Here is a 42,627-nt window from a genome sequence, read left to right on the forward strand (position 1 = left end):
GGCCGGATCCGTGATCCCGCCGGGCCGCCGCGCGCGGAGCTCGCTCAGTCGCAGCAGCAGCCGCCCGCCGGGGCGGCGAGCGGCAGCGCCGCCGGGGCGCCGACGGACGGCAGGCCCAGCATCACGCCGGCCGGCTTGGCGGCCGGCCGGGCCTGGCGCTTCTCCCAGGCGTCCCCGGCCCGGGTGCGGCGCACCGCGAGGGCCGGCCCCTCGGCCAGCAGGTGGTGCGGGGCCGCGTAGGTGATCTCCACCGTGACCATGTCGCCGGGCCGGACCGGCTCCGACGGGCGGGTGAAGTGGACCAGCCGGTTGTCGGGGGCGCGGCCGGAGAGCCGGTCGGTCTTGTCGTCCTTCTTGCCCTCGCCCTCGGCGACCAGGACCTCCAGGGTGCGGCCGACCTGCTTCTTGTTCTCGTCCCAGGAGATCTCCTCCTGGAGGGCGATCAGCCGGTCGTAGCGGGCCTGGACGACGGCCTTGGGGATCTGGTCCGCCATGTCGGCCGCCGGGGTGCCGGGGCGCTTGGAGTACTGGAAGGTGAAGGCGTTGGTGAAGCGGGCCTCGCGGACCGTGTGCATGGTCTGCTCGAAGTCCTCCTCGGTCTCGCCGGGGAAGCCCACGATGATGTCGGTGGAGATGGCGGCGTCCGGCATCGCCTCCCGCACCTTGCGGATGATGCCCAGGAAGCGCTCCTGCCGGTACGAGCGGCGCATCGCCTTCAGCACGGTGTCCGAGCCCGACTGCAGCGGCATGTGCAGCTGGTGCATCACGTTCGGGGTCTCGGCCATCGCGGCGATCACGTCGTCGGTGAAGTCGCGCGGGTGCGGCGAGGTGAAGCGGATCCGCTCCAGGCCCTCGATCTGCCCGGCGGCGCGCAGCAGCTTGGAGAACGCCTCGCGGTCGCCCAGGTCGGAGCCGTAGGCGTTGACGTTCTGGCCGAGCAGGGTGACCTCGATGACGCCCTCGTCGACCAGCGCCTCGATCTCGGCGAGGACGTCGCCGGGGCGGCGGTCCTCCTCCTTGCCGCGCAGCGCCGGGACGATGCAGAAGGTGCAGGTGTTGTTGCAGCCGACCGAGATCGCGACCCACGCGGCGTACGCGGACTCGCGGCGGGTGGGCAGGGTGGAGGGGAAGGTCTCCAGCGACTCCAGGATCTCGACCTGGGCCTTGCGCTCGACCGCGGCCCGCTCCAGCAGCGCCGGCAGGTGCCCGATGTTGTGGGTGCCGAAGACCACGTCGACCCAGGGGGCCTTGCGGACGATGGTGTCGCGGTCCTTCTGGGCCAGGCAGCCGCCGACGGCGATCTGCATGCCCTTGTGACGGGTCTTGACCGGTGCCAGCTGCCCGAGGTTGCCGTACAGCTTGTTGTCGGCGTTCTCCCGGACCGCGCAGGTGTTGAAGACGACCAGGTCGGGGTCGCCCTCCTGCCCGGCCTTCACGTACCCGGCGTCCTCGAGCAGCCCGGAGAGCCGCTCGGAGTCATGGACGTTCATCTGGCAGCCGTACGTGACGACCCTGTAGCTCTTCGATCCGCTGTCACCGCTCACCCGACCAGGGTACGGGCAGCCGCGAACGACTTTCCCCTCCCGTTCGCCGCATGCGCCTGGCACTATCCCTGCATGGCCCCCGACACCCGCACCCACCTCGGCAGCGCCGTCCGCACGGCGGCCCGCCGCCCGCTCTGGCGGGTGGCGATGGTGCTGGTCCTGGTGGCGGCGGGCCTCAGCGGCTGGTGGCTCTCGGAGAGCCGCTCGCCCGGTTACCCGCAGGGCGACACCGGTTTCGCCACCGGGGTGAAGCGCGGGGTGTACGACCGGTACGGGCAGCTGCTGGAGACCCACGTCGCCAAGGCGATGCCGGGGGTCCGGCTGCGGCTGGACAACTCGGAGGGGTCGATCGACAACCTGGCCCGGGTGACCAACGGCCGCGACGACTTCGCGATCGCCACCGCCGACGCCGTCGCCCAGTACTCCGGGCCCGGCCGGGAGAAGCTCCGGGCGATCGCCCGGCTCTACGACGACTACCTCCAGCTGGTCGTCCCGGCCTCCTCGCCGGTCCGCCGGACGGCCGACCTGAAGGGCCTGCGGGTGGGCGTCGGCCAGTCGCTGTCCGGGGTCAACCTGGTCACCCGGCGGCTGCTGGCCGCCGCCGGCCTGGACCCGGACCGCGACATCAAGCCCGCCTTCCTGGGCATCGGCGACGCGGCCGACGGCCTGCGGGCCGGCGAGCTGGACGCGTTCTTCTGGTCCGGCGGACTGCCGACCAGCGCGCTGACCGACCTGTCCGACCACGTCCGGATCAGGATCGTGCCGCTCGGCGACCTCGCCGAGGCGGTCCACAAGGTCGAGGGCGGCGGCACCGACGCCTACCGCGCGGCCACCATGCCGAAGGGCACCTACCCCAACGCCGAGCCCAAGGACGCCGTGGCCACCGTGGCCGTCCCCAACCTGCTGATCACCCGGGCCGACGTCGACGACGACCTGGTCCAGGGCATGACCGGGGCGGTGATAGACAGCCGCGACCAGATCGGCGCCCAGGTGCACGCCGCCCAGCTCGTCGACCTGCGCACCGCCGTCTACACCGACCCGCTCCCGCTGCACGAGGGCGCGATGCGCTACTACCGCTCGGTCAAGCCGTAGCGGCCGCCCCGGCTGCCGCCGGGGCCGGGGCGGGGCGCTCTAGAGCTGCTTCCTGGTCGCCCGCGGCACCGCCAGGGTGACCGCCAGACCGGTCGGCACGACCGCGCCGAAGGTCAGCGAGCCGCCCGCCGCCTGCAGCAGGGTGCGGGCGATCGACAGCCCGAGGCCCGAGCCGTCCACGTTCTGGTGGCGCGCGCTGCGCCAGAACCGGTCGCCGGCCCGGGCCAGTTCCTCCTCGGTGAGGCCCGGCCCCCGGTCCGAGACGGTCACCGCGACCTCGTCACGCCGTACCGCGACCAGCACCCGCACCCGGCTCCCGTCCGGCCCGAACTTGATCGCGTTGTCGAGCACCGCGTCCAACGCGCTCCCGAAGCCGATCGGATCCGCCAGGCCGAGCGCCAGGGCCGGTCCCTCCCAGGCCAGCTCGATCCCGCGCTGCGCGGCCACCGGCCGCCAGGCGTCGGCCCTGGCGAGGGCGAGCACGGCGAGGTCGGTCGGCTCCGGCTCGGGGCGGGCGTGCTCGGCGGTGGCCAGCCCGAGCAGGTCGTCCAGCACGCGGGCCAGCCGGACACCCTCCTCGCGGACCCCGCCGAGCTCCTCGTCGTGCCCCTCGGGCAGCTCCAGGCCCAGCACCTCGACCCGCAGCAGCAGCGCCGCCAGCGGGTTGCGCAGCTGGTGCGAGGCGTCCGCGACGAAGGCCTTCTGCTGGTCGAGGGCGAGCACCACGTGGTCGGCCATCTCGTTGAACGACCGGGCCAGCCGCTGCAGCTCGGGCGGTCCGCCGCCGGGCGCCACCCGGGCGTTCATCCGGCCGGTGGCGATGTCGTGGGTGGCCCGGTCCAGGGTGCGGACCGGGCGCAGCACCCATTCGGTGAGCCGGCCGGCCAGCAGCACCGCGACGATCATCGCGGCGGCCTCACCGGCTCCGATCACCAGCCAGCGGTGCAGGACGCGGGTGCGCAGCGCGCCGGTCGGGGACTCGCTGAGCACTACCGCGACCACGTCGCCGTCCCGGACCACCGGGGTCGCGACGGTGAGCGTCCGGTCCGGGGTCCACGGCCAGACCTGGGGCGGGTTGTGGCTGCGCCGGCCGTCGAGCGCCTCCTGGAAGGCCTGCTCGCCCCAGCCGGCGACCGGCACCCGCCAGTCGGCCGGGGCGACCGCGATCGGCATGCCGTCGCGCTGGAAGATGCCGATCCGCACCCCGTACAGCTCGTGGTAGCGGACCACCTCGTTGCCCAGGGCGTGCCGGCGGCTGAGGTCGCCGGGGGCCGGCTGCGGGTCGCCCTTGAGCGCGGACTCCAGGCCGGACACGCCCGAGGTGGGCAGGTCCTGGGCGAACCGGGCGGCGTCGTCCAGGCGGTCGACCACCACCCGGCTCTGCTCGGCGGCCGCGACCGCGGCGGCGAGCGGCAGTCCGAGCGCGGCGAGGACGCAGAGCATCAGCGCGATCAGGATGCCGAGAAGGCGGGTGCGCACGTGCGGTCAGTGCTCCGCGCGGGCCGGGGGCGGCGTCTCGGCGACGGCGGCCGGGGACTCGGGGATCAGCCGGTAGCCGACGCCCCGGACGGCCTCGACCAGGCCGGGCAGGGCGAGCTTGGTGCGCAGCGAACCGATGTGCACCTCGAGGGTGCGGCCGTTGCCCTCCCAACCGCTGCGCCAGACCTCGCTGAAGATCTGCTCGCGGCGGTAGACCACGCCGGGGCTCTGGGCGAGCAGCGCCAGCAGGTCGAACTCCTTGCGGGTGAGCGGCACGTCCCGGCCGTCCACGCTGACCCGGCGGCGCTCGCGGTCGATCACGATGCCGCGGGACTCCAGCGGGCCGCGCTGCTGCGGCACGGCGTCCGGCGCGGGGGCGGCGACGGCGGCCGGCGCGGTGCCGCGGCGGGCCACGGCGTGGATCCGGGCGAGCAGCTCGCCCATGTCGTAGGGCTTGGTGACGTAGTCGTCGGCGCCCAGGTTGAGGCCGTGGATCCGGGAGCGGATGTCGGCGCGCGCGGTCACCATGATCACCGGTACGCCGCTGCCGGCGCGGATCCGGCTGCACACCTCGAAACCGTCGCGGTCGGGCAGTCCGAGGTCGAGCAGGACCACCCGGTAGGGCTCGTTGCCGTCCGGTACCAGCGCGTCGAGCGCCTCGTGGCCGCTGCGGGCGTGTCTGACCTGGAAACCGTGCCGGCCCAGCACCGCGACGAGTGCCGCGGCCACGCGTTCGTCGTCCTCCACGAGCAGTAGTCGCATCTCGGTTCTTCCTCCTCTCCCCGACGTTCCCGGGGGTCTTCTCGTGGTCGCCACGGCCCCCCTCCCGGGCAGGTCCCGGTCCTGCGCAGTATGGGCCAGCCGGGGCCCGGGCGCCAGGCTCGACCGGCCGCCGGAACCCGGTGGGACGGGGAGCGGCGGGGCGGGCGCCCGCTGTCACCGCGGCCCGGCGGGGCCGTCACAGGGGGCGCCGGACGCTGTCACTGTGCCCGTACAGGGCCCCGGTGAACAGTCCGCACCCGTCGTGTGGCCGGATCGTGATCCTCAAGTTCCGCTCAGATCGGCTGACGTGACACCGTCAGGGCTCCTATGGTCAGCCCACCGAGGGCTGCGGCTCCGCCGGCCGCGGCCCTCGGGATTCCTACCACCATTGCCGCCCAAGGGAGTTCGCCTCCCCTGGGCCGACACGAGGGAGCAGGCGCGATGACCACGAGCCTCACCAAGGACTCCCGCGCCGACGCCGCTCCTCTGGTGGTCCTGCGCAATGTGAACAAGCACTTCGGCGCACTGCACGTGCTCCAGGACATCGACCTGGAGATCGCCCAGGGCGAGGTGGTGGTCCTGATCGGGCCCTCCGGCTCGGGCAAGTCCACGCTCTGCCGGACGATCAACCGGCTGGAGACCATCGACTCCGGCACGATCTCCATCGACGGCCGCCCGCTGCCCGCCGAGGGCCGGGAGCTCGCCCGGCTGCGGGCCGAGGTCGGCATGGTGTTCCAGAGCTTCAACCTGTTCGCGCACAAGACCGTGCTGGAGAACGTGGTGATCGGGCAGGTCAAGGTCCGCGGCATCGCCCGGGACCAGGCCGTGCGGACCGCCCGGGAGCTGCTGGAGCGGGTCGGCGTCGCCGCGCAGGCCGACAAGTTCCCGGCCCAGCTGTCCGGCGGGCAGCAGCAGCGCGTCGCGATCGCCCGGGCGCTGGCGATGAACCCCAAGGTGATGCTCTTCGACGAGCCCACCTCGGCGCTCGACCCCGAGATGATCAACGAGGTGCTGGAGGTCATGCGCCAGCTGGCCGCCGACGGCATGACGATGGTCGTCGTCACCCACGAGATGGGCTTCGCCCGCTCCGCCGCCAACCGGGTGCTCTTCATGGCCGACGGCCGGATCGTCGAGCAGAACACCCCCGAGGCCTTCTTCACGGCGCCCCGGTCGGACCGCGCCAAGGACTTCCTCTCGAAGATCCTGCACCACTGACCCGCCGGGCCGGCTCCGGCCGCCGGCGGCACGGGCGCCGCCGCCGGCCCGCCTGCCGCAAACGAACTTCCCTCCGCCAGAGCCCGGTTGAACCGTGGCCAAGCCCCAGGAGAGCTACCCTCATGAGGACTCGTCGCACCTTCGCCGTCGCGCTCTGTGCCGTCGCGCTCACCGCCACCGCCGCCTGCGGAAAGGACGGCACGCCGGGCGCCGACAAGGCGAGCTCCGGCAGCAGCTCCGCGCCGGCCCTGCCCACCTACGCCGTGAAGTCCGACGTCAAGGTGGACTCGCCCGCCCTGGCCGAGGCGAGGAAGCGCGGCCAGCTGATCATCGGCGCCAAGTCCGACCAGCCGTTCCTCGGCTGGGAGGACCTCGCCACCAACGACCGCAGCGGCTTCGACATCGAGATCGCCAAGATGGTCGCCGCCGACCTCGGCTTCACGCCGCAGCAGATCAAGTGGCAGACCCTGGTCTCCTCGCAGCGCGAGCCCGCGATCTCCAAGGGCCAGATCGACTTCTACGTCGGCACCTACAGCATCAACGACGAGCGCAAGAAGTCCGTCTCCTTCGCCGGCCCGTACTACATCGCCGGCCAGGACCTGCTGGTGAAGTCCGACAACACCACGATCACCGGCCCGGAGTCGGTCAACGGCAAGAACGTCTGCACCGCCACCGGCTCCACCTCGATCAAGAACATCCAGCAGTACTCGCCGAAGATCACCCAGTTCGACACCTACTCGGCCTGCGTCGAGAAGCTGATGTCCGGCGAGGTCGACGCGGTCACCACCGACGACGCCATCCTCAAGGGCTACGCCTCCAAGTACGCGCCCAAGCTCAAGGTGGTCGGCAAGCCGTTCACCAAGGAGAACTACGGCGTCGGCCTGAACAAGGACGACAAGGCGCTCCGCGACGCGATCAGCGACGCGCTCAAGGCCCACCAGGACAACGGCGACTGGAAGAAGGCCTACGACGCCACCCTCGGCCTCTCCGGCTCGACCGCCCCGCAGCCGCCGGCCCTGGAGCGCTACTGACCCCCGGTCGCCGCCGGCCCCGTCCGGCGGCGACCACCCTCCCCCGGACCACCTGAATCACCGACCCCCTGAGAGGAGGGCCGCCGGATGGGATTCCTGTTCGAGGACGGCAACTTCGCGCTGTTCCGCGACGGCTTCCTGCAGACGATCGAGCTGAGCGCGCTCAGCGCGCTGCTCGCCCTGCTGCTGGGCACCCTGCTGGCGGCCTTCCGGGTCTCCCCCGTCCCGGTGCTGCGCGGCTTCGGCACGGCCTGGGTGACGCTCTTCCGCAACACCCCGCTCACCCTGCTGTTCTTCGCCGTGACGTTCGGGCTCCCGCCGCTCGGCGTGCACTTCGACCACCTCACCTTCGCGGTGCTGGCCCTCGGCGGGTACACCGCCGCGTTCGTCTGCGAGGTGCTGCGCTCGGGCATCAACACCGTGCCCCTCGGCCAGGCCGAGGCCGCCCGCAGCCTCGGCATGACCTTCGGCCAGACCCTCACCCAGATCGTCCTGCCGCAGGCGGCGCGGACCGTACTGGCCCCGATGAGCAGCGTCTTCATCGCCCTGCCGAGGAACTCGGCGATCGCCGGCGCGTTCAGCGTCAGCGAGCTGTACAGCGCGCAGCAGACCTTCTCCGAGGACGGCTACTCGATCTTCGCGATCTTCTTCTGGGTGGCCTGCGCCTATCTCGCGATCAGCGCCACCATCGCCCTGCTGTTCCGCTTCCTGGAGACCCGACTGGCGGTGGCCCGATGATCTCCCTCTTCACCCGCCCCTCCACGGCCAGCGTCCTCTACGACGCCCCCGGCCCGCGGGCCCGTTCCCGCTACCGCGCGTTCGGCGTCCTGTCGCTGCTCGCGATCGCCGGCCTGCTCTGGTACGCCGTCACGGCGCTCGCCGACAACGGCCAGTTCGAGGCCGAGCTCTGGGACGCGTTCGCGTACAACACCATCCAGCAGCGGATCGTCGACGGCCTGCTGGCCACCGTGGAGGCCTTCGCGCTGGCCGCCGCGGGCTCGCTCGCCCTGGGCGCGCTGCTCGCCGCCGGACAGCTCTCCGACCACCGGCCGGTGCGCTGGGCGGCCGTCTCCTTCGTCCAGTTCTTCCGGGCGATGCCGCTGCTGATCCTGATCGTCGCGCTCTACTACGCCTTCTTCGCCAAGGAGCCGATGTGGGCCCTGGTGCTCGGGCTCACGCTCTACAACGGCTCGGTCCAGGCCGAGATCATCCGCAGCGGCGTCAACGCCGTCCCGCGGGGCCAGGGGGAGGCCGGATACGCGCTCGGCCTGCGCAAGAGCCAGGTGATGACCACCATCCTGGTCCCGCAGGCGGTCCGCTCGATGCTGCCCACGATGATCGGCCAGCTGGTCGTCACCCTCAAGGACACGTCGCTCGGCTTCATCATCACCTACCCCGAGCTGTTGTTCGTCGGCAAGGCCATCGCCACCCAGCCGCTCAATGCCGCGGGCTTCCCCTACATCCCCGTGGTGCTGGTGATCGGGCCGATCTACATCGCGATGTGCCTGCTGCTCACCGCGCTCGCCCGGTGGATCGAGGCACGTGGCCGACGCGGCGCGAACCGGCGCACTTCAGCTGCTGCTTGACGGACACGCAGGTGAACTGTTGCATTGCTCTTCGTGACACCATCCGGGAGCATCCACGCGGCATATGACGCCACCCCGTCGACCTGCCCCTGCCCGGAGGTCCCCGGCCGCGCCGCACCGGACCGTCCGTGCCCGGAGGTCCCGGCATGGACCCGGTGATCGTGGTCGGGGCCGGGCCGGTCGGCCTGGCCCTGGCCCTCGCCCTCGCCCGGCACGAGGTGCCGACCGTCGTCCTCGACGAGGGCTCCGGGCTCTCCCCCGAGAGCCCGCGCAGCGTCGTCCTCGGCGCCGACACCGCCGCCCTCCTGAGCCGGATCGGCTACCCCCGGGCCGTCGCCGACGCCGCCCGGTGGGACGCCTTCACCATCTGGCGACGCCGCCAGGAGGTGCTCCGGATCGACCTCGCCGACACCCCGGTCCTGCACCTGCCCCAGCACCGGCTCCAGCGCGGCCTGCGGGACGCCCTCACCGGCACCCCCCTGGTCAGGCTGGTCCCGCTCAGCCGGGTCACCCGGCTCGACCAGGACCGCGACGGCGTCAGCGTCCACACCCGCAACCCGCAGGACGGCACCGAGACCTGGTGGCGCGGCAGCCACCTCGTCGGCTGCGACGGCGCCCGGTCCACCGTCCGCAAGCTCCTGAAGATCCGCTTCCCCGGCCGCCCGGCCGTCGACCGCAGCGCCATCGCCACCGTCCGGGTCGACCTGCCGTTCACCGAGCCCCGGCTGCACCGCGAGCCCCCGTGGCGCGGCGACCGCGAGGCCTCCGCCCGCCCGCTGCCGCACGGCGTCTGGCGGCTGGACTGGCGGCTGCCCCCCGGCCGGCCGGCGCCCGCCGAGACGGTCGACCCGCACGCCACCTGGCCCGGCATCGTCACCGGCGACACCCTGCTCACCCGGGTCACCGCCACGCTCACCGGCTGGTGCGGCGAGCTCCCCCGCTTCGACCTGCTCGCCGCCGCCGACCACACCGCCCAGCAGCGGCTGGCCGCCCGCTTCCGCAGCGGCCGCTGCTTCCTCGCCGGCGACGCCGCCCACCTGCACGGCGCACTCGGCATGCAGAACCTCGCCGACGGCCTGCGCGACGCCGACAACCTCGCCTGGCGGCTCTCCCTCGCGTGGCACCTCCACTCCGGCGGCCCCCAGCCCGGCGGATCCCTCCTCGACGGGTACGAGTCCGAGCGGCGCGGCGCGGTCGGCGCCCGGCTGCGCGCGGTCGACCAGGCCATGCCACTGCTGCGCCCGCTGCGCGGCTGGCAGGCCACCCGCCGCTCGCTCTTCACCGGCTCGTTCCGCAAGCACGCGCCGATGCTCGCCGACGGCCAGCTGGGCACCGGCCGGTTCGGCGGCGTCCCCGCCTACCCGGCGGCCCCCTCCGGCGTGCCCGGCCGGGTCCCGGTCCAGCGCGGCGCGCGCGGCACCACCACGCTCAGCGAACTGCTGCCAGCCACCGCCCCCGGCGTGCTCGTCCCGGACCTGCCGGTACTCGCCGCCGACGGCACCCCGGACCAGTTGCACGCCCGCCTCGGCACCCACTTCCTGCTGCTGCTGGTCGCCCCCGGTACCACCGTCTGGTCCGCCGAGCACTGGCTGGGAGCCGGGCTGATGCCCCGGCTGGCCGAGGTCGCCGCGTCGCTGCCGGTGCCGGCCGAGGTCCTGGTCACCGAGGCCTACCCGGGGGCCGGACCGCACACCGTCCTCCTGATCCGGCCCGACGGGCACCTGGTCGGGGTCACCCGGGGCGCAGCGGCCGAGGACCTCCGGGCCCTGGCCGACGGGGCCCGGGGCGGTCCGGCCTCGCTGACCGGCGGAGAGACCGAGCCCGAGGCCGTCACCGAGCCCGACGCCGAGCCCCGGTCGGGAGCCGGTTCCGCGGCCGAACCCGCGGCCGGGTCGGAGCCCGAGCCGGCCGCCGAACCTAGCGGGCCACCTCGGTGACCCGGCTCTCCCGGACCACCGTGACCCGGATCTGACCCGGATAGGTCAGCTCCTCGGAGACCTTCCTGGCGACCTCACGGGCGATCACCTGCGCCCGGAGGTCGTCCACCACCTCCGGCCGGACCATCACCCGGACCTCCCGGCCGGCCTGCATCGCGTACACCGCGGCCACGCCGTCGTGCGCCCGGGCGATCTCCTCCAACCGCTCCAGCCGGCGCACGTACGTCTCCGACGACTCCCTGCGCGCGCCGGGCCGACCGCCCGAACAGGCGTCGGCCGCCTGGGTGAGCACCGCCTCGACGGTCCGCGGATCCACCTCCCCGTGGTGCGCCGCTATCGCGTGCACCACGTCCGCCGACTCGCCGTGCCGCCGGGCGAGGTCCGCGCCGACCGCCGCGTGGCTCCCCTCCACCTCGTGGCTGAGCGCCTTGCCGATGTCGTGCAGCAGCGCCGCGCGGCGCACCGGTTCCGGGTCCACCCCCAGCTCGGCGGCCATCAGCCCGGCCAGGTGCGCCGACTCCACCAGGTGGCCCAGTACGTTCTGCCCGTACGAGGCGCGGTAGCGGAGCGTGCCGAGGGTGCGGACCAGGTCCGGATGCATCCCGCCGATTCGCACGGCCAGCAGCGCGTCCTCGCCGGCCCGCACGCAGCGCCGCTCGACCTCCTCACGGCTGCGCTCGTGGACGTGCTCGATCCGCAACGGGTGGATCCGGCCGTCCTCGACGAGGTGCTCCAGGGTGAGCCGGGCCGCCTCCCGGCGGACCGGGTCGAAGCAGGAGAGCTGCACCACCGCCGGGGTGTCGTCGATGATCAGGTTGACGCCCGTGACGGCCTCGAACGTCCGGATGTTCCGGCCCTCACGCCCGATCACCCGGCCCTTCATCTCCTCGTTCGGCAGCCGGAACGACGACACCGCGGTCTCGGCGGTCTGCTCGGCCGCCAGCCGCTGGATCGCCCCGGCGACGATCCCCCGGGCCCGCTGCTCACCCTCGTCGCGGGCCTCGCGCTCGATCTCCCGGACGGTGACCGCCGCCTCCCGGCGGGCCTCGGACGCCGCCTCGCGGACGAGTTCGGCGCGGGCCTGGTCCGCCGAGAGCCCGGCGGTCCGCTCCAGTTCCTCGGCCCGGCGGCGGACCAGTGCCGCCGCCTCGCCCCGGGCCCGCTCCAACGCGGCCGAGCGTTCGGCCAGTTCGCCCTCGCGCGTCCGGAGCCGGTCGAGCTCCTCGGTCAACCGCTCCTCGCGCCGGTCGAGTTCGGCCCGGAGCCGGGCGGCCTGCTGCTCCGCCCGCTGCCTGGTCCGCTCGGTCTCGGCGGCGTCCCGACGCCGCACGTGCCGCAGACGCCCGACGGTCAGCCGGACCGCCACTCCGACGACGGCCACCACGGCGACGGCCGGCAGGACCGCCACCAGCGAGGAGGTGGCCGATCCGGCACTCACCGCGATCCTCATCCTGCCCACTCCCCGTCCCGTGGCGGCACGACGCCCGGGACCAACCGCGCGGCCGGTCCCGGACCTGCCTGGTCACGGAGGCGACCGGGCGACCGGCCGGGGGCGGCCGAGGAATGATCGATGTGCTCCCGCACTGAGTGCGAGGCTAAGCGCGGGTCACGAAACGGTCAAGACTGGCTTGGTAGTCGGCCGACCCCACGATCCGCCCGGAGCCGACCGGGCGTCAGTCCCCGGTGTCAGTCCCGGGCGTCAGTCCCAGGCATCGGACGGTCCGTCCCCGTCCGTTCCGGCGTCCACCGACTCCGCGGGCTCCTCCTCGTCCAACGCCGCGCGGACCACCCGGAAGGCCAGGCCCTCGGAGTAGCCGCGCCGGGCCAGCATGCCGACCAGCCGGCGCGTCCGGGCCTGCCGCTCCAGGCCCCGGGTGGTCCGGAGCCGGCGGTCGACCAGGGCCCGGGCCGCCTCGGTCTCGTCGTCGTGGTCGAGCTGGGCGAGGGCCTGCTCGGCCTGCTCCCCGGTCACTCCCCTGGTCCGCAGCTCCTGGGCCAGCGCCCGACGGGAGAGTCCGCGGACGGCGTGCCGGGATTCCACCCACGCCCGGGCGAAGGCCGCGTCGTCGATCAGACCGACCTCCTCCAGCCGGGTCAGCACCTCCTCGGTGACCTCGTCCGGGATCTCCCGTTTGCGCAGGGCGTCGGCGAGCTGTTTGCGGCTCTTGGCCGCGCCGGTGAGCAGCCGCAGGCAGATGTCCCGTGCCCGCGTCGCGGGGTCGACGGACTCCTCCGCCCGGGAGCGTCGGGGCGCGTCGGTGCCCGGCGCCTCGCTCGGCTCCGACCGCCCGGCCCGCCCACGGGACCGCCGCCCGGACGCGGGCCGCCCGGCGGAGGGCGCTGCGGTCCGGGACGCTGCAGATCGGGCCGGGGCGGCCACACCCCCGTGACCGGCCGCCCCGGCCCGGCTCTCCCCGGCACCGGGGCCGGAGCTCTCCTCCTCCAGCGCCGAACGGCGACGGCGCCGCCCTGCGGGCAGCTCGGAGGCCGTGACCAACCCGAGGTCGCCCGCGTCCGCCGGGCCGTCCGCCGCTGCTCGACCGGACGGCCGCCGGTCCGCCGCCCGGGCCGGCGGCGGTGCTGCCGGCGCGGGGTCGGCCACGGCCGCGAACCAGTCCGGCGGGCCGTCGTCATCGTCGTCCGGGCCGTCCACCGGCGCGCTGCCCGCCGGCCCACTGTGCTGCGTCAACGGATCAGGCCTTGGCGGCCGCCGCCGTCTTCTTCGCCGCGGCCGTCTTGGCGGCGGTCGCGGTGATCGGCTTGGCCCCGCCCTCGGCGGTGTCCGCAGCCTCGGCCTCGACCGGCTCCGCCGTCTTCGGGCCGATGCCGAGCTTGCTCTTGATCTTCCGCTCGATCTCGTCGGCCAGCTGCGGGTTGTCCTTCAGGAAGTTGCGGGCGTTCTCCTTGCCCTGGCCGAGCTGGTCGCCCTCGTAGGTGTACCAGGCACCCGACTTGCGGATGAAGCCGTGCTCGACGCCCATATCGATCAGACCGCCCTCGCGGCTGATGCCCACGCCGTAGAGGATGTCGAACTCGGCCTGCTTGAACGGCGCGGCGACCTTGTTCTTGACGACCTTGACCCGGGTGCGGTTACCGACCGCCTCGGTGCCGTCCTTCAGGGTCTCGATCCGGCGGATGTCGAGACGGACCGAGGCGTAGAACTTCAGCGCGCGGCCACCGGTCGTGGTCTCCGGCGAGCCGAACATGACGCCGATCTTCTCGCGCAGCTGGTTGATGAACACCGCGGTGGTGTTCGACTGGTTCAGCGCACCGGCGATCTTCCGCAGTGCCTGGCTCATCAGCCGGGCCTGCAGGCCGACGTGCGAGTCGCCCATCTCGCCCTCGATCTCCGCGCGCGGGACCAGCGCGGCGACCGAGTCGATGATCACCAGGTCGATCGCGCCGGAGCGGATCAGCATGTCGGTGATCTCCAGGGCCTGCTCGCCGGTGTCCGGCTGGCTGACCAGCAGGGCGTCGGTGTCCACGCCGAGCTTCTTGGCGTAGTCCGGGTCGAGCGCGTGCTCCGCGTCGACGAAGGCGACCGTGCCGCCGGCCCGCTGGGCGTTGGCCGCCAGGTGCAGGGTCAGCGTGGTCTTGCCGGAGGACTCGGGACCGTAGATCTCCACCACCCGGCCGCGCGGGATGCCGCCGACGCCGAGGGCGACGTCCAGGGCGGTGGACCCGGTGGGGATCACGTCGATCGGCTCGTTGGCCTTCTCGCCCAGGCGCATCACCGAGCCCTTGCCGAACTGCCGCTCGATCTGGGCGAGTGCGGTCTCAAGAGCCTTCTCGCGGTCCGTGCCTGCCATGGCTTCCACCCTCGGGTTCTGTGCTGTGCGCTTCATCGTCATCGACGCTAGCGCGTCCCACTGACAATCGACCCTGACCGGGCTCGGCCTGGGGAAAACTCTTCGCCGGAGAGTACAAAGAACAAGTGTTCGATTCAAGCCGAAGCCGTTCGGCCTACTCGCCCCGCTTCCCCCCGCCCTCCTTGCCGTCCCCGCCCTTCGGTCCCTGACCGGCACCGGGCCCCGCGCCGGTGCCCCGGTCCGACCCGGCGCCCCGGTCCGACCCGGCGCCCTTGTTCGAGCCGGCGTCCTTGTTCGAGCCGGCGCCCCTGCCCGCGGCGCCGTCCGACCCCCCGCCGACCATCCGCCGCAGCCGGCGGGCCGCCTCCCGGCGCAGCGCCCGCCGCAGCCGGCGCTGCTCGCCCCGGTCGATCCGCGGGTCGGTCGCCACCTCGTAGCGGCGCACGTACGTCCCCACGAAGCCCTGCAGGGTGGCTGCCGCCGGGATGGCGATGAGCGCGCCGACCGCGCCGAGCAGCGCGGCCCCGGCGATCACCGAACCGAACGCCACCGCCGGGTGGACGTCCACCGTCTTCGCCGTGATCCGCGGGTGCAGCAGGTAGTTCTCGATCTGCTGGTAGACCACCACGAACGCCAGCACCCAGAGTGCGTCCACCGGCTCCACGGTGAGCGCCACCAGCACCGGCAGGGCCCCCGCCAGGTAGGTGCCGATGGTCGGCACGAACTGCGACATGACGCCGACCCAGATCGCCAGCGCGGCCGCGTACGGCAGGTCCACCACGGCGAACATCACCCAGTGCGCGAACGTCGACGCCACGGCGAGCAGCGCCCTGGAGTAGAGGTAGCCGCCGGTCTTGGCCAGCGCGATCTCCCAGGCGCGCAGCACCTCGCCCTGCTTGGCGGGCGGCAGCAGCGAACAGACGGTCCGTCGCACCCGGGGGCCGTCGGCGGTGAAGTAGAAGGTGAAGAGGCCGACGGTGAAGGCCTGGAACAGTCCGCCGATCAGGGTCGAGGAGACGCCCCAGACGTTGTCGGCGGCCTGCTGGGCGTAGGTCTCGATGGCGCCGGAGTCCTTGAGCAGCTTCTTCTGCAGCTCGTCCAGCGAGAGGTCCTGGTTGAAGGTCCGGTTGATCCAGTCGATCAGGCTGTCGAGCAGGTGCGGCAGGTCCCCCGCGATCTTCGCCACCTGGTCGACCAGCAGGGTGCCGAGCGCGGCCAGGAAACCGCCCACCGCGATCGCCACCGCGACGAAGACCAGGAAGGTGCCGACCCCCCGGCGCACCCCGCGGGCCGCCATCCGGTCGACCGCCGGCTCCAGGGCCAAGGACAGGAAGAAGGAGACCAGCAGCATCACGAAGAGGTCGATCAGCTGGTGGAACGCCCAGTCGGCGAGCTGGAACAGCCCGACCATGAGCAGTGCCAGCACCATGGCCCGGGGCAGCCAGCGCGGCATCCCGGAACCCCAGAGACCGTCGGTGGCGGTCCGGGGCGGCGAGGCGGGCGGGGAGCCCGCGGCCTCGTCGGCGACCTGCGCCGACCTGTCCGAATTCTGCGGTTCTGCACTGCTTTTCACCCGCACAGTCTGACCCATGTCCGACGCCCGTTCGAGCATCGGGCCGGAATCAGCGGAGAACCGCGGAGACTCCCTGGGTCTCGCAGACCACCCGCCAGACGTCCTTGGCCTCCCAGCCCGCCTCCAGCGCCTGCCGGACCGTCCGACCGCCCAGCTCGCTCATCACGTGGTCGGTCGCGAAGGACTCGGCGTACACCTCGCCGAAGTGTGCGTGCATCCGCCGCCAGAACTCCGTCAGCCTCATGCCCACCAGTATCCCGGACCGGCCCGCCGTCAGGCCCGCCGGTCCGCCGCCACCAGTGCGTACTCGACCTCGCCGTACTCACTGCCCGGGATCGCTTCGGGGTAATCCTCGTGGAAGGTCCGGACGTAGGAGAGCCCGGACTTCTCCATCACCCGCCGCGATCCGTGGTTGACCGCCATCGTGTAGGCCACCACGCGCTCCACCCCGAGCTCGGTGAATCCCCGGTGGATCAGCGCCCGGGCGCCCTCGGTGGCGTAGCCGTGCCCCCAGGCAGCGCGCCGCAGGCGGTAGCCGAGCTCGACCTCGGTGCGGTCGCCGTCCGGCGGCCGGAACTCGAACCAGCCCAGGAAGGCCCCGCCCGTCCGATCCTCGGCGGCCCACCAGCCGAGGTCGCCGTACCGGCGGTAGTGGTCGAAGTACAGCGGCAGCAGGGTGCTCTCGACGACCTCGCGCGGTGTGGCCCGGCCACCGGTGAGGTAGCGCATCACCTCGGGGTCGCCGTCCAGCTCCTCCAGGTGGTCGGCGTCGGCGGCGGTGAAGCGGCGCAGCACCAGCCGCTCGGTGGTGAGGAAGACCTCCATGGTCCGATCCTCACCCACCCCGCCCCGCCCGTCACCCGGTTTTCCGCACCTCACGCCCCTGCCGCGCCCCCGGCACCCGCCGGGGACCCGCCCGGCCCGCGACCTCGCCCCCGCCCGGCCCGCCCGCCGCGTCAGCGCGGCAGCGTCAGCGTCCCCGCCCCGTAGTACTGCCGGTCGCCGCAGGCGTGCGGGCCGGGCGGGCAGGCGGCCGCCGCGGTGGCGGCCAGCAGGTCGGCGAGCCGGCCGGCGTCCCAGTCCGGGTGGAGCGCGGCGGCCACCGCGACGGCGCCCGTGACGTGCGCGGCGGCCATCGAGGTGCCGGCCAGCGCGGCGTAGCGGTCGCCGGGCCAGTCGGAGACGACCGCCCCCTGGGCGCCGCCGTCCGGGTCGCCGCCGGGCGCGGCCAGCGAGACCCTGCCGCGTCCGTGGTTGGTGTACGCGGACGGACGCCCGTCCCGGTTGACGGCGGTCACCGTGACCACGCCGGGCAGCTCTCCGGGCAGCCGCACGCACTCGGGGCCGACGAACCGTGACTCCGCCGGGCCGGCGGTGCGGTCGTTCGGGCTGCGCTCGTCGGGGCGGGGGGCGCCGAGGTCCTGGCCGTCGTTGCCCGCCGAGGCGACCACCACCGCACCCCGGCGGCGGGCGTAGTCGGCCGCCCGGCCGACGGCGGCGGTCAGCGCGGCCTGGTCGCGGTCGTCGGGGCAGTTGTACTTCCACGGGTCCGCGAAGTAGCTGTTGTTGATCGCCCTGGCGCCGTGGTCGGCGGCCCAGAGCATCCCGCAGACGATGTTCTCCGCGTAGTACTGGCCGAGCGGACCGAGCAGCCGGACCGCGGCGATCCGGACGCCCGGCGCGACCCCGCTGACGCCGCGGCCGTCCCGGGCGGCGCCGACGATCCCGGCGACGTGCGTGCCGTGGCCGCTCTCGCCGACCCCGTCGTCGGGCCGCCAGGCGCCGGTGCGGGCGTCCGGGCGGCCGTCGGCGCAGGAGGCGGAGGCCTTCGGGTCGACGGCGGCGCGCAGGTCGGGGTGGGTGTCGTCGACGCCGGAGTCCAGCACCGCGACGAGCACCTTGCCGAGGGCCCCGGCGGCGGGGGCGTCCGGGCCGCCCAGCAGGTTGGGGGTGGCGTCGCCGCCCGGTCCGGCGGCGGCGCCGAGCAGGGCGAGGTTCCAGGCGTCGTGCTCGCCCGGGTCGGCCACCGTGGCGGTGGTGTCGTCCCGGCCGTCCGCGCTCCCCGCCCGCACCGTTCCCGCGCCGAAGTCGCCGGCCCCGTCGAGCGACCGGGGCGGCCCCGGCACCGGCGCGGTCCTGGTCGCGCCGACCGCGGCCACCCCGGGCCGGTCCCTGACCTTGCCGGCGAAGCCCCCGGCGGCGTACGCGAGGACGGCGCCGATCTGCGGGTACTCCTGAACCACCTCTCCGCCGGCCGCCCGGGCCTCTCCCGCGGCCAGGGCGGCCCCGGCGGCGTCCGCCTGCTCGGCGAGGACCAGGTAGCTGAGGTACGACCGGCCGGGCCCGGAGACGTACGGCACGGCGCCGCCCACCACGAGCGCGGTGAGCAGCATGGCGAGCAGGACCCGGAAGGGGCCCCGCACCCGGCGCCGGGCGGCCGGGCCGGTACGGGCGGTCCGGACGGGGACGTGGACGGGACCGCGGCCGGACGGGTCCACCTGCGCCATGGCACGGTCTCCGCTCGTCGGTCCCGGTGGCCGGACGCGGTCGGGCGGCCACCGGAGGGCTGGTCTTCACAGGGGCATCGCAGGTCTGAACCATCACCATATGGTCGGATTGTCTGTTTTGCCCGATCAGCTCCACCGAACGGCCACACACCCGCCGTGCCGTCTCCGGGTCCCCCCTCTGTCAGTGGCACCCGGCACCATGGGGGCATGGCGCCCCAGACCCAGACACCGTCCCCGTCCGACCCGCTGGCCGGCTTCGCCCCGGCCACCCGGGCCTGGTTCGGCGCCGCCTTCTCCGCCCCGACCGCCGCCCAGGCCGAGGCCTGGCGCGCCATCGCCCGGGAGACCGACGTCCTGGTCGTGGCCCCCACCGGCTCCGGCAAGACGCTCGCCGCCTTCCTGTCCGCGCTGGACCGGCTCAGCTCCGTCCCGCCGCCCGACGAGGCCGGGCGCCGCTGCCGGGTCCTCTACATCTCGCCGCTCAAGGCCCTCGCGGTCGACGTCGAGCGGAACCTCCGCGCCCCGCTGGCCGGCCTGCGGCAGGCCGCCGTCCGGCTCGGCCTGCCCGAGCCCGACGTCCAGGTCGGCATCCGCTCCGGCGACACCCCCGCCGCCGACCGCCGCCGCTTCGCCACGCACCCGCCGGACATCCTGATCACCACCCCCGAATCACTCTTCCTGCTGCTCACCTCGGCCTCCCGCGAGGCGCTGCGGGGCGTCGACACGGTGATCCTGGACGAGGTGCACGCCGTCGCGGGCACCAAGCGCGGCGCCCACCTGGCGCTCTCCCTGGAGCGGCTGGACGCGCTGCTGGACCGCCCGGCCCGCCGGATCGGCCTCTCCGCCACCGTCCGCCCGGTCGAGGAGGTGGCCCGTTTCCTCAGCCCCGGGCGCGGCGCCGTCGTCGTCCAGCCGCCGTCCACCAAGGAGTTCGACCTCTCCGTGGTGGTGCCCGTACCCCACCTCGACGACCTGCCCGCCTCCCCCACCGCCGGCAGCGCCTCCGACGACGACCCGGCCCGGCAGAACTCGATCTGGCCGCACGTCGAGGAGCGGATCGTCGACCTCGTCCAGGCGCACCGCTCGACCATCGTCTTCGCCAACTCCCGCCGCCTCGCCGAGCGGCTCTGCAACCGGCTGAACGAGATCGCCCTGGAGCGCGCCACCGGCGCCGCCCTCCCCGAGGACCACGCCCCCGCCCTCCTGATGGGCGGCTCCGGCGCCGCCAAGGGCGCCCCGCCGGTGATCGCCCGCGCCCACCACGGCTCGGTCTCCAAGGAACAGCGCGCCCTGGTCGAGGAGGAGCTCAAGGCCGGCCGGCTGCCCGCCGTGGTCGCCACCTCCAGCCTGGAGCTCGGGATCGACATGGGCGCCGTCGAACTGGTCGTCCAGGTCGAGTCCCCGCCCTCGGTCGCCTCCGGCCTGCAGCGCGTCGGCCGGGCCGGCCACCAGGTCGGTGCCGTCTCCACCGGCGTCGTCTTCCCCAAGTACCGCGGGGACCTCGTCCAGTCCGCCGTGGTCACCGAACGGATGCGCACCGGCCGGATCGAGGCGCTGCGCATCCCCCGCAACCCGCTGGACGTACTGGCGCAGCAGCTGGTCGCCATGACGGCGATGGAGACCTGGCAGGTCGACGAGCTGCTCGCCGTGGTCCGCCGCGCCGCGCCGTTCGCCTCCCTGCCCCAGTCCGCCTTCGACGCCGTGCTCGACATGCTGGCCGGCCGCTACCCCTCGGACGCCTTCGCCGAGCTGCGGCCCCGCCTGGTCTGGGACCGGGTGGCCGGCACCGTGACCGGCCGGCCCGGCGCGCAGCGGCTCGCCGTCACCTCCGGCGGCACCATCCCGGACCGCGGCCTGTTCGGCGTCTTCATCGCCGGGGCCGACCCCAAGAAGGGGGGCGGACGGGTGGGGGAGCTGGACGAGGAGATGGTCTACGAGTCCCGTGTCGGCGACGTCTTCACCCTCGGCACCACCTCCTGGCGGATCCAGGAGATCACCCACGACAAGGTGCTGGTCACACCCGCCCCCGGTGTCCCGGGCCGCCTCCCGTTCTGGAAGGGCGACTCCCTCGGCCGCCCGCTCGAACTCGGCCGCGCCCTCGGCGCCTTCACCCGCGAGCTCGGCGCCCTCGACACCGAGGCCGCCACCGCCCGGCTCCGCGGGGCCGGCCTGGACGACTGGGCCGCCGGCAACCTGCTGGCCTACCTCGCCGAGCAGCGCACCGCCTGCGGCCACCTCCCCGACGACCGCACCATCGTGGTCGAGCGGTTCCGCGACGAACTCGGCGACTGGCGGATCGTCATCCACTCCCCCTTCGGCGCCCAGGTGCACGCCCCCTGGGCGCTCGCCCTCGGCGCCCGGCTGCGGGAGAAGCACGGCCTCGACCCGCAGGTGATGCACGCCGACGACGGCATCGTGCTCCGTCTCCCGGACGCCGACCTGCTGTCCGTCGACTTCGACTTCGGCAACCCCTCCGGGCGGCCTCCCGCCGACGACGCCCCGGTCGGCGCGGACGCCGCCCTGTTCGAGCCCGGCGAGATCGAACAGCTCGTCACCGACCAGGTCGGCAGCTCCGCCCTGTTCGCCTCCCGCTTCCGCGAGTGCGCCGGCCGCGCCCTGCTGCTCCCCCGCCGCAGCCCCGGCCGCCGCACCCCGCTGTGGCAGCAGCGGCAGCGCTCCGCCCAGCTCCTGGAGGTCGCCTCCGAGTACGGCTCCTTCCCGATCGTCCTGGAGGCCGTCCGCGAGTGCCTCCAGGACGTCTTCGACGTCCCCGGCCTGGTCGAGCTGATGGGGGACCTCGAATCCCGCGCCGTGCGCCTGATCGAGGTCACCACCACCGAGCCCTCCCCGTTCGCCCGCTCGCTCCTCTTCGGCTACGTCGCCCAGTTCCTGTACGAGGGGGACTCCCCGCTCGCCGAACGCCGGGCCGCCGCGCTCTCGCTCGACTCCCGGCTGCTCTCCGAACTCCTCGGCCAGGCCGAACTGCGCGAGCTCCTCGACCCGGAGGTCCTGGCCGAGCTGGAGGCCGAGCTCCAGCGGCTCACCCCCGAGCGCCGGATCAAGGACGCCGAGGGCGTCGCCGACGCGCTGCGCCTGCTCGGCCCGCTCACCGAGGCGGAGCTGACCGCCCGCGGCGCCCAACCGCTCTGGGCCCTGGAACTGGAGTCCGCCCGCCGGGTGATCCAGGTCCGGATCGCCGGCGAACGGCGCTGGGCCGCCATCGAGGACGCCGGGCGGCTGCGCGACGCCCTCGGCACCCCCCTCCCGGTCGGCGTCCCCGAAGCCTTCACCGAACCGGTCAAGGACCCGCTGGGCGACCTGCTCGCCCGGCACGCGCGCACCCACGGGCCGTTCACCGCCGCCGAGGCCGCCGACCGCTTCGGTCTCGGCACCGCCGTGGTCACCGGCACCCTGCACCGGCTCACCGCCGCCGGCCGCCTGGTCCAGGGCGAGTTCCGACCGGTCGAGGGCCACACCGCCGCCGTCGAGTGGTGCGACACCGACGTGCTGCGCCGGCTGCGCCGTCGCTCGCTGGCCGCCCTGCGCCAGGAGGTCGAACCCGTCCCGCCCCGCGCCCTGGCGGCCTTCCTGCCGCAGTGGCAGCACCTGGCCGGCCACCGGCTGCGCGGCCCGGACGGCCTGCTCCGGGTGGTCGAGCAGCTCCAGGGCGCCGCGCTGCCCGCGTCGGCCCTGGAGAAGCTGGTCCTCCCGGCCCGGCTCACCGACTACTCCCCCGGCCTGCTGGACGAGCTGATGGCGGCCGGCGAGATCGGCTGGACCGGCGCCGGCGCCCTGCCGGGCAAGGACGGCTGGATCAGCCTGCACCTGGCCGAGAACGCCCAGCTGCTGCGCCCAGAACCGATCCCGCCCACCGTCACCCCGGTGCACACCGCGCTCATGGAGGCACTGGCCGGCGGCTACGGCCTCTTCTTCCGCCAGTTGGTCGCACACCTCCCGGACACCCCTGAGCAGGAGCTCGTCGAGTCGCTCTGGGACCTCGTCTGGGCGGGCTACGTCAGCAACGACACCCTGGCGCCGCTGCGCGCCCTGCTCGGTTCGGGCCGGACGGCCGGGTCCACCGCGCACCGGGCGCCCCGGGCCGTCCCGCGCGGACGCTACGGCGGCGCGGGGCGCCCGTTCGGCCGGGCCGGCGGCGCGCTGCGCAGCGGTCCGCCGACGGTCGGCGGACGCTGGTCGCTGCTGCCCGCCTTCACCACCGAACAGACCGTCCGGGCCACCGCCCAGGCGCAGAGCCTGCTGGACCGGCACGGCCTGCTCACCCGCGGCGCGGTGGCGGCCGAACGGGTCCCGGGCGGCTTCGCCGGGGTGTACCGGGTGCTCGCCGCGATGGAGGAGCGCGGGCGGACCCGCCGGGGCTACTTCGTGGAGGGGCTGGGCGGTGCCCAGTTCGCCATGGAGGGCGCGGCCGACCGGCTGCGGTCGGTCAACGGCCGGCTGGAGCGCACCCGGGCCACCGAGTGGCCGGCCGCGCCCTCCGCGGAGCCGCCGCAGGCCCTGGTGCTGGCCGCCGCGGACCCGGCCAACGCCTACGGCGCCGCACTGCCCTGGCCCGAGCCGCCGGCCGGTGCGGGCGGCACGGGGGACGGCGCCGCGACCCGGGCACACCGCCCGGGCCGGAAGGCGGGCGCCCTGGTGGTCCTGGTCGACGGCGAGCTGAGCCTCTACGTCGAACGGGGCGGCAAGTCGTTGCTGGCCTGGCCGGAGGACGCGTCGACGCTCGCCACGGCGACCGCCGCGCTGGCCACCGCGGTCCGCTCGGGGGCGCTCGGCAGCGTCACCGTCGAACGGGCGAACGGCACGCCCGCCCTCGGCTCGGACCTCGGTGCCGCCCTGGAGGAGGCCGGCTTCCACGCCACCCCGCGCGGCCTGCGCCTGCGGCCCTAGGCACCGTCCCCGTCACCGCCCGGCCCCGGTCCCGGCCCGCCGCCCGCCGCCCGCCGCCCGCCGCCCGCCGGACACACGACGAGGGCCGCGGCGCCGGTTTCCCGGTGCCGCGGCCCTCGTCCGCGTTCGTCCTCACCCGACCGGAGACTCCGCCTCCGCCCGGGCCGTCGGCTCACCCGTCCGGCGCCTCGCCGGGCCCGTGGCGTTCCGGTCGGCGTGGACCGGGATCAACCCGAGCCCCCAGCCGCCGGCCGCCAGCAGGACCGGCACCGCACCGTCGGGCAGCTGTCCGGGGGCGGCCAGCAGCCACCAACCGAGTCCGCCGGCCAGGACCGGCAGACCACGGCGGACCGGCTGCGGCCACCGCCGCCGGAGCCGTATTCGGGCCCCGGTACGCGTACGCGCCACCACCGTTCTCCGCACGACCGCCCTCCTTCGCTCGCCCCGGGCACCAGGCGCCCGGGTGTCGAGGCCGGATCAGGCGGCGACCACGTCCATCGCGGCGGCCTTGGGCGACATGTTCGCCCGGTCGGCGCCGGGGGCGGGCAGCTGTACCGGTTCGAGCACCGGCCTCAGCAGTTCACCTTCGGAGAGGGTGGCCATCGCCGCAAGTTCGGCGAGCGACAGTTCGTCGCTGACCTCGCGCATGACCTCGGACATCCGGACGTCGAGTGCGTCGCAGATGGCGGAGAGCAGCTCCGAGGAGGCCTCCTTCTGTCCCCGCTCGACCTCGGAGAGGTAACCGAGCGAAACCCTGGCGGCTGCCGACACCTCGCGGAGTGTGCGGCCCTGGCGCTGGCGCTGCCGACGCAGTACATCGCCCAGTAGGCGACGAAGCAGGATCATCGGTGCCTCCCTCCTCGGACTGCGGATCGAGATGTCACGCCCCCACCGTACCGCCTTGCCCGCTTCGCGTGCGGGGACCATGGTCGTGTTCACTCTGGGCTGCAAGGCTGTCCCCTCCCCAATTTCGGTGTCGCACCCGGGTCTGCGGGCACCTCGTCGTACCCTCCGGGCGGCACCCGGCTACCGCCGCGCCACTCGTTCGCCACCTGGTTTCTGCCCATCCGGGCCCACTGATGTAACACGATCCTCCAGCCGCACGATGCCCGTACGCCAGTTCGGCAGATCTCGGTTCGGTGGAGATCTCGGCGGACGGGACCGGCGGCGCTGCGGCGGCACCTCGACGGCACCGCCGCTGCGGGACGTCGGGCGAGCGGCGGGAGCGGCGGCGGACGAGGACTCAGTGCGTGGGCGTACCGGACGGAAGCCGCCCGACGAGCAGCTCCAGAGCGGCGGTCACCGCCCCGTGACGGATTGTGGCACGCTCTCCCGACAACCGTGGCGAAGTGACCAGACTTCCCCCGGGGCCGGCGACCGCGAGGTACACCGTGCCCACCGCCTGTCCGTCCTGCGGGTCCGGACCGGCCACCCCGGTCGTCGCGACCCCGTAGGTGGCACCCAGCAACTTCCGTACGCCCTCGGCCATCTGCCGGGCGACCACCGGGTGGACCGGCCCGTTGACCTCCAGCAGGCCCTCGTCGACCCCGAGCACCGAGGCCTTCAGCTCGGTCGCGTACGCGGTCACCGAGCCCCGGAAGGTGGTGGACGCCCCCGGGACGTCCACCAGCGCGGCCGCCAGCAGCCCGCCGGTCAGCGACTCGGCGACGGCCACCGTCCCGCCCTCGGCCCGCAGTGCGGCGTGAGCCCGCTCCGCCAGCCCGTAGTCCGCCGGTCCCTGGTCCGCCGACCCGCCGACCGCCGGTCCCCGGTCCGTCGACCCCCGGTCCGCCGGCCCGTCCGCGGCCCGCCCACCGGGCACCGGTCCGGGCCCGGACTGCCCGGACCGCCCGGCGTCCCCGGACTGCCCGGGCACCGCCTGCCCGCCCCCGGCGGCCGTCACTGAGTCGGTTCTGCCGTCCGTCGCAGCTCTGCCACTCATCCCGACGTCCCTCCCTCGCACCCCCCGGGCCCGCCCCGGAGTACCCGCCATTGTGCGCCCGGCAGCCCCCGCAGCCCCCCGCCTCGACCGGCAAAAGTCGGAACGGCCCCGCCGGGACGGAAACCGTCGCCGGCGGGGCCGCGGCACTCCGTCCGGGGTCTCAGCGCTCCGTACGGGCCGCCGCGAGGCCCTCACGGCGCAGCCGCAGCGCCTGGCCGACGTAGTCCAGCGCGGTACCGACGGTCAGCAGCACCGCGAGCCCCATCAGCAGGGCCCGGGCGGTGGCCAGCCAGCCGGTGAGTTCCAGGACGTACATGCCGACCGCGATGCCCTGGGTGAGCGTCTTCAGCTTGCCGCCCCGGCTGGCCGGGATCACGCCGAAGCGGATCACCCAGAACCGCATCAGCGTGATGCCGAGTTCGCGGGCCAGGATCACCACGGTGATCCACCACGGCAGGTCGCCCAGCACCGAGAGGCCGATCAGCGCCGCGCCCATGATCGTCTTGTCGGCGATCGGGTCGGCGATCTTGCCGAAGTCGGTGACCAGGCCCTTGCGGCGGGCCAGCTCCCCGTCGAACAGGTCGGTGATCATCGCGACGGCGAAGGACGCCCAGGCGACCGAGCGCCACTTGGGGTCGTGGCCGCCGTCGGCGAAGAGCAGCGTCACGAAGACCGGCACCAGCAGCAGCCGGAGCATCGTGAGCATGTTGGCGATGTTCCAGATCCCCGGCTCCGGGGGCACCGCGGCCTCCGGTCTGCCCGGGTGGGCCGCGGCCGGGGCGCCGGGCCCGTGGGTCATTCCCCTGCTCCGGGTGCCCGGCGGACGCGCACCTGCTCCAGCGCCTCGGCGACCAGGTCGACGCCCTCGCTGGCGACCACCCGGGCGCGGTAGAACCCGCCCACCTCGGGGCGCTCGACGCCGGTGAGCGTGGTGAGACCGTCCGTCTCGGGCGCCTGGTGGGCCGCGCGGCCCTCGACCAGGTCGCCGTCGACCGACTCGACCAGCACCTCGATCTCGGTGCCGATCCGCTGCTCGGCACGCTGGGCGGTCATCTCCTCGGCGAGCCTGCTGAGCCGGGCCAGCCGGTCCGCGACCACGTCCTCGGACAGCTTGTCCTCGAAGCCTGCGGCCTCGGTGCCGTCCTCGTCGGAGTAACCGAAGACGCCGATCGCGTCCAGCCCGGCGTGCGTGACGAACCGTTCCAGCTCGGCGAAGTCCGCCTCGCTCTCGCCGGGGAAGCCGACGATGAAGTTCGACCGGGCGCCGGCCTGCGGGGCCTTGGAGCGGATCGTCCCGAGCAGCTCCAGGAACTGGTCGGTGGAGCCGAAGCGGCGCATCCGGCGGAGCACCGCCGGGGCCGAGTGCTGGAACGAGAGGTCGAAGTAGGGCACCACGCCCTCGGTGCCGGTCATCGCGTCGATCAGCCCGGGGCGCATCTCGGCGGGCTGCAGGTAGGAGACCCGGACCCGCTCGACGCCGTCGGTCTCCGAGATCTCGGTGAGCAGCGTCTCCAGCAGCCGGATGTCCCCGAGGTCCTTGCCGTACGAGGTGTTGTTCTCGCTGACCAGGACCACCTCGCGGACGCCCTGCTCGGCCAGCCACTGGGCCTCGTGCAGCACGTCGGAGGGACGGCGCGAGATGAACGAGCCGCGGAAGGCCGGGATCGCGCAGAACGAGCACCGCCGGTCGCAGCCGGAGGCGAGCTTGACGGAGGCCACCGGGCTGTCGTCCAGCCGCTTGCGCAGGGTGCGCGGCCCGGAGGCCGGGGCGAGGCCCTCAGGGAGGTCCTCGGGGGCCCCGTGGCCGGGCAGAGCGACCTCGGCGGCGGCGGACTGCCGCTCGACCGGGCTCAGCGGCAGCAGCTTGCGGCGGTCGCGGGGGATGTGCGGGGCGTGGTGGCCGCCGGAGAGGATGGTCTGCAGGCGGTCGGAGATGTCCGAGTAGTCGTCGAAGCCGAGCACGCCGTCCGCCTCGGGCAGGGCGTCGGCCAGCTCCTTGCCGTACCGCTCGGCCATGCAGCCGACCGCGACGACCGCCTGGGTGCGGCCGTGGCCCTTGAGGTCGTTGGCCTCCAGCAGGGCGTCGACGGAGTCCTTCTTGGCGGCCTCGACGAAGCCACAGGTGTTGACGACGGCGACGTCGGCTTCGGCGGCGTCGTCCACGAGCAACCAGCCGTCGGCTTCCAGTCGCCCGGCGAGTTCCTCGGAGTCCACCTCGTTGCGGGCGCATCCGAGCGTGACAAGGGCGACAGTACGGCGTTCAGGCATAGGGCCAAGATTAACGCGCGGCCGCCGGAGCCGTTCGCCCCGGAGGCCGCGCGCCTCGGTTCACGGGGTCCGGACCGGGCCGGACGCCCCCTGCGATCAGCCCGCCTGCGGGTCGCCCGGGGTGTACGTGACGTGCACCACCTGGCCGTTCTTGCCCGCCGGGCCGAGGTCCTTGCCGTTGACGTACACGTGCACGGCGCCGGCGTTGCCGATCACCAACTTGATCTGCTTGGGGTCGGTGAAGGTCTGGTCCTGACCTTCCTCGATGTTGTTCTGGTACAGCGACTTCCCGTTGCCGTCGACCGCCGAGACCCAGCTGGTGTCCTTCTCGGCGACCAGCTTCACGGTGACCTTGTCGGCCGGGGCGGCGGCGATCGCGGCGGCGCTGGGCACCGGCGCGGGCGGCTGCACGGCCGGGGTCGGCACGGGGGCCGCCGGGGCGACCGAACCGGTGCCGGAGCCGGCGGGCAGCGGGGCGCTGGCCGAGCCGGTGGTCGTGCTGCCGCCGGTCTTGCCGCTGACCAGGTTGAAGCCGATCAGCCCGACGACCGCGACGATCGCCGCGACCATCGCCGCCGTCCAGTTCGGCCGGCCGCGACCCGGGACCTTGATCGGGCCGCTCTCGATCAGCTGGGTGGGCCGCCGGGAGGCCGGGGAGCCGCCGTGGTCGGCGTCGTACCGGGCGACCAGCGCCTCGCCGTCCACACCGACGACCTGGGCGATCGAGCGGATGTGGCCGCGGGCGTAGAAGTCGCCGCCGCACCGGTCGAAGTCGTCCTCTTCGATGGCATGCACGAGTGGCACCCGGACCCGGGTGGCGGTACTCACCTGATCCACCGTGAGTCCGGCCTCGATCCGGGCGGCGGACAGCACCCGGCCGATGCTCGGCGCATCGGCCGTCTGTTCCGCCGCGCCGGGGGGCGGCGCGGACGACGGGGCGTTCTCGCGGTCGGGGGACTTGCCGATGGTCACGGTGCACGCCTTTCGAGCGGTGGGCCACCTGCTGGGGAACAGTCTAGGGGCGGGGGCGGATCGTTTCTCAAGCGGAACAGGCCCGAATGCGCGCGGCCGGCCCGACGCGGGGCCGGGCGTGCACTGACCGCCCGTCAGTACGGGGGGTCACCGCCGCCGGAGCGCCCGCGCCCGGCCGCGCATCCGGTGTGGCTCATGGGACGCGGTACGCACCCGATCGGTTCCGCACCGCTCGCCTACCCCTCTCCGAACGGGTGAACACCCCTCGGACGGGCCGGACCGGCGAGGGGCGACGGCCCCCGCGGCGGCCGGGTTCCCGGGTGCGGAGCGGCGGGGAACCGGTGGGTGCCCGCTGCTCCGCCCGGGCGGTCCGTCACCCCCGGATGGTGACGATGACCCCGTCCAGCTCGTCCGGCTTCACCAGCACGTCGCGGGCCTTGGAGCCCTCGCTCGGGCCGACGATCCCCCGCGACTCCATCAGGTCCATCAGCCGCCCGGCCTTGGCGAAGCCGACCCGCAGCTTGCGCTGGAGCATCGAGGTGGACCCGAACTGCGTGGAGACCACCAGCTCGGCGGCCTGGATCAGCAGGTCCAGGTCGTCGCCGATCTCCTCGTCGATCTCCTTCTTCGGCCCGCCGCCGACCGTCACGTCGTCCCGGTAGACGGCGGTCAGCTGGTCCTTGCAGTGGTTCACCACTGCGGCGATCTCCGCCTCGGTGACGAACGCGCCCTGCATCCGGATGGGCTTGCTCGCACCCATCGGAAGGAACAGCGCGTCGCCCTTGCCGATCAGCTTCTCCGCGCCGGGCTGGTCCAGGATGACCCGGGAGTCAGCCATCGCCGAGGTGGCGAACGCCAGCCGGGACGGCACGTTGGCCTTGATCAGCCCGGTGACGACGTCCACCGACGGCCGCTGGGTGGCCAGCACCAGGTGGATGCCGGCCGCTCGGGCGAGCTGGGTGATCCGGACCACCGAGTCCTCGACGTCCCGCGGGGCGACCATCATCAGGTCGGCCAGCTCGTCGACGATCACCAGCAGGTACGGGTACGGGGTCAGCTCGCGCTCGCTGCCGAGCGGTGGGGTGACCGTGCCGGCCCGGACCGCCGCGTTGAAGTCGTCCACGTGCCGGAAGCCGTACGCGGCGAGGTCGTCGTACCGCATGTCCATCTCGCGCACCACCCACTGGAGGGCCTCGGCGGCCTTCTTCGGGTTGGTGATGATGGGCGTGATCAGGTGCGGGATGCCCTCGTACGCCGTGAGCTCGACCCGCTTGGGGTCGACCAGCACCATCCGCACCTCGTCCGGGGTGGCGCGGGCCAGCACCGAGGTGATCAGGCAGTTGATGCAGGACGACTTGCCGGCGCCGGTCGCACCGGCCACCAGGATGTGCGGCATCTTGGCGAGGTTGGCCGTCACGGTGTGGCCCTCGACGTCCTTGCCCATGCCGACGACCAGCGGGTGGGTGTCCTCGGCGGCGGTGCGCGAGCGCAGCAGGTCGCCGAGGTTGACCATCTCGCGGTCCCGGTTCGGGATCTCGATGCCGACGGCCGACTTGCCCGGGATCGGGCTGATGATCCGCACGTCCGGGCTGGCCACCGCGTACGCGATGTTCTTGCCGAGCGCGGTGATCCGCTCGACCTTGACCGCCGGGCCGAGCTCGACCTCGTAGCGGGTGACCGTCGGGCCCCGGGTGAAGCCGGTGACCCGGGCGTCCACCTTGAACTCGGCGAAGACCACGGTGAGCTGGGCGACCACTTCGTCGTTGAGGGCGCTGCGGGCCTTGGCCGGGCCGCCACGCTCCAGCAGGTCGAGCGGGGGGAGCGAGTAGGTGAGGCCGGCGGAGAGCTGGAGCTGCTCCATCCGGACCGGCGCCGCGCCGTGCTCCTCGGCGGCGGCGAGGCCGCCGGTGCGGGCTGCCGGGACCGCGGGCTCCTCCGGCAGGGCGGTGCGGTCCTGCACCTGGTGCATCATGTCCGCCACCGCCGAGGAGGCGGGCACGCCGTAGACCAGTGCGCCGTCCAGGTCGGCGGCGGCCCCGGCGGCGAGGTCCCGGGTCGCGTACGGGTCGACGGCCTCCTTCGCGAAGGGGTCCGGCTCCGCGGCCTGTTCCTCGGCCGGCTTGCGCCGTCGGCGGCGCCGGCGGGCGCCCACCTCGTCGACGGCGCCGTCACCCTCGGTGTCCACCGTGAAGGGCAGCGCCGACGGGTCGGCGTCCTCCGGCGGCTCGGTGGAGTGCTCGCGCTCCGGCGTACGCCCCCCGGAGACTTCGTCCTGGGGACCGGGCTCGACCACGCCCAGCCGGACGCCGACGCCGCGCACCCGCTCACCGATCCGGTTGACCGGGGTGGCGGTCGTGACCAGCAGGCCGAAGAAGGCGAGCAGCAGGAGCAGCGGCACCGCGAGCGCGGGCCCGGCGGCGGCCATCATCGGGGTGGAGGCGGCCCAGCCGACGATCCCGCCGGCCGTCCTTATCCTGGTCGCCCCGCTGCCCATCATGGGGGCGCCGCAGCCGATGTGGACCAGTCCCAGCACGCCGATCAGCAGGGTGGTCAGACCGATCATGATCCGCCCGTTGGCCTCCGGCAGCTCCGGGTGGCGCATCAGCCTGACCCCGACCACGGCCAGCAGGAACGGCACCAGCACGTCGAGCCGGCCGAACAGGCCGGAGACCACGTTGGTGGCGGCCTCGCCCAGCCAGCCCTGCGGGCTGAACCAGGTCCCGGCCGCCGTGACCAGGGCGAGCGCGAGCAGCAGCAGGCCGACGCCGTCCTTGCGGTGGGCCGGGTCCAGGTTCTTGGCCCCGTCGCCGAACCCGCGGAAGACCGCGCCGATGCCGTGGGCCGTGCCGAGCCAGACGGCGCGCACGGCGCGGAAGAGTACCGGCCTGGGCGCGGGGGGCGGCGCGGCGGCCGGCTTGGCCGCCGTCTTCTTCGCCGGGGCGGCCTTCTTGGCGGCCGCCTTCTTCACCGGCGCCTTGGCCGGAGCCTTCGCCGCGGCCTTCTTGGACGGTCCCGGGCTCGGGTTGCGTGCCGCGCTTCCGGGCGTGCGTGTGGCCATGGGTCAGCAGCCTACCGGGGTCCGCGACCTGTGCCCATGTCGTCGTACCGGGGCGGCGGAACGTGTCGCAGACACACCGTCACCCCGGTCGCGGTTCACCCGGAAGAAGGAACGGCGCGGCACTCTCGACGCCGCGCCCGGGGCTTCCTAGTCGGCGCCGGGGCGCAGGGCGTCCAGCGCGCGCCGCAGGCCGGCCAGCTTGCGCTCCAGGTGCGCCGCCGTGGCCGCCACCCCGCTGTCCTCGGTGCCGTCCAGCTGCTTGGTCAGCGCCTCGGCCTGCTCCTCCACCGACGCCAGCCGCGCCGACAGCTCGCCCAGCAGCGCACCGCCGAGGGCCGGCTCGGCGCCGCTCGCCTCCAGCTGGAGCCTGAGCAGTGCCGCCTGCTCCTTGAGCTGGCAGTTCTTCATGTACAGGTCGACGAAGACCGAGACCTTGGCGCGCAGCACCCACGGGTCGAAGGGCTTGGAGATGTAGTCGACCGCACCGGCCGCGTAGCCGCGGAAGGTGTGGTGCGGCCCGTGGTTGATCGCGGTCAGGAAGATGATCGGGATGTCCCGGGTGCGCTCGCGCCGCTTGATGTGGGCGGCCGTCTCGAAGCCGTCCATCCCGGGCATCTGCACGTCCAGCAGGATCACCGCGAAGTCGTCGGTGAGCAGCGCCTTGAGCGCCTCCTCACCCGAGGCCGCCCGGACCAGGGTCTGGTCCAGCGCCGAGAGGATCGCCTCCAGCGCGAGAAGGTTCTCCGGTCGGTCGTCGACCAGGAGGATCTTCGCCTTCTGCATCACGACGCGCCCTCCTGTCGCTTGCCTACCTGGGGAAGGCACCCGCGTACTGCCCACCACTACCCCGGTCATGCTAGCCGCACCCCCTCGCCCGGCACATCGCTCCGTCGCGTCTGGTTCCGGAACGGCACGCACACAGTGCACCGGCGCACGCTCACCAGCGAGTCGCCGCCCGGTCACTGTTCGCAACGATCGGTGACCCTACCCGGTTCCCGCCCCTCCCCGCCAGCAAACCGCCCGCCGCCACGGCGTGAACCCCGGAGCGAATCACGGAGTTCACGCCCCCGACATGCCGCCTACCGCCTCCGGGCGGTCAGCCACTCGTGCATCACCGCGAGCAGGTGGTCGGTCTCCACCGGCTTGGTGATGTGATCGGTGGCACCGGCCTCCAGGGACTTCTCCTTGTCGCCCTTCATGGCCTTGGCGGTCAGCGCGATGATCGGCAGGCCCGCGAACTGCGGCATCCGGCGGATCGCCTCGGTGGTCGCGTAGCCGTCCATCTCCGGCATCATGATGTCCATCAGGACCAGCGCCACGTTCTCGTGCTGCTCCAGCATCTCGATGCCCTCGCGGCCGTTCTCCGCGTACAGCACCGTCAGGCCGTGCTGCTCCAGCACGCTGGTGAGCGCGAAGACGTTGCGGACGTCGTCGTCCACGATCAGCACCTGCTCGCCGTCGAACCGGGTGTCCACCCGGGCCGAGTGGCGGATCGTCGGAACGGGCTCGACCGGACGGCCGCCGACGGACCTGCCCTCGGCGGGCGGCGACTCCAGGGCCGCGGCGCGGCGGCGTTCGACCGCGCCCCGGCGGCGGACCTCGGCCAGCTCGCGCACCTCCTGGGCCCAGTGGTCGGCCGGGTTCTCACCGACCGGCACCGGCGTCCCGGCAGGGGTCACCCCCACCGCGGCACGCGGCATCTGGCCGGCCCCGGGAACGGCCTCCGGAGCCTCGCTGCGCAGCGGCAGGTACAGCGTGAAGGTGGATCCCTTGCCGAGCTCGCTCTCGGCGTGGATCTCGCCGCCGAGCAGCCGGGCGATCTCCCGGCTGATCGACAGTCCGAGACCGGTGCCGCCGTACTTGCGACTGGTGGTGCCGTCGGCCTGCTTGAACGCCTCGAAGATCTCGCGCAGCTTGTTGTCCGGGATGCCGATGCCGGTGTCGGAGACCGCGAAGGCGATCAGCGGGTCGTCCGGCCCCTGGATCGCCCCGGCCTCCAGCAGCCGCTCCCGCACGTGCTGCGGGACGTCCGGGCCGGCCGGGGTGATCGAGAAGTCGACGGCGCCCGCGTCGGTGAACTTCACCGCGTTGGAGATCAGGTTGCGCAGCACCTGCTGGAGCCGCTGCTCGTCGGTGTGCAGGGTGACCGGGAGGGCCGGCGAGACCCGGACCCCGAACTCCAGGTTCTTGTCCAGCGCGACCGGCTGGAAGGTGGCCTCCACGTAGTCGACCAGCTGGACCAGCGCGATCCGGGCCGGCCGGACGTCCATCTTCCCGGCCTCGACCTTGGAGAGGTCGAGGATGTCGTTGATCAGCTGGAGCAGGTCCGATCCGGCGCCGTGGATGGTGTCGGCGAACTCGACCTGCTTCGGCGAGAGGTTGCCCTCGTTGTTGTCGGAGAGCAGCTTGGCGAGGATCAGCAGCGAGTTGAGCGGGGTGCGCAGCTCGTGCGACATGTTGGCGAGGAACTCGCTCTTGTACCGGGAGGCCAGCGCGAGCTGTTCGGCCCGCTCCTCCAGCACCTGCCGGGCCTCCTCGATCTCGCTGTTCTTGATCTCGATGTCCCGGTTCTGCTGGGCGAGTTGCTCGGCCTTCTCCTGCAACTCCTCGTTGGTGCGCTCCAGCTCCTCCTGACGCGCCTCCAACTCGGCGGACCGCATCGAGAGTTCGGCGGTCAGCCGCTGGGACTCCAACAGCAGGCCCTCGGTCTTGGTGTTGACGCTGATGGTGTTGACGGTGACGCCGATCAGGTCGGCGATCTGGTTGAGGAAGTCCAGTGCGACGGTGGTGAACGAGCTGAAGGTGGCCAGTTCGATCACGCCCAGCAGCCTGCCCTCGAACAGCACCGGCAGCACCACGATGTGGGCCGGCGAGGCCTCGCCGAGGCCCGAGGCGATCTTCAGGTACCCGGGCGGGGCCTCCTTGAGGATGATCGCCCGCTTCTCCACCGCCGCCTGGCCGATCAGCGACTCGCCGGGGCGGAAGGTGGTCGGCATCGCCCGCCGCTGGTAGCCGTAGCTGCCGATCAGCCGCAGCACGGTGTCGTTCTCGTCGTCGTCCTCGGTGATCAGCTCCGCCGTGCGCCCGGCCGGCTGGGCGAGGAAGAAGGCGCCGTGCTGGGCCGAGACCACCGGGGTGAGCTCGGTCATGATCAGCGAGGCGACCGCCTCCAGGTCCCGGCGGCCCTGCAACAGGCCGGAGATCCGGGCCAGGTTGGTCTTGAGCCAGTCCTGCTCCTGGTTGGTGCGGGTGGTCTCGCGCAGGTTGGCGATCATCTGGTTGATGTTGTCCTTGAGCTCGTCGAGCTCCCCGGCGGCGTCCACGTCGATCCGCAGCGACAGGTCGCCCCTGGTCACGGCGGTGGCGACCTGCGCGATCGCGCGCACCTGCCGGGTCAGGTTGTTGGCCAGCTCGTTGACCGACTCGGTCAGGTCCTGCCAGGTGCCGTCCACGCCCGGCACGCGGGCCTGGCCGCCGAGCCGCCCGTCGGTGCCCACCTCGCGGGCGACCCGGGTGACCTCGTCGGCGAACGAGCCCAGCTGGTCGACCATGGTGTTGATGCTGGTCTTCAGCTCCAGGAACTCGCCCCGCGCGTCGACGTCGATCTTCTGCGACAGGTCGCCGCGGGCCACCGCCGTGATCACCAGCGCGATGTTCCGCACCTGGCCCGTCAGGTTGTTGGCCATCAGGTTGACGTTGTCGGTCAGGTCCTTCCAGATCCCGGCCACCCCCGGCACGCTCGCCTGACCGCCCAGGGTGCCGTCGGTGCCCACCTCGCGCGCCACCCTGGTCACCTCGACCGCGAACGCGGACAGCTGGTCGACCATCGTGTTGAGCGTCCCGGCCAGCGCCGCGACCTCGCCCTGGGCCTCGATGGTGATCTTCTTGGAGAGGTCACCGCGGGCCACGGCGGACGCCACCTCGGCGATGTTCCGCACCTGGCCCGTCAGGTTCGACGCCATGAAGTTCACGTTGTCGGTCAGGTCCTTCCAGATGCCCGACACCCCGCGCACCCGGGCCTGGCCGCCCAGGATCCCCTCCGTACCCACCTCGCGCGCCACCCGGGTGACCTCGTCGGCGAACGCCGACAGCTGGTCCACCATGGTGTTCACGGTGGTGACCAGCTCCAGGATCTCCCCGCGCGCATCGACGGTGATCTTCTTCGAGACGTCCCCGAGCGCCACCGCCGTGGTCACCTCGGCGATGTTGCGGACCTGGCTGGTCAGGTTGTTGGCCATCAGGTTGACGCTGTTGGTCAGGTCCTTCCAGGTGCCGGACACCCCGGGCACGCTCGCCTGACCACCGAGGATGCCCTCGGTGCCGACGTCCCGGGCGACCCGCGTCACCTCGTCGGCGAAGGCGCTCAGCTGGTCCACCATCGTGTTGATGGTGTTCTTCAGCTCCAGGATCTCGCCCTGCGCGTCCACCTGGATCTTCTGCGACAGGTCGCCCCGGGCGACCGCGGTGGTCACCTGCGCGATGTTCCGCACCTGATCGGTGAGGTTGTTCGCCATGAAGTTGACGTTGTCGGTCAGGTCCCGCCAGACCCCGGCCGCGCCGGGTACCTGCGCCTGACCCCCGAGCCGACCCTCGGTGCCCACCTGACGGGCCACCCGGGTCACCTGCTCGGCGAAGCCGGAGAGCTGGTCCACCATCGTGTTGATGGTGCTCTTGAGCTCCAGCATCTCGCCGCGCGCGTCCACCTCGATCTTCTGCGAGAGGTCGCCGCGCGCCACCGCCGTCGTCACCTGCGCGATGCTGCGGACCTGGCCGGTCAGGTTGTCGGCCATGAAGTTCACGGAGTCGGTGAGGTCGCGCCAGACCCCGGCGACGCCCGGCACCTGCGCCTGGCCCCCGAGCCGGCCCTCCGTCCCCACGTCCCGGGCCACCCCGGTCACCTGCGCCGCGAAGCCGTTCAGCTGGTCCACCATCGTGTTGACGGTGTTCTTCAGCTCCAGCATCTCGCCGGCCACCTCGACCGTCACCTTGCGGGAGAGGTCGCCCTTGGCCACCGCTGTGGTCACCTGCGCGATGTTCCGCACCTGCGCGGTCAGCCGGCCGGCCATGGTGTTGACCGAGTCCGCGAGGTCCTTCCAGCTGCCGGACACGCTGCGCACCTTGGCCTGGCCGCCGAGCTTGCCCTCGGTACCGACCTCCCGGGCCACCCGGGTCACCTCGTCGGTGAACTCCGACAGCTGGTCCACCAGCCCGTTGACCGTCCGCCCGATCTTCAGGTACTCGCCGCGCAGCGGGTGACTCACCCCGTTGCTGTGCAGCGAGCGCAGCTCCATCTTCTGGTCCAGGTCGCCCTCGGCGATCGACGCCAGCACCCGGCCCACCTCGGCCATCGGCCGCGCCAGGTCGTCGATCAGCGCGTTGCAGTTGTCGACCGCCGCCATCCAGGCGCCCTCGCCCGCACCGGTCTCCAGCCGCTCGTTCAGCCGGCCCTCCCGGCCCACCGCACGCCGCACCCGCGCGAGTTCACCCGTCAGGTGCTGGTTCCGCTCGGCGACCTCGTTGAACACCGCGGCGATCTCCGCCAGCGGACCGTCCCCCGGCACCGTCAGCCGGCGCCGGAAGTTGCCGTCGCGCATCGCCGTCAGCGCCGACAGGAGCTTGCGCAGCTCGGCCGGCTCGGCACCGCGGCTGTGATTGGCACGCCGGCCGGCCGCGCTCCGCGGCGCGGCCCCGGAGCGTCCGCCACGCTGGGCGGGCGGCGTCGTACCGGTTGCGTCCTTGGTGGCCGAACTCAACGGGCCCCTCCCAAATGGTGAACTGTCCGGCACCGCGCGACCGCGCCCCGGACGGGCCCGGCACCGGGTACCGTCCCGGTGACGTCCCGGTGACCCGCACGCGGACCACCGGCACCCGCAACGACCGTACTGCTCGGACCGGACACCGCGGACCCCCCAGTCTGGCAGTACTCGCGCCGGGTATAAGGCCGGTTGCGCTCGGTTGGTACCGCCCCGGCCGAAACAGGTGGTCAGAATCACCCTCCGGTGCCTGTTTCGACGCCCCGCCCCCACGGGGAACCAAGCGGAAAGTAGGGTGGAGCGCTGCACCGGGCCGCGCCCCGCCCCGAGCCGCCGCCCACCCCGTCGGCGCACACCGCGAGCCGGCGCCGCACACCGGACAGCCAGGGCCAGAGCAGAGGAGACGTGGCAACGTGGTCACCGCGCGCGCAGCCGCCACCTTCGAACCGGTGGGTCGGTCGGCCTCCGCCGCCCGCTCGTTCGTCCGCGACGCCCTGTTGGGCTGGGGCCTGCCCGAGGTCGTCGACGACGCCGTGGTGCTGGTCAGCGAACTCGTCACCAACGCCGTCGTCCACGCCGGCACCGCCGCCGAGGTCTGTTGCCTGCGCGAGGCGGACACCGTCCGGATCGAGGTCACCGACCACCACCCCGAACGCGGCCTGCCCACGTTCGCCGACGTCCCGGCCACCGCCTCCGACCACTACGCCGACCCCGACGGCGAGGGCGGCCGCGGCCTGCTGATGTGCGCCGCCCTCGCCGAACGCTGGGGCGTCGAGTACGGCGCCGGCCGCAAGACCGTCTGGTTCCGCCTCGCCCTTCCCGCCCACGTCGCCGGCACCCGCTACGCCGTCCCCGCCACCCCCGGCAGCGAACTGCCCAGCAGCAGCGGCCCGGTCCACGTCGCCGTGGTCCAGCTCGACGACGACGGCCGCGTCCTCGCCTGGAACCCCGACGCCGAGGCGCTCTTCCAGCACCCCGCCGACACCGTGCTCGGCCGTCCCTGGGCCGACCTCGCCGTCTGGCCCCAGACCCCCGGGCTCGGCCTCGCCGCCACCCTCCGCCTCGCCCGGTGGGAGGGCGGCTACGCCCTGCGCCGCGCCGACGGCTCCACCGTCGACGTCTACGGCGTCCAGGTCCGCCTCCGCGACACCGACGGCACACCCTCCGCGCTCTGCCTGCTCGTCCTCGACGACGACCGCGCCGTCCTGCGCTCCCCCGCCCGGGCCCTGCCCGGCGAGAAGCCCGAGACCGCCGCCCGCCTCGACCTGCTGGCCGGCCTCGGCTCCGGCGAGGACCTCGACACCATGCTCCAGCACACCGTCGAACGCGCCCGCGACCTGCTCGACGCCGACGCGGCCTACCTGCTGCTCACCACCGACGACGAGACCGAGTTCGAGGTCCGCGCCGCCACCGGACTCACCTCCGGCCACCGCCGGCACAGCCGGTTCCCGGTCGACACCGGCAACCGCTACGACTCGCCCCGCCTCCCCTCCGTCCACGAGGACCTCGCCTCCCGGCCCACCGGCCTGCCCGTCCTCGGCGGCAGCGGCATGCGCTCCCTGCTCACCGTCCCGCTCAAGGTCGAGGGCCGGCTCATCGGCTCGCTCGGCATCGCCACCGCCGCACCCGGCCGGTACGACAACGAGGACGCGCTCCGCCTGCAGTTCGCCGCCGACCGGCTCGCCCTGGCCGTCGAGTCCACCCGGCTCACCGAACTCGAACGGCTGCGCCGCGGCTCGCTCTCCTTCCTCGTCGAAGCCTCCGACCTGCTGGCCGGCACCCTGGAACACGAGCAGACCCTCGCCCTGATGGCGCAGATGGCCGTCCCCACCCTCTCCTCCTGGTGCGCCGTCTACACCAACGGCGACCACGGCGCCGCGGCCTCGCTCGCCTTCGTCCTGCACGAGGACGAGGACCGCATCGACCCGCTGCGCGCCCTGCTCGACAAGACCCCCGCGCCCGACGCCGGCCCCACCCACGGAGCCCGCTTCTGGACCGCGCCGACCGACACCGCGCGCGGCAACGGACTCGCCGACAGCCCCGACCTGTCCGGGCTCCTGGGCGAGACGGTCGTCCTGCCGCTGACCGCCCGCAACCGCGTGATCGGCCTGTTCGTCCTCGGCACCCCCACCGGTGTCCGGTTCCGCCAGGAGGTCCTCGAACTCGCCGAGGACCTCTCCCGCCGGGCCGCCCTCGCCCTCGACAACTCCCGCCTCTACTCCGAGCGCACCGCCACCAGCCAGGCCCTCCAGCGCAGCCTGCTGCCACCGGACCTGCCGGAGATCCCGGGCGTCGAGGTGGACGTCTACTACCAGGCGGCCGGCGAGGGCAACGAGGTCGGCGGCGACTTCTACGACCTCTTCCCGATCCGCGAGGGCACCTACGGCTTCGCCATCGGCGACGTCTGCGGCACCGGCCCGGAGGCAGCCTCCGTCACCGGCCTCGCCCGGCACTCGCTGCGCCTGCTCGCCCGCGAGGGCCTGGACGCCCCGCAGGTGCTCAGCCGGCTCAACACCGCCATCCTGGACGAGGGTTCGCGCAGCCGCTTCCTCACCCTGCTGTACGGCGAGCTGACGCCCCTTCCGGACGGCAGCACCGAGCTCTCCCTGGTCTGCGCCGGCCACCCGCTGCCGCTCCGCCTGCGCACCGACGGCCAGGTCGACCGCGCCGCGACCCCGCAGCCGCTGCTCGGCGTCATGGAGGACCTCGAACTCACCGCCGAGCGCCTGGTGCTCCTGCCCGGCGAGGTCCTGCTGTGTGTCACCGACGGCGTCACCGAACGCCGTGAGGGCCGGCGGATGCTCGGCGACGACGGCCTCGCCGAGGTGCTCACCGGCTGCACCGGGCTGACCGCGGGCGCGGTCGCGATGCGGGTGCAGCGGGCGGTCGAGCGGTTCGCCCCCGAGCCGCCGTCCGACGACATGGCGATCCTCACCCTGCGGGTCCCCACCCAGCGCACCGCCTGAGCCCTACCCGGGCTCGGGTCCGGGCCGGGTTCGGGTTCTGTCGGACGGTGAACGATCCCTGGCTGACGGCGTCACAAATTGTGCGATTCACAAGGGTACAAGCCCGCTCACCCTGGGTACACCGATCTCACCGGGGAATCCCCCGGCGGGGACGTGACCAGCGGTTCTCCGCTGGCCCAGCATTCTGATCGCAGCCGTCGCACGCTCCAGCCGTGCGCCCTCGGCGCGATCGCGCGCATCCACCTCATCGAAACTCACCCGAGTTCACTGCGCCCTGCGCGCGCCCAGAGTGAAAGGAGCCTCCGGTGAGCAACGAAGCTACCGGGGCACTGAACGCCCGCTCAACCGGCGCCGACGCGGGTAACCTCGGTTACCTCGCACTCGGCCTGACTCTCCTCGCCTACGGCCTCCTCTCCACCGGCATCTTCAGCGGCACCGCCGTAGGGGACTCGGCCCGTCTCGCCCACGTCGTCGGCGGTCTCACCCTCTTCATCGCCGGTCTCTGGCAGTTCCGCGGCGGCGAGGGCTTCACCGGCACCGCCTTCACCAGCCTCGGTGCCTTCTGGGCCACCTGGTCCACGGCCTCCGGCGCCCACAAGAACGCGGCCGGCCTGTTCCTGCTCCTGTGGGCCCTGCTCGCGCTCACCCTCACCGCGGCCAGTTGGAACGCAGGACTGTTCAGCCGGGCCGTCTACGGTCTGCTGACGGTCTCGCTGCTGCTCTCCGCCCTCGCCGCCTTCAACACCTCCGGAGGCCTCGCCAAGGCCGCCGGCTGGGTCGCAGCAGCCTCCGGGCTGACGGCCTGGTACTGGGCCACCGCGTCGCTGACCAACAGCGCGTGGGGCCGGGACGCCCTGCCCGTCAAGTAACGGCAGGGGTGCCGGTGGTCCGGACCCACCCCCCACGGGGCCCGGCCCACCGGCACATCACGCTTCACCCCCGCCCGCCGTCGCCCCGGCCGCCACCGCCGCCGGGGCGACGCTGCTGCCCGGCGACGGCTCAACCGCCCGCGGACACCCGCTCCGGCTCGGCCGCGGACCGCACCGCAGCCTCGCGCCGGGCCCGCCGGCGGGCGACACCGGCCTGGGCCGCGTACGCCAGCAGCAGGATCGCCACCGCCACCAGGCCGTCCGCCCAGAAGTGGTTGGCCGTGACGACCACGACCGTCACCGTCAGGACCGGGTGCAGCAGCATCAGCCAGCGCAGCGGGCTGGGCGACACCTTGATCACGGCGACCGCCACCAGCACGCACCAGGCCACGTGCACCGACGGCATCGCCGACAGCTGCGCCGCCTTGACCACCCCGGCGACCGCTCCCCCGTACACCGACTGCCCGTACTCCGCCGCGACGTCCACGAAGCCCTCCTGCGGCAGCATCCGGGGCGGGGCCACCGGAATGAACTGCACGGCCAGGCAGACCGCCGTCGTGACCACCACGGTGGTCCGCACCCACGCGTACCGCTCGCGGTGCCGCAGGAACACCCAGACCAGCACCGCGATCATCACCGTGAAGTGCATCGCCGCGTAGTAGTAGTTGGCCAGCCTCACCAGCACCGGGTACGGCGTCACCGCCTCCTGCCAGGCCGCTTCGTCCGGCAGCCCGAGTGCCAGCTCCGTCCGGTGGATCCAGCTCGCCCGGTCCAGCGCGTGTTCGGTGCTCATCAGCGAGAGGCTCCCGACCAGCTGCCAGAGCGCGAACAGTGCGAGCAGGGTGCCGGCCTCCCGCAGGACCGCCGAGACCGCCCCCCGACGGACCCGGGCGGCCGCGTACGAGCCACCGTAGAGTGCGACCGCGGCGCCCCCGGCGGACTCCCAGGTAAGGGTCAGGTTCTGCAACGGTTCGTGCCTCTCCACCGGGCTTGGACGTGGTGGAGAGACGTTAACGCAAAAAGACCCCCTCCCGAACGGGAGGGGGTCTTTTTGGAATGATTGTTCGGCGGCGTCCTACTCTCCCACAGGGTCCCCCCTGCAGTACCATCGGCGCTGTGAGGCTTAGCTTCCGGGTTCGGAATGTAACCGGGCGTTTCCCTCACGCTATGACCACCGAAACACTATGAAACTGTCAACCGCACCCACACCGTGACCAGACGTGTGGGGGTCGTTGTTTCAGAACAACACAGTGGACGCGAGCAACTGAGGACAAGCCCTCGGCCTATTAGTACCGGTCAACTCCACCCCTCACAGGGCTTCCATATCCGGCCTATCAACCCAGTCGTCTACTGGGAGCC

At 73.5% G+C, this 42,627-nt stretch carries 29 protein-coding genes and 1 rRNA gene; 9 read left to right on the forward strand and 21 right to left on the reverse strand.

Annotated features, from left to right (window positions below):
• Positions 1 to 44: 44 nt before the first annotated feature.
• Positions 45 to 1,544, reverse strand: coding sequence for a tRNA (N6-isopentenyl adenosine(37)-C2)-methylthiotransferase MiaB (gene miaB / locus ACFWOG_RS12625; RefSeq protein ID WP_380357536.1), 1,500 nt, complete (start codon positions 1,542 to 1,544; stop codon positions 45 to 47).
• 72 nt (positions 1,545 to 1,616) lie between these two features.
• Here miaB and ACFWOG_RS12630 point away from each other — a divergent pair, with 72 nt between their 5' ends.
• Complete coding sequence (locus ACFWOG_RS12630) at positions 1,617 to 2,636, forward strand: TAXI family TRAP transporter solute-binding subunit (protein ID WP_329882567.1); 1,020 nt, start codon at positions 1,617 to 1,619, stop codon at positions 2,634 to 2,636.
• A 39-nt stretch (positions 2,637 to 2,675) separates the two neighbouring features.
• On the opposite strand, the gene ACFWOG_RS12635 is transcribed toward ACFWOG_RS12630, so the two are convergent.
• Both ACFWOG_RS12635 and ACFWOG_RS12640 read right to left on the reverse strand, forming a co-directional pair.
• A complete protein-coding gene (locus ACFWOG_RS12635) occupies positions 2,676 to 4,115 on the reverse strand; it encodes a HAMP domain-containing sensor histidine kinase (protein WP_329882566.1) in 1,440 nt (479 codons plus the stop codon).
• Between the two features lie 6 nt (positions 4,116 to 4,121).
• Positions 4,122 to 4,877 (reverse strand): response regulator transcription factor, encoded by a 756-nt coding sequence (locus ACFWOG_RS12640; protein ID WP_329882565.1) that lies wholly within the window; start codon positions 4,875 to 4,877, stop codon positions 4,122 to 4,124.
• A 441-nt stretch (positions 4,878 to 5,318) separates the two neighbouring features.
• Here ACFWOG_RS12640 and ACFWOG_RS12645 point away from each other — a divergent pair, with 441 nt between their 5' ends.
• From ACFWOG_RS12645 to ACFWOG_RS12665, 5 genes are all read left to right on the forward strand, one after another.
• Positions 5,319 to 6,092, forward strand: a complete 774-nt coding sequence (locus tag ACFWOG_RS12645) for an amino acid ABC transporter ATP-binding protein (RefSeq protein ID WP_329882564.1) — start codon at positions 5,319 to 5,321, stop codon at positions 6,090 to 6,092.
• Positions 6,093 to 6,214: 122 nt separating this feature from the next.
• On the forward strand, positions 6,215 to 7,123 hold the full coding sequence (locus ACFWOG_RS12650) for a glutamate ABC transporter substrate-binding protein (protein ID WP_329882563.1): 909 nt from the start codon (positions 6,215 to 6,217) through the stop codon (positions 7,121 to 7,123).
• An 87-nt stretch (positions 7,124 to 7,210) separates the two neighbouring features.
• The gene (locus ACFWOG_RS12655; protein ID WP_329882562.1) at positions 7,211 to 7,861 is read left to right on the forward strand and encodes an amino acid ABC transporter permease; all 651 of its coding nucleotides are present in this window, start codon (positions 7,211 to 7,213) and stop codon (positions 7,859 to 7,861) included.
• Complete coding sequence (locus tag ACFWOG_RS12660; RefSeq protein ID WP_329949984.1) at positions 7,858 to 8,709, forward strand: amino acid ABC transporter permease; 852 nt, start codon at positions 7,858 to 7,860, stop codon at positions 8,707 to 8,709. The genes ACFWOG_RS12655 and ACFWOG_RS12660 overlap by 4 nt, the downstream gene beginning before the upstream one ends.
• A 146-nt stretch (positions 8,710 to 8,855) precedes the next feature.
• Positions 8,856 to 10,646 (forward strand): FAD-dependent monooxygenase, encoded by a 1,791-nt coding sequence (locus tag ACFWOG_RS12665; RefSeq protein WP_329882560.1) that lies wholly within the window; start codon positions 8,856 to 8,858, stop codon positions 10,644 to 10,646.
• On the opposite strand, the gene rny is transcribed toward ACFWOG_RS12665, so the two are convergent.
• The 7 genes from rny to ACFWOG_RS12700 form a co-directional block, all read right to left on the reverse strand.
• Positions 10,627 to 12,096 (reverse strand): ribonuclease Y, encoded by a 1,470-nt coding sequence (rny, locus tag ACFWOG_RS12670; protein ID WP_380357544.1) that lies wholly within the window; start codon positions 12,094 to 12,096, stop codon positions 10,627 to 10,629. The genes ACFWOG_RS12665 and rny overlap by 20 nt on opposite strands.
• A 249-nt stretch (positions 12,097 to 12,345) precedes the next feature.
• Positions 12,346 to 13,335, reverse strand: a complete 990-nt coding sequence (locus ACFWOG_RS12675; protein ID WP_380357546.1) for a regulatory protein RecX — start codon at positions 13,333 to 13,335, stop codon at positions 12,346 to 12,348.
• Positions 13,336 to 13,339: 4 nt separating this feature from the next.
• A complete protein-coding gene (gene recA, locus ACFWOG_RS12680) occupies positions 13,340 to 14,455 on the reverse strand; it encodes a recombinase RecA (RefSeq protein WP_329949980.1) in 1,116 nt (371 codons plus the stop codon).
• A 154-nt stretch (positions 14,456 to 14,609) separates the two neighbouring features.
• Positions 14,610 to 15,908, reverse strand: a complete 1,299-nt coding sequence (locus ACFWOG_RS12685) for an AI-2E family transporter (RefSeq protein ID WP_380357572.1) — start codon at positions 15,906 to 15,908, stop codon at positions 14,610 to 14,612.
• Between the two features lie 169 nt (positions 15,909 to 16,077).
• Positions 16,078 to 16,272, reverse strand: coding sequence for a DUF3046 domain-containing protein (locus ACFWOG_RS12690; RefSeq protein WP_329949979.1), 195 nt, complete (start codon positions 16,270 to 16,272; stop codon positions 16,078 to 16,080).
• Between the two features lie 29 nt (positions 16,273 to 16,301).
• Positions 16,302 to 16,853, reverse strand: a complete 552-nt coding sequence (locus ACFWOG_RS12695; RefSeq protein WP_380357550.1) for a GNAT family N-acetyltransferase — start codon at positions 16,851 to 16,853, stop codon at positions 16,302 to 16,304.
• 131 nt (positions 16,854 to 16,984) lie between these two features.
• A complete protein-coding gene (locus ACFWOG_RS12700) occupies positions 16,985 to 18,535 on the reverse strand; it encodes a S8 family serine peptidase (protein WP_380357553.1) in 1,551 nt (516 codons plus the stop codon).
• 207 nt (positions 18,536 to 18,742) lie between these two features.
• On the opposite strand from ACFWOG_RS12700, the gene ACFWOG_RS12705 reads away from it, so the two are divergent.
• On the forward strand, positions 18,743 to 23,440 hold the full coding sequence (locus ACFWOG_RS12705) for an ATP-dependent helicase (RefSeq protein ID WP_380357556.1): 4,698 nt from the start codon (positions 18,743 to 18,745) through the stop codon (positions 23,438 to 23,440).
• A gap of 132 nt (positions 23,441 to 23,572) precedes the next feature.
• On the opposite strand, the gene ACFWOG_RS12710 is transcribed toward ACFWOG_RS12705, so the two are convergent.
• From ACFWOG_RS12710 to ACFWOG_RS12750, 9 genes are all read right to left on the reverse strand, one after another.
• Positions 23,573 to 23,863 carry a hypothetical protein gene (locus ACFWOG_RS12710; RefSeq protein WP_329949975.1) on the reverse strand — a complete coding sequence of 97 codons (291 nt, stop codon included), beginning with the start codon at positions 23,861 to 23,863 and terminating at the stop codon, positions 23,573 to 23,575.
• A gap of 54 nt (positions 23,864 to 23,917) precedes the next feature.
• Positions 23,918 to 24,286: a helix-turn-helix transcriptional regulator gene (locus ACFWOG_RS12715; protein ID WP_327681118.1), complete on the reverse strand. Its 369-nt coding sequence runs from the start codon at positions 24,284 to 24,286 to the stop codon at positions 23,918 to 23,920.
• A 397-nt stretch (positions 24,287 to 24,683) separates the two neighbouring features.
• Complete coding sequence (locus ACFWOG_RS12720; RefSeq protein WP_329882677.1) at positions 24,684 to 25,160, reverse strand: CinA family protein; 477 nt, start codon at positions 25,158 to 25,160, stop codon at positions 24,684 to 24,686.
• Positions 25,161 to 25,542: 382 nt separating this feature from the next.
• Entirely contained in the window at positions 25,543 to 26,181 is a 639-nt protein-coding gene (gene pgsA / locus ACFWOG_RS12725) for a CDP-diacylglycerol--glycerol-3-phosphate 3-phosphatidyltransferase (RefSeq protein WP_329882550.1), read from the reverse strand.
• A complete protein-coding gene (rimO, locus tag ACFWOG_RS12730; protein WP_380357561.1) occupies positions 26,178 to 27,650 on the reverse strand; it encodes a 30S ribosomal protein S12 methylthiotransferase RimO in 1,473 nt (490 codons plus the stop codon). The genes pgsA and rimO overlap by 4 nt, the downstream gene beginning before the upstream one ends.
• A gap of 96 nt (positions 27,651 to 27,746) precedes the next feature.
• Positions 27,747 to 28,622 carry a helix-turn-helix domain-containing protein gene (locus ACFWOG_RS12735; protein ID WP_329949974.1) on the reverse strand — a complete coding sequence of 292 codons (876 nt, stop codon included), beginning with the start codon at positions 28,620 to 28,622 and terminating at the stop codon, positions 27,747 to 27,749.
• Positions 28,623 to 28,995: 373 nt separating this feature from the next.
• Positions 28,996 to 31,680 carry a DNA translocase FtsK gene (locus ACFWOG_RS12740; RefSeq protein WP_380357565.1) on the reverse strand — a complete coding sequence of 895 codons (2,685 nt, stop codon included), beginning with the start codon at positions 31,678 to 31,680 and terminating at the stop codon, positions 28,996 to 28,998.
• A 147-nt stretch (positions 31,681 to 31,827) separates the two neighbouring features.
• Positions 31,828 to 32,466, reverse strand: a complete 639-nt coding sequence (locus ACFWOG_RS12745) for a response regulator (RefSeq protein WP_329882546.1) — start codon at positions 32,464 to 32,466, stop codon at positions 31,828 to 31,830.
• 293 nt (positions 32,467 to 32,759) lie between these two features.
• A complete protein-coding gene (locus ACFWOG_RS12750) occupies positions 32,760 to 37,304 on the reverse strand; it encodes a HAMP domain-containing protein (protein WP_329950053.1) in 4,545 nt (1,514 codons plus the stop codon).
• A gap of 542 nt (positions 37,305 to 37,846) precedes the next feature.
• Here ACFWOG_RS12750 and ACFWOG_RS12755 point away from each other — a divergent pair.
• Both ACFWOG_RS12755 and ACFWOG_RS12760 read left to right on the forward strand, forming a co-directional pair.
• Complete coding sequence (locus tag ACFWOG_RS12755) at positions 37,847 to 40,399, forward strand: SpoIIE family protein phosphatase (RefSeq protein WP_355400161.1); 2,553 nt, start codon at positions 37,847 to 37,849, stop codon at positions 40,397 to 40,399.
• A gap of 305 nt (positions 40,400 to 40,704) precedes the next feature.
• Positions 40,705 to 41,268 carry an acetate uptake transporter gene (locus ACFWOG_RS12760; protein WP_380357569.1) on the forward strand — a complete coding sequence of 188 codons (564 nt, stop codon included), beginning with the start codon at positions 40,705 to 40,707 and terminating at the stop codon, positions 41,266 to 41,268.
• Positions 41,269 to 41,398: 130 nt separating this feature from the next.
• On the opposite strand, the gene ACFWOG_RS12765 is transcribed toward ACFWOG_RS12760, so the two are convergent.
• Positions 41,399 to 42,235 (reverse strand): phosphatase PAP2 family protein, encoded by an 837-nt coding sequence (locus ACFWOG_RS12765; protein ID WP_329882543.1) that lies wholly within the window; start codon positions 42,233 to 42,235, stop codon positions 41,399 to 41,401.
• 95 nt (positions 42,236 to 42,330) lie between these two features.
• Positions 42,331 to 42,447 (reverse strand): 5S ribosomal RNA (gene rrf / locus ACFWOG_RS12770).
• Positions 42,448 to 42,627: the final 180 nt, after the last annotated feature.

Origin of the sequence: Kitasatospora sp. NPDC058406 (assembly GCF_042722765.1) — a bacterium.
Taxonomy (GTDB): domain Bacteria; phylum Actinomycetota; class Actinomycetes; order Streptomycetales; family Streptomycetaceae; genus Kitasatospora.

Bases quoted from the DNA above. Each gene is read 5' to 3' on its own strand.
- ACFWOG_RS12630 (WP_329882567.1), top strand. From the start codon at position 1,617: ATGGCCCCCGACACCCGCACCCACCTCGGCAGCGCCGTCCGCACGGCG.
- ACFWOG_RS12640 (WP_329882565.1), bottom strand. From the start codon at position 4,877: ATGCGACTACTGCTCGTGGAGGACGACGAACGCGTGGCCGCGGCACTC.
- ACFWOG_RS12645 (WP_329882564.1), top strand. From the start codon at position 5,319: ATGACCACGAGCCTCACCAAGGACTCCCGCGCCGACGCCGCTCCTCTG.
- ACFWOG_RS12650 (WP_329882563.1), top strand. From the start codon at position 6,215: ATGAGGACTCGTCGCACCTTCGCCGTCGCGCTCTGTGCCGTCGCGCTC.
- ACFWOG_RS12655 (WP_329882562.1), top strand. From the start codon at position 7,211: ATGGGATTCCTGTTCGAGGACGGCAACTTCGCGCTGTTCCGCGACGGC.
- ACFWOG_RS12660 (WP_329949984.1), top strand. From the start codon at position 7,858: ATGATCTCCCTCTTCACCCGCCCCTCCACGGCCAGCGTCCTCTACGAC.
- ACFWOG_RS12665 (WP_329882560.1), top strand. From the start codon at position 8,856: ATGGACCCGGTGATCGTGGTCGGGGCCGGGCCGGTCGGCCTGGCCCTG.
- rny (WP_380357544.1), bottom strand. From the start codon at position 12,096: ATGAGGATCGCGGTGAGTGCCGGATCGGCCACCTCCTCGCTGGTGGCG.
- recA (WP_329949980.1), bottom strand. From the start codon at position 14,455: ATGGCAGGCACGGACCGCGAGAAGGCTCTTGAGACCGCACTCGCCCAG.
- ACFWOG_RS12685 (WP_380357572.1), bottom strand. From the start codon at position 15,908: ATGCCGCGCTGGCTGCCCCGGGCCATGGTGCTGGCACTGCTCATGGTC.
- ACFWOG_RS12690 (WP_329949979.1), bottom strand. From the start codon at position 16,272: ATGAGGCTGACGGAGTTCTGGCGGCGGATGCACGCACACTTCGGCGAG.
- ACFWOG_RS12695 (WP_380357550.1), bottom strand. From the start codon at position 16,853: ATGGAGGTCTTCCTCACCACCGAGCGGCTGGTGCTGCGCCGCTTCACC.
- ACFWOG_RS12700 (WP_380357553.1), bottom strand. From the start codon at position 18,535: ATGGCGCAGGTGGACCCGTCCGGCCGCGGTCCCGTCCACGTCCCCGTC.
- ACFWOG_RS12705 (WP_380357556.1), top strand. From the start codon at position 18,743: ATGGCGCCCCAGACCCAGACACCGTCCCCGTCCGACCCGCTGGCCGGC.
- ACFWOG_RS12715 (WP_327681118.1), bottom strand. From the start codon at position 24,286: ATGATCCTGCTTCGTCGCCTACTGGGCGATGTACTGCGTCGGCAGCGC.
- pgsA (WP_329882550.1), bottom strand. From the start codon at position 26,181: ATGACCCACGGGCCCGGCGCCCCGGCCGCGGCCCACCCGGGCAGACCG.
- rimO (WP_380357561.1), bottom strand. From the start codon at position 27,650: ATGCCTGAACGCCGTACTGTCGCCCTTGTCACGCTCGGATGCGCCCGC.
- ACFWOG_RS12740 (WP_380357565.1), bottom strand. From the start codon at position 31,680: ATGGCCACACGCACGCCCGGAAGCGCGGCACGCAACCCGAGCCCGGGA.